This is a genomic window from Streptomyces shenzhenensis, from assembly GCF_003688995.1.
Classification (GTDB): Bacteria; Actinomycetota; Actinomycetes; order Streptomycetales; family Streptomycetaceae; genus Streptomyces; species Streptomyces shenzhenensis_A.
Genome location: NZ_PENI01000027.1, coordinates 57,672 through 115,342, shown reverse-complemented (window position 1 = coordinate 115,342; position 57,671 = coordinate 57,672). Strand labels below are relative to the sequence as shown.

Sequence of the window (57,671 nt, the reverse complement as noted above, 5' to 3'; positions counted from 1 at the left end):
AGCAGCGCAGGTGTTCCCGGCGCTCGTCGTCGAGCGCGCCGTCGACCAGGGTCTCGCACAGCTCGGGCAGGACCGGCGCACGGGGCGCGGCGCGCAGCAGACCGCGCAGCACGGTCGTGACGACATGGGTCGCGTCCCGGCCCGCCGGGTCGGACGCGCGGGTGAAACGCGCGGTGCACCCGGCCACTTCAGCCGCCACCCGGTCACCGGACGAACCGGCCCGCGCCAGCGCGCCCAGCACCAGCGCCGTGACCTCGGGCCGGGCCTCGGAGCCCTGGGTGCGGGCCGACCAGCCGCCGTCCGGCAGCCGCAGCCGCCACAGCGTCTCCACCAGGTCGCCCGTGCTCAACCGCCCGTCCGGCACCCCCAGATCGAGCATCATGTGCAGGCCGTACGCCGTGCTGAGCGCCGTGGGCGGCGACGCGCTGCCCTCGCCCAGCGAGTGCGACCAGCCGGTGAGCCGGCCGCGCACCGGATCGTCGACGACGGTCACCTCGCTCACCAGCGTCTCGTACGCGGCGGCGAACATCCCGGGCAGCGGGCCTGAGTTGGCGGACGCCGCCCGGACGGCCGCCGGAGCGGTCCGGCCCGCCGCGCCGGCCCGGACCCGCAGCAGTGCCGCCGCGAGCCACGCCGCCACGGCCGTACCGATGCCGCTCACCCCGGAGACCAGCCACTTGGCCGCCTCCCCGCCGAGCGAGTCCGGCAGCACCCCGAACAGGGCCTGGAAGACGCCGTATCCCGCGGCCGCGCAGCCCAGGCTCCCCAGCCAGCCGACGAACCGGGCCGGCGGCGAACCCGCGCCGGGCGCGGGCGCCGGATCGGTCGCGCCGGACATCGAGGGCCCACGTCCCAGCTGCTGTTGCGACAAGGCGCGCTCCCTCCCCCGGGACGGCACGACACATCCGCTCACTCTCGCGAAGAATCCAGTCTATGGGGTCGGCGGGACCCCTGGGGCGTCGGCCGGATCGGGTTCGGCGAGGCCGCGGCCGCGGCGCATGCCGCAGGCGATCCCGGCGCCTTCCCGGCATAGAGTGGCCGCGGGAACGGGGGCGGGGCGGATGAGCGACGGGGCACGACCCCTGTGGCGGCAACGGGACTTCGGGATCTTCTGGACCGCGCAGACCCTCTCGGTCCTCGGTGACTCCTTCGCGCTGATCGCCCTGCCGCTGCTGGTGCTCCAGGCCACCGGCTCGCTCGCCCGGATGGGGCTGCTGACGGCGGTCGGCGCCGCGGCCTCCGTACTGGCCGCGGTGTTCGCCGGGGCGCTGGTGGACCGGGTCGACCGCCGCAGGCTGCTGATCGCCTGCGATCTGCTGCGCATGGCGCTGTACGGGCTGGTCCCCCTGGTGTGGGCGTTCGGCCCGCGCATCTGGCTGCTCTACGCGGTCCTCCCGGTGTGCGAGGCCGTCGGCATGCTGTTCGCCGTCGGGTACGTCACCGTCGTGCGCGGGCTGGTCGGCCGGAGCCGGCTGACCGAGGCCAACGGCCGGCTGAACGCGACCGCCGCGGCGGCCGGGGTCCTGGGGCCGCTGGGCGCGGGCCTGGTGGCGGCCTGGACGGGACCGGCCGCCGCCGTGGGCGTGGACGCGGCGAGCTTCGGGGTGTCGGCGGCGTGTCTGCTCTTCGTACGGCTCGGGAAGCGCGCCCCGGACGGCGCCGAACGGCCCGGGCACGCCGGTCTGTGGAGCGACCTGCGCACGGGTGTGTCCTTCCTCCGCCACCACCCGGTGCTGCGCGCCCTGACCGCGCTCCTGTTCGTCTTCAGCTTTCTCACCCTGGGCCTGACCGACCTGGTCATCTACCACCTCAAGTACGACCTCGGCCGCCCCGACGGCACGGTCGGCACCGTCATGGCGGCGGGCGCGCTGGGTACGATCGCGGGCTCCCTCCTCGTCGCCCCGGTCCGCCGACGGCTCGGCTTCGGGCCGGCCTGGATCGGCTCGGTCGCGGTGTGCGGCCTGGCCTTCGCCGGCCTCGGCCGGGTGCAGGAGGTCGCCGCTGTCGCCGGGCTGAGCGCGGTCTTCCTGGCCTGCGTCGGCATGGCGGGCACCTGCTCGATGTCACTGCGTCAGGAGGTCACCCCGGAACCCCTGCTAGGCCGGGTCACGTCCGCCTTCTGGACCCTCCAGTACGCGGCGGCGCCCATCGGCGCGGCCGTCCTCACCTGGTCCGCGGAACGGTACGGGACGGCCCCGGTCGCCGCGCTCGCCGGGGTGTGCTGCGTGCTGATCGCGACGGCGGCGCTGACCACACCGGTCCGCGGCGCGTGACCGGTGCCCACGTCGGTCAGCCCAGGGGCGAGAAGACGAACGAGAACTCGGCCGGCTCGGCCCGTAGGCGGTACCGCGGGAGCGGGCCGGGACCGCAGGACTGCGAGCCGATGCCGTGCTGGCCGTGGTCGAGGTTGACCCACACCGTGTCGCCGGGCGTGAGGTCGCTGAGGTGCGCCGCGGCGTCCAGGTGCTCGGTGGTCCAGCGGCGGGCGGTGAACCAGAACTCCGGGTCGCCCTCGACGCGCAGGCCGCCGATCTCCGCCCAGCGGACGTCGGCCCGGGCACCGTTCTCCTGCGGGCGCACGTACGGCGTCTGCAGATCGTCGACCGTGGACTCCCAACGGCCCGGCAGCGCGGCCGACCTGGTGTCCGGGTACGCCTCGCCGGGACCGCCGCCGAACCAGCGCACCCGGTCGGCCGCGGACAGCCCGAAGCGGATGCCGAGCCGGGGCAGCGGCACCGTCCAGTCGCCCTCCGGGGACACCGACACCGTCAGCCTCAGCCGGCCCCCGTCCGACGTCCAGCGGTACACCGTCGCCAGGCCCACCTCCCGGGCGGCGGGCGCCACCCGGGTGCGTACCGTCAGCGCGTCGCCCTCGGCTTCCACCGCGTCGAGGCGGTGCCGCATGCGGTGCAGGCCCAGCCGGCGCCACAGCAGCCCGTAGCGGGTGTCGGTCTGCCAGGCCGCGCCGTCGTCGTTGTCGGTCGTCGCCCGCCACACGTCCAGCCGCAGACCGGTGACCGGCACCGCGCCGATCGCCGTGAGCGCGCCGGTACGGGCGTCGAACGCGGCCGGGCCGAGCGTGATCCGCCGCTCGCCGGTCACCGGTCGGGCGGTCGCCGCGACGGACGGCATTTGGCGCGCGGTGACCGGGAACCGGCCCCAGGCGACCACATGGCCGCGCGGCCCCCACGCGGTGTCGGCGGCCAGCACCGCCCGTACCGTCCCCTGTGTCTCGCCGGGGCCGGCCGGTGGCGGTGGCGGGAGCTTCACCTCGGCCGACTCGCCGGGGGCCAGGGCCGGCACCGGCAGGTCGCCCGACTCGACCGTCTCGCCGTCCACCTGGTAGGCCCATGTGAACGCGAACGCGGACAGATCGGCGAAGTCCTGCTTGTTGACGATGCGTACGGTGCCGCCCGCGCCGTCCCCGTCGATCCCGACGGGCTCGATCACCTTCTTGTACTCGATCAGGCCGGGGGAGGGCCGGCGGTCCGGGAACAGCAGCCCGTCGCAGACGAAGTTCCCGTCGTGCAGCTCCTCGCCGAAGTCGCCGCCGTACGCGAAGCCGTACCGCTCGTCCTCGATGCCGTGGTCGATCCACTCCCAGACGAAACCGCCCTGGAGCCGCTCGTACGACTCGAAGATCCGCTGGTAGTCGGCGAGGCCGCCGGGGCCGTTGCCCATGGCGTGCCCGTACTCGCACTGGATGAAGGGGAGCCGGCGGCGCCGCCCGGTGCCGCCGTCCAGGCCGCGGCCGATCCGCTCGACCTCGGCGTGCGCGGCGTACATGCGTGAGTACACGTCCGTGTCACGGCAGGTGAGGTCGCCCTCGTAGTGGACGAGCCGCGAGGAGTCCCGGCCGCGGATCCACTCGGCCATCGCGGTCAGGCCGCGGCCGGTGCCGGCCTCGTTGCCGAGGGACCAGATCAGCACCGACGGGTGGTTCTTGTCGCGCTCCACCGTCCGGGCGGCGCGGTCCAGCAGGGCCGGGGTCCAGCGGTCGTCGTCGACGGGGTTGTCCCGCCAGCCCTGCTCGGTGAAGCCGTGCGTCTCCAGGTCGCACTCGTCGATCACCCACAGGCCCAGCTCGTCGCAGAGCGACAGGAAGGCGGGGTGCGGCGGGTAGTGGGAGGTGCGCACGGCGTTGATGTTGTGCCGCTTCATCAGCAGCACGTCCGCGCGCATCGTCTCCCGGTCGAGGGCGCGGCCCCGGCGCGGATGCCACTCGTGCCGGTTGACGCCCTTGAACAGGACCGGCCTGCCGTTCACCTTGATCAGCCCGTCGGCGAGCGCCACCGTGCGGAAGCCGATGCGCAGCGGCACCCGCTCGCCCTCGGTGGCCAGCACGCCGTCGTACAGCGTCGGGGTCTCCGCGGTCCACGGCTCGACCGGTACCGTCACCGGCTCGCCGGTCGCGACGTCGACGCCGAGGTCCGGCACGGTGACCCGGCCGGGCACGTCCGAGTCGACGCGCAGCGTGCCCGCGCCGGAGACATGGTCGTAGGAGGCGTGCACGAAGAAGTCGCGGACGGCGCCCGCCGGGCGGTGCAGCAGGGTGACATCGCGGAAGATGCCCGGCAGCCACCACTGGTCCTGGTCCTCCAGGTACGAGCCGGCCGACCACTGGTGGACGCGGACGGCCAGCACGTTGCCGCGGGGCCGCAGCAGCTGCCCGACGGCGAACTCGTGCGGCAGCCGGGAGCCCTTGAACCCGCCGATGTCCGTGCCGTTCAGCCAGACGCGGGCGCAGGACTCCACGCCGTCGAACCGCAGCACGCAGCCGCCGTCGGCGGGCCAGTCCGCGGGCAGGTCGAAGACGCGCAGATGGTCGCCGGTGGGGTTCTCGGTGGGCACGCGCGGCGGGTCCACCGGGAACGGGTAGCGGTGGTTGGTGTAGATCGGGGAGCCGTGGCCCTGGAGGACCCAGTGGCCGGGCACCGACACCTCCGCCCAGCCGCCGGAGTCGTACCCCGGCTCGGCGAACGCGGCGTCCTCGGCGTCGGCCGTCGGCGACAGACGGAAGTGCCAACTGCCGTTCAGGGACAGGGAAGCGGCATCGGACGAGGCGTACCAGGCCCGGGGCGGCAGGGTCCCCGAGCCGGGCGAGACGTCCTCGACGTAGTCAGCGGTACGGAAAGACATCGGTCTCCTTGCCGGAAGGACGGTGGCCATGGGGATGACCCCAGGAAGTACTGCCGGAAGAGACACCGGACGAAACGACGAAACACAGAACGGCACCGGGCGGGGGAGCGCGGACTGCGGAGGCCGAGCGGGGAGTGGCGTTCGACAAGGGCTGGGGAAAGGGGCTGCGCGAAGTCAGACGCCCAGCGACTCGCGGACGAAGGCGTTGGTGAACTTGCCGGTCGGGTCGAGGGACTTGGCGAGCGCGAGGAAGTCGTCGAGGCGCGGGTACCGGCCGCGCAGCACGGCGGCCGGCGCGGTGAACACCTTGCCCCAGTGCGGGCGCGGCGCGAAGGGGTCGAGCGCCTGCTCCAGCCGGCGCACCACCGGCAGCACCGCCGCCATGTCGTCGACCCAGGTGAAGTGCAGCGCGACCGAGTCCCGTCCGTGGGCGGGGCTGAGCCACTGGGGGTCGGCGGCGACGGTCCGCACCTCGCAGGTCTGCAGGACGGAGGCGACCGTCTCCCGGATCGCGTCCACCGCGTGCAGCGCGTCCAGCGCGGCGGTACGCGGCAGCAGGTACTCCGACTGGAGCTCGTCGCCGCTGCTCGGGGTGAACTCCGCCTTGAAGTGCGGCAGTCGCTCGTGCCACGGCCCGGGCACGCCGAACTGCTGGGTGCAGTTGACCGCGGGCATGCCCGGCACCGGGTGCATGGCCTCGGTCGCGGGTGCCGCCCAGGGGAAGCGGGGCGGCGCCTGGTCGGTGCGCCGCTTGAGCCACACCTGCCGGAAGCCCGGCTGCCGCCAGTCGGTGAACAGGCTCACGCTGTACGCCGAGGCCGCGACCGTCTCGAAGTCCAGCCCGGCCAGCGGCAGTTCGGTGAACACATGCTGCTCGACCCGGTAGGCGGGTTCCAGGTCGAGGGTGAGCGCGGTGACCACGCCGAGCGCGCCGAGGGAGGTCACCGCGCCGTCGAAGCGGGCGTCGCCGCGGGCCACCGGCACCGTCGAGCCGTCCGCCGTGACCAGCTCCACCTCCCGCACCGGCGCGGCCAGCGAGCCGTTGCCGATCCCGGAGCCATGGGTGCCGGTGGCCACCGAACCGGCCACCGAGATATGCGGCAGAGAGGCCATGTTGGGCAGGGCCAGACCGTGCGCGTGCACCGCGCGGGCCAGTTCGGCGTAGCGGACGCCGCCCGAGACCCGTACCGTACGGGCCGCGGTGTCCACGTCGAGCAGCCGCGGCAGATCGGCGATCGACAGCAGGACGCCGTCGGGGCCCGGGTCGGCGATCCCGTTGAACGAGTGGCCGCTGCCCAGCACCCGGATCCGCGCGTTCGCGGCCACCAGGGACCGCAGCGCGTCCAGCGACCGCGGGCGGTGGTACTCCTCGGCCGTGTAGGTGATGTTGCGTGCCCAGTTGGTGACCTGCTGCGTCATCCCTGTCACCCCTCTCGGTGAGTGTTCATGCCCCGACCCTCTCATCCGCCCCACGCCCCGCCCCCGCCCCCCTGCCACCGGCCGGGCACCCAGCCGCACGGCACCTCGGGGGAGCCCTCCGACCGGGCTGGCGCCCAGGGCCCCGCCCCGGCCGGCAGCGTGCCCTGTCGGCCCCGGCCACCGCGTCCAGCCGCACCGCGAGCACCCCGTACACCCGGTCCGCCCGGGGGCCCGGCCCGCGGCGCGGCCCGGGGCACCTGCTCGGTGACCCGGTCGGCCACCGCGCCGAAGACGTCGCGCTTGTCGCGGAAACACTGGCCGAGGACGGGCCGAAAGACCCCGGTGGCCCGCGCGACCAGGTCCGTCGATGGCCCGTGCTGCGCGGCGCACGGGGGACCCGGCATGTGCGGCGCGCGGGTGGGGGCATACCGTGAGGAGTCGAACGCCTGAGCCGGGAGGAGAGACGGGATGGATAGCCGCACCGCGCTGGTCGAGGATCTGATGGAGCGGTTCCCGCATGTACCGCGGGAAGCCGTCTTCAAGGAAGACCTGCTCCGGGGCGGTGTCGCCTTCGACGCGTCCGCCCTGTCGGACAACGAGGACGGCGAGGTCAAACCGAAGTCGTACTTCATCTTCTCCTTCGACCACGGCACCCTGCCGGAGCTGGGCGAGGCCGCGCTGCGCCGCCCGCCGGAGGAGATCATCCTCACCGGCGGCCCCTACGACCTGCGCCGGACCGTGGTCTCCGTGCGGGTGAACCCGTCCTCGCCGTACCGGGTCGCCGCCGACGACGAGGGGCTGCTCGGCCTCTACCTCGACGGGAAGCGGATCGCCGACGTCGGCGTGCCGCCCATGCCCGAGTACTACCGGCACACCCTCTCCAACGGGAAGTCCGTGATGGAGGTGGCCCCCACCATCCAGTGGGGCTACCTGATCTACCTCACCGTCTTCCGGGTCTGCCAGTACTTCGGCGCGAAGGAGGAGTGCCAGTACTGCGACATCAACCACAACTGGCGCCAGCACAAGGCGGCCGGGCGGCCCTACACCGGCGTGAAGGACGTCGAGGAGGTCCTGGAGGCGCTGGAGATCATCGACCGGTACGACACCCAGCAGGCGTCCACCGCCTACACGCTCACCGGCGGCGCCATCACCAAGACGGTCGCCGGGCGCGACGAGGCCGACTTCTACGGCCACTACGCCAAGGCCATCGAGGAGCGCTTCCCGGGCCGCTGGATCGGCAAGGTCGTGGCGCAGGCGCTGCCGAAGCCGGACGTGCAGCGGTTCAAGGACTACGGCGTACAGATCTACCACCCCAACTTCGAGGTGTGGGACCGCCGGCTGTTCGAGCTGTACTGCCCGGGCAAGGAGCGCTACGTCGGCCGCGACGAGTGGCACCGGCGCATCCTCGACTCGGCGGAGGTCTTCGGCGCGCGCAACGTCATCCCGAACTTCGTGGCGGGCGTGGAGATGGCCGAGCCGTTCGGCTTCACCACCGTCGACGAGGCCATCGCATCCACCACCGAGGGCCTGCGCTTCTTCATGTCGCACGGGATCACGCCCCGCTTCACCACCTGGTGCCCGGAACCCACCACCCCGCTCGGCAAGGCCAACCCCCAGGGGGCGCCGCTGGAGTACCACATCCGGCTGCTGGAGGCCTACCGCGCCACCATGGACGACTTCGGCCTGTCCTCCCCGCCCGGCTACGGCCCGCCCGGACCCGGCCACGCCGTCTTCTCCGTCAGCTCCTTCATGGACAGCCTCCCCGCCCAGGAGCCGGCCGGGGCCTGACCCCCCGCCCGCCGGACCGGGGCCCGTCCCGAGGGTTCCCGGTCCCGGCGTGAACGGATACGGCGTGAACGGATACGGCGCCACGGTGAGTCGAAACCCGGTCGCGGTCCGTACAGGAGGGCGGAGTCGAGGCTCGCGGCGGACCCGGGCGCACACCGCGCCGGACCGCCCCGCACGGCACCCGCGCGACGGACCGACGCGCCGCGCGCTGCCCGCAGCCGGAATTGAATACGCAGCTTGTCAGTTGTGTCGAAGGCGTGAAAAGCTCGGGCCCTGCCGCGAGGTTCCCCCCAACTCCTTTGCCGATATGGTGAGTTGACCTCGCTCGTGATGCAGGAGACCCATGCCCGACCTGCCGACCCCTCAGGATGCCACCGAGGCCGCGCTGTTCACCGAGTACTGGGACGCCGTGCTCTCCTTCGCCGACCTGTGCACATCCGGCGCCCAGACGGCCAACCAGCTGGCCACGGAGGCGTTCGCGGCCGGCCTGCGCGAGGCGCGCGCCGAGGGGTCCTCGCCGGTGCGTGCCGGCCGGCGCGCACCGCGGCTGCCCATGATTCCGCTGCTGCTGACCGCCGTCCGCACCGCGGCCGCCGGCTGGGAGGCCGACGGGCTCGGCCACCGGCTCGACCCCGATCTGCGGCTGTGGCTCAACTCCGACAAGGCCGCCCGCTACACCGGGCCGCCCCTGCAGCGCCCGGTCGCCCTGCGCGGCCTCAGGGACCTCCAGGAGGCGGACGCCTCGCTGCTGTGGCTGGTCGAGGTGGAGGCGCTGCCGCTGCCCGTCGTCGCCCGCCGGCTCGGCCTCGACCCGGAGGTCGCGAGCCAGGAACTCGAGCAGGTGCGGGCCCTGTTCCGGGACCGCAGCCACCGCGCCCATCTCGACACCCCGATGGACGCGCAGTGCCGCAGCTACGTCCGGCTGCTCGACGCCGTCACCCGCTCGTCCGGCGCCGACACCCCCGACGACCTCTCCCGGCACCTCGCCACCTGCGTCCAGTGCGCGGAGGCCGCCGCCTGCCTGCGGCTGCACGGCGGCGGGCTGCCCGCGGCGCTCGCCGGCGGGGTCATCGGCTGGGGCGGCCTCGCCTATCTGGAGCGCCGCCGCCGGGCCGCCGAGGTACGGCTCGGCGTCGGCCGCCCAGGGGCGGCGGCGGAGCGGGAGACCGGCGACCCGAAGGAGGACACCGGCCGCGGCCGGCTGCTGCGCGGCGGCCTGCTCGCCGCTGCCGTCCTGCTGTCGATGCTGGCGCTCGGCGTGTCGATGATGCCCTTCGGCGGCTCCGACGAGGACCGGACCGCACGGCCCGACGACCGGCAGCCGGTCGCCGATCCCAGTGTGCCGCTGCCGTCCGCCGACCCCTCGGGGCCCGCACCCACCGCCCGCTCCACCGCCCCCGCCGCGTCCAGTACCGCGGTCGGCACCGCGGCCGGGTCCGCCGGCCACGACCCCGACCCGGAACCGCAGGGCACCTCCTCGGCCACCGCCCGCGGCTCGGCCACCGAGCCCCGGCAGGAGGCCGCCTGCCGGTTCGAGTACGAGCAGGTCAACGAGTGGCCCGACGGCTTCCAGGCCACCGTCACCATCACCACCGCGGAGGCCCTCACCGACTGGCGCGTCTCCTGGTCCTTCCAGGACGGCCAGCAGGTGAGCCAGATGTGGGACGCCCGCGTCAGCCAGCGCGGCACCCGGGTCACGGCCACGGCCGCCGACTACAACAGGTCCGTCGCCGCGGACGGCAGCCTCAGCTTCGGCTTCCTCGCCTCCTGGGACGGCACGAACTCCGCGCCTCAGGCGTTCACCCTGAACGGAAGCCCCTGCGCGGCCCGTTGACCCCATGCCCACCATGGCCTGCCCGTCCGCGCAGGCGTCCCCGCGCTTCCGGGCGACGAGGGCTACCGACCGACGGCCTGCCAGACGGTCTTCGTCTCCAGGAACGGTGTGATGCGGGCGAGACCCGGCAGCGCGTGCCAGTCGGGGGACGGCTCCCGGCGCAGGACCCGGGTGAGGGTGGCCGCCGCCGCGGACTCCAGCTCCGTGGCGAGGTCCCCCGCTCCCGACAGGTCGAGTGCGTTGACGTCGGCGTGCGCGGCCAGGGTCGGGGCGATCTCGGCGGTGCGGCCGGTGAGGATGTTGACGACACCGCCGGGAAGGTCCGAGGTGGCCAGCGCCTCGGCGAGGGCGATGGCGGGCAGCGGGGCTCGCTCGCTCGCCACCACGATCGCCGTGTTGCCGGCCGCGATCACAGGGGCGACGACCGAGACCAGCCCCAGCAGCGGTGAGTCCTGGGGGGCGAGGACCGCGACGACGCCGGTCGGTTGGGGGGCGGAGCTGTTCTCGAACGGTCCCGACACGGGGTTGCTCGTGCCCAGTACCTGCGCGATCTTGTCGGTCCATCCCGCGTAGTAGACCCAGCGGTCGATCGCGGCGGAGACGATGTCCTGCGCCGTCGCCTCGCTGACGCCCTGCGCGTCGACGGTCTCCTGGACGAAGTGGGCATGCCGGCCCTCCATCATCTCGGCGATCCGGTAGAGGATCTGGCCGCGGAGCTGGGCGGTCCTGGCGGCCCACGGGCCGAACGCGGCACGGGCCGCGACGACGGCGTCCCGTGCGTCCTTGCGCGAGGCGCGCGCGGCGTGGGCCAGGTGGGCACCCTCGGCTGAGTTCACGGGGATGCTCCTGCCCGACTCGGAGCGGGGGAAGGCGCCGCCCACATAGAGCTTGTAGGTCTTGCGCACCGCCAGCCGCCGGGGTTCCGGTCCGGGGGACGCGGGTGCGGGGTCGGGTGCCGTGGCCGTGTCAGCCATTGAGGTATGCCTCCAGTCCGTGCCGTCCGCCCTCGCGTCCGTAACCGGACTCGCGGTAGCCGCCGAAGGGGCTGGCGGGATCGAATTTGTTGAAGGTGTTGGCCCAGATCACGCCGGCGCGCAGCCGGTCGGCCGTCCACAGGACGCGGCTGCCCTTCTCCGACCAGATGCCGGCGGACAGGCCGTAAGGTGTGTTGTTCGCCTTCTCGACGGCCTCCTGCGGGGTGCGGAAGGTCAGCACGGAGAGCACCGGGCCGAAGATCTCCTCGCGGGCGATCCGGTGCGCCTGGGTGATTCCGGTGAAGACGGTGGGGGCGAACCAGTAGCCGCGGGAGGGCAGTTCGCAGGACGGGGACCACTCCTCGCCGCCCTCCTCCCGGCCGGTCCTCGCGAGATCCTGGATGCGCGCGAGCTGTGCGGAGGAGTTGACGGCGCCGATGTCGGTGTTCTTGTCCAGCGGGTCGCCGAGCCGCAGCCGGGCCATCCGCTCCTTGAGCCGGTGCAGGACCTCCTCGGCGACCGACTCCTGCACCAGCAGCCGGGATCCGGCGCAGCACACGTGCCCCTGGTTGAAGAAGATGCCGGTGACGATCCCCTCGACGGCCTGGTCGAGCGCGGCGTCGGCGTAGACGATATTGGCCCCCTTGCCGCCGAGTTCCAGGGTGACCCGCTTGCGGGTGCCGGCGACGGTCCTGGCGATCTCCCGGCCGACCCCGGTGGAGCCGGTGAACGCCACCTTGTCCACACCGGGGTGGGCGACAAGGGCACGGCCGGTGGCGCCCGCCCCGGTGACGATGTTGACGACGCCGGGCGGCAGTCCGGCCTCCTGGCAGATCTCGGCGAAGACCAGGGCGGTCAGCGGGGTGGTCTCCGCGGGCTTGAGGACCACGGTGTTCCCGGCGGCGAGCGCGGGGGCGATCTTCCAGGCGAGCATCAGCAGCGGGAAGTTCCACGGGATGACCTGGGCGGCGACGCCGAGCGGCCGCGGTGCGGGAACACCCGGCAGCGCGAAGGGGAGTTTGTCGGCCCAGCCCGCGTAGTAGAAGAAGTGGGCGGCGGCGAGCGGGATGTCGACGTCGCGGGTCTCCTTGATGGGCTTGCCGTTGTCGAGGGACTCCAGTACGGCCAGTTCGCGGGCGCGGTCCTGGATGATCCGGCTGATCCGGTAGAGGTATTTGCCGCGTTCGGAGGGGCTGGTCCGGGACCAGACGCCGTCGAAGGCACGGCGGGCCGCGGCCACGGCGCGGTCCAGGTCCGCCTCGGTGGCCGTGGCCACCTCGGCGAGCGCTTCCTCGTCGGCCGGGTTGACGGTGGTCATGGTCTGCTCGCCGGGTTCGGTGAACTCGCCGTCGATGAAGAGTCCGTAAGCGGGGCGCAGCGAGACCACGGCCCTCGATTCGGGCGCGGGCGCGTAGACGAGGGCCCCGGACGCGGAGGCCGGCCGGGCGGTGGCCGTGGCGGTGGCGGCGGGTGTCGAAGGGGAGTCGGGGCCCGGGTGAGGGGCGGGGCGGGGCGTCGGGCGGGGGCGGTCGGACATGCGTGCCTGGTCCCTTTCAGTCTGCGGAGTAGTAGTCGGGACCGGGGTAGGTGCCGGTCGTCAGCTTTGCCCGTTGCATCAGCAGGTCGTTGAGCAGGCTGGAGGCTCCGAAGCGGAACCAGCGGGGGTCGAGCCAGTCGGGGCCCACCGTCTCGTTCACCATGACGAGGTTGCGCAGCGCGTCCTTGGTGGTGCGGATGCCGCCGGCGGGTTTGACGCCGACCTGCCGGCCGGTCGCGGCGCGGAAATCGCGTACCGCCTGGAGCATGATCAGGGTGACGGCGGGGGTGGCGGCGGGTGCGACCTTGCCGGTGGACGTCTTGATGAAGTCGGCCCCGGCGTACATGGCGAGCCAGGAGGCGCGGCGTACATCGTCGTAGCTCGCCAGTTCGCCGGTTTCGAGGATGACCTTCAGATGGGCGGGCGGGCCGTCGGGCCGGGCACATGCCTCTTTGACGGCGACGATCTCGTCGTACACCTTGCGGTGGTCCCCGGCGAGGAACGCGCCCCGGTCGATCACCATGTCGATCTCGGTGGCCCCGCCGGCGACGGCGTACCGGGTGTCGAGGAGCTTGGCCTCCAGCGGTGCACGTCCTGCGGGGAAGGAGGTGGCGACGGAGGCGATGCCGACCGGGGTGGATCCCAGAGCGCGTGCCGCGACCGGTACGAGGTCGGGGTAGACGCAGACGGCGGCCACCGGCGGGACCGTGCGGTCGGCAGGGTCGGGCAGCAGGGCCTTCGCGCACAGGGCGCGTACCTTGCCGGGGGTATCGGCGCCCTCCAGGGTCGTCAGGTCGACCATGCGGATGGCTAGGTCGATGGCGTGTGCCTTGGCGGTGGTCTTCACCGAGCGGGTGGCGAGGTCGGCGACACGGGCGTGGACGCCCGCCTCGTCGACACCGGGCAGTCCGTCCAGGAGGGCGCGCAGCGCGGCGTTGCCGCCGGCGGGGGAGAGCGGCGCCGGGGCGGGGGTGGCGGTGTCAGGCACGGGAGCCTCGCTTCTCTATGAGCATGTTGAGGACGAGTGCGACCACGAGGATCAGTCCGGTGACGACCATCTGGAAGAACGAGCCGAGGCCCATCAGATTGCACAGGTTGCGCAGCACGGACAGGAGCAGTACGGCGACGAAGGTGCCCATGACGCCGCCGCGCCCGCCGAAGAGGTTGGTACCGCCGAGGACGACGGCGGCGATGGCGTCGAGTTCGAGGCCGCTGAACGCGGTGGGCTGGCCGATGGTGAGCCGGGAGGTCAGCAGCACCCCGGCGAGGGCGGAGAGGCAGCCGGAGATGGCGAAGACCGCGGTGATCACGCCGCGTACCGGCAGTCCGGAGAGCCGGGCGGCCTCCTTGTTGCTGCCCACGGCATAGATGTACTCGCCGAAGGTGGTGCCGCGCAGGAGCAGCCCGGCGGCCACGGCAACGGCGACGAAGATCAGCCCGACGATGGGTACGTAGCCGATGAATCCGCCGCCGAGGAGCTGGAAGGCGTGCGGGATGTCACCGCCGGCCGGCTCGCCGTCGGTGAGCAGGTAGGTCAGGCCGCGGATGCCGGTCAGCCCGGCGAGGGTGGTCATGAACGCGGGCAGCGAGAGATAGGCGGAGAGCCCGCCCATGACGGCGCCGAAGAGGGCGCCGGCGGCCAGGCTGACGGCGATGGCCAGCAGGAAGTTGATGTCCTTGTCGATGAGCAGGGCGACGGTCATGCCGCCGAAGGCGGCCACGCTCCCGACCGACAGGTCGATGCCGGCGGTGAGGATGACGAGGGTCATCCCGACGGCGACGATGCCGGTGAGCGCCGACTGCTGGAGGAGGTTGGACAGGTTGCGGGTGGTCAGGAACTCGGGGGCGAGCAGGCTTGCGACCACGCACAGCGCCAGGAAGACCAGCACCAGGTTGAACCTGACGACGAGGTCGGCGCCCCGCCGCCGGGACGAGGAGGTCCGCGGGCTCCGGCCGCCGGGGGCCGGTTTCGGCTCGGCCACCGTGGTGGATGTGCTCATGAGGGTGCTCCAGGGGGTGTCGCTCCGGTGGGTGTCGCGCCGGTGATCACGGTGTGCGCGATGGTGGTCTCGTCGGTGGTGCGGGGGTCGAAGCAGGCCACGTTGCGGCCTTCGTGCAGCACCCAGATGCGGTCGGCGTTGGCGGTCAGCTCGCTCAGTTCGCTGCTGGCGAGGAGCACGGCCACGCCCTGGTCGGCGAGGTGGCGTACCTGCCGGTAGAGGTCGGCCTTGGCCCCGACGTCGAGGCCCCGGGTGGGTTCGTCGAGCAGCAGGACCCGCACACCGCCCTTGGTGATCCACTTGGCCAGGACCACCTTCTGCTGGTTGCCGCCGGAGAGTTTGCCGACGAGCTGGTCCGGTGAGGAACTGCGCACCCCGAGACCGGTGAGGACGGGCGCGGAGAGCCGACGTCCCAGGCGGCGGGGGAACAGCCAGGGCGGACGGCCGAGCGCGGTGACGGCGGCGTTGCGGGCGACGGAGAGCCCCGGCATCAGGCCCTGTTCCTTGCGGCTCTCCGGAACGAGGGCGAGTCCGGCCCGTACCGCCGCCGCGGGGCTGTTCAGCCGGAGATCCGTGCCGTCCAGAGCCACGGAGACGGTGGCCGGGGTGTCCCCGAACAGGGCCTTGAGCAGGGTGGTGCGGCCCGCGCCGCCGAGCCCGGCGAGTCCGACGACCTCGCCGGCCCGTACCCCGATGCCCGCGATGTCGATCAGCCCGGGACTGCGGACGGAACGTATCTCCAGCAGGGGGCGGCCTTCGGGCCTCGGCCGGTCGGTGGTCCTGACGAGTTCCCGGCTCTCGCCGATCATGTCGGCGACCAGTTCGTCGGCCGTGGTGGTGGCCAGGTCCCGGACGGCGACCGAGCGGCCGTCGCGCATCACGGTGGCGCGGTCGCCGATCTCCATGACCTCGTCCATGCGGTGCGAGATGTAGATGACGGAGCGGCCCTGCGCGGTGAGGGAGCGGATCACCTGGAACACGGTGCGCAGATCGCTCTCACCGAGGGTGGCCGAGGGCTCGTCCATGACGATGACGCGAGCGTCGGCGGTGAGCGCCCTGGCGATCGCGGTGAGCTGCTGGGCGGCGATGGGCAGATCGCGTACCGGGGTGTGGACGGAGAAGTCCCCGCCGACCCGGGCCACGGCGGCACGTGCCAGTTCCGCGCGCTGCCTGCGGCGTACGACGGGGCCCCAGGACGGCGCGTGGCCGAGCAGCAGGTTCTGGGCGACCGTCAGATCCGGTACGAGATCCAGCTCCTGGTAGATCACGGCGATACCGGCGGCCAGTCCCGCCTGGGGGCTGGTGAGCGTGACGGGTTCGCCGTCGAGCAGGATCTCGCCGGCGTCCGGCCGGTAGGAGCCGGCCAGGATCTTCATCAGGGTGCTCTTGCCCGCGCCGTTCTCGCCGAGCAGGCAGTGCGTCTCGCCGGGACGCACCACCAGCTCGGCGCCGTCGTTGGCGAGGGTGCCGGGGAAGCGTTTGACGATGCCGCGCATGGCCAGCCGGGGTGTGTCGTCCCGGCCGGTGGCGGGTCCGGCGGTGTCGTGAGGGCTCATGGCTCCTCCTCTCGGGCTCCTGGTGCTCACAGCTCCTCGCACTGGTGCGGGTTGAGCAGGTGGGACGCCGTGAGATGGTCGGTGACGAGGGTGTTGCAGAGGCCGCTTGCGACCACGGCCGCGCACACCGCGTGTTTCGCGGTGCCCGAGACGACGGCCACGGACACGGCGCTGTTGCGCAGGTGGTCCAGCGGGAGCCCGAGGGTCCGGTCGTCCAGCGGCCGGTCGACGATCGCTCCCCGGGCGTCGATGAAGCGGCCCGCGACATCGCCGACGGCTCCCGCCGCGGCCAGCGACGCCAGGTCGTCCGCGGTCAGGTAACCCGAGCTGACCAGCACCGAATCGGCTCCGATGCCGCCGGGACTGAACAGCACGGTGTCCGCGGCCGCGGCCTGGGTGAGGACATCGGCGACCGCGCTGTCCTGTTCCAGGAGCCGCCGGGTGGTCTCCTGCTCCACGATGGACGGGACGGGCAGGACGCTGAGGGTGCCCTGCGCGAGGTGGGCGATCCGGCCCGCCATGTCCTGGGCGGAGGTGGGAGTACGGGAGCGACTGAGCCCGCCGTTGATCTGAACGACATGGACACCGGTCGCCCAACCGGGCTGGAGGCGCGCGGCGAGCAGGTCGAGCGTGCGGCCCCAGGAGACGCCCAGCTGGCGCGGTGCCGGATGGAGCCGGGCGAGATAGTCGGCCCCGGCCTCGGCGACCCTGGCTCGCAGCCGCTCGTCGTCGTCCGCGCGGTCGGCGGCGACCACGACGGCATCGCGCAGCCCGAAGACCTCGCGCAACCCTTCCTCCAGGCCCCGCATGCGGGCCTTGGGGTGGCGGACCTCGATCCGCACGATCCCCGCCTGCCGGGCCTCGGCCAGCAGCCGGCCCACCTTCCAGCGGGTGAAGTGGAGTTCCTCCCCGATCTGTTCCTGTGTCCGGTTCTGCTCGTAGTACAGGGAGGCGACCTGGTAGAGCAGGGTCTCGTCCTCGGTGCTGGTCATCCGGACCTCCTTGTCCGATGCCCGGGTCAGCCCGGTTGGCGGTCCGGCGCGCTGAGCCGGTGGGCGATCGTGCGGGTGGCCTCGGTGGCGGCGCGGTAGTCCGCGTAGCCCCGTTCGAGAGCCTCGCGGTGCGCGGGGTCCGGTTCGACGATCCGCACCCGGGGGGCGAAGCCCGCGGCGGCCTCGGTGAGCGAGGCGGCCTGGCCGGACCCGGCGGCGGCGGTGACCGCGCAGGCCCGCAGGGTCAGGTTGTCCTCGGCGACCAGCCGCAGCGGGCGGCCGAGGACGTCGGCAGTGGTACGCAGCCACAGCGGGTTGTGCCGGATACCGCCGGAGACGAACACCTCGTCGACGGGGACCCCGCCCTCGACGAACGATTCGAGGACCTGCCGGGTGCCGTAGGCGACGCCTTCCACAGCGGCCCGGTACACCTCCTCGGGACGGCTGCCGAGGGTCAGCCCGAGCACGGCGCCGCGCAGCCGCGGGTCGCGCAGCGGGGTGCGGTTGCCCATGAAGTAGTCGAGGACCATCAGCCCGTGCGCGCCGGGCGGCAGCGCCGCGGCCTCCTTGATCAGCGCCGGAAGTTCCGTTCGGGGCCGGCCGAGGAGCTGTTCACCTGCCCAGGTGAGCACGGATCCGGAGGTGACCTGGCCTCCCTCGACCAGCCACCGTCCGGCGTTGAGGGCGTCCGGGTAGGGGCCCCACACCGTGGGCGGGAAGACGGGTTCGTCGATCTCGGTGACAAAGGCGGTGGAGGTGCCGGAGACGACCGAGACCCGGCCGGGGCGCGCACCGCCGACGGCGAGCAGGGAAAGGTGCGCGTCGATCCCTCCGGCGCAGACCACGGCCCCGCCGGTGATGCCGAGTTCGCCGCGGGCGCTCGCCCGCACCGGGGCGACGGGGTCACCGACCGGGACGATGCGGCCGGGGAGCTTGTCGCGGAGGTCGGGCACGCCCAGCTCCGCGTAGAGGTCGTCGGGGAGCCCGGCGCCGCGCGGGTCGTAGTTCCACTTGCAGACGGCGTTCATCCGTGAGCCGGTCCACTCGCCGGTGAGGCGCCAGACGAGGTAGTCGACGGCTTCGGTGATGTGGTGGGCCGCCCGGTAGGTGTCCGGTTCGTGCCGGGCCAGCCACATGGCCTTGGGCACGAGCCACTCGACCGCGTCGGAGCCGCCCGCGTAGCGCAGGACCGGATGGGCCGACGCCGCGGTGAGCGCGGATTCCGCGCTGGCCCGGCTGTCCATCCAGAGCAGCGCGGGGCGCAACGGCCGTCCCGCTCCGTCGAGTACGGCGACGGTGGACGCGGTGGTGGCGACGGCGACCCCGGCGACCGGGGGCGAGCCGGCTTCGGCGAGGGCGGCGCGGGTGGCGATGACCACGGCCCGCCACCAGTCCTCGGGGTCCTGCTCGGCCCGCCCGGGGTGCGGGAAGGCGGTGGGGTAGCCGCTCTGGCTCGTCCCGAGAGTCGCGCCGTCGGCGCTGTACACGGCGACACGAGCGCTCTCCGTGCCCAGGTCGATGGCGAGGAGCGCGGTCATGGACGGTCTCCGTTCGGCAGGAAGAGCACCTTGGAGCTGAACATGGAGCGCTCGCCGAGCCGGTGCAGGGTGGCGGAGACGTCGTCAAGGCCCAGTTCGTGAGTGATCATGAACTTCCAGCGGAGGCTGCCGTCGCCCATGGCGCGGGCCGCGGTGCGCCACTCGTCCCCGGGGAAGGGCGCGGAGAAGGAGTTCCAGGCGCCGTGGAGGGTGACCTCGCGGCGCAGGAAGTTGCTGAAGGTGGCCTTGGGCAGGACGACGGGGTCGTGCGGGATGCCGATGAAGACGGCCTGCCCGTGCCGGGCGGCGAGGGAGACGGCCTGGTCGGCGGTGGCCGGCACGCCGGCGGACTCGATGATGACGTCGTAGCCCCGGCCCGCGAGTTCGGTGGCCCGCTCGGGGGTGGCGGCCGTGTGGGTGGCACCGGCCTCCAGGGCCATGGCCGCCTTCTCCTCGCTGATGTCGATGGAGAGCACCTCGCTCGCCCCGGCGAGCCGGGCCCACTGGATGGCGAACAGGCCGATGGGGCCGGCACCGACGACGGCGACCCGGTGGCCGGTGCGCAGTTTGGTGCGCCAGACGGCGTGCAGGGCGATGGCGGCCGGGTCGAGCATGGCGGCGGCGCGCGGGTCGAGGTCGGCGGGCAGGACCAGCAGATTGCCCTCGGGGACGGTGACGTACTCGGCGTAGGCACCGGCCCGCCGGCTGCCGAAGTAGTCGTAGTCCTCGCAGAGGCTGAAGTGCCCCTGGGCGCAGGGGGCGCAGCGGCGGCAGGGGATCAGGGGCGGTACGGCGACGAGGTCGCCCTCCTTGACCGTGCCGGCCGCGGCGAGTTCGGCGCCGAGGGCGACGACGTGACCGGAGAATTCGTGGCCGCAGATCAGCGGGAGGTGGTAGGAGCCTCCGGGGCGCAGCATCCTGGCTATGTCGGAGCCGCAGACGCCGCACGCGGCGACGCGGACGAGCGCCTCCCGGGGCGCGGGCTGCGGTACGGGCACCTCCTCGACGCGGATGTCGCCCGGGGCGTGGAGCAGGGCGGCTCGCATGGTCTGCGGCATGTTCGTATCGCTTTCTCGGGTAGGGGCAGGGCCGTGGCCGGTTCCGGCCTGCTGCGTGCTGCTCGACGTCATTCCTTGCCCGCGAGGGCGAAGGTGGTGGAACCGGTGTAGTCGGCGGCGTTGTCGCGGTCGATCAGCCCGGTTCCGGCATCGACGTCGGCCGCGACCTTCTTGCCCTTCTGGACGTCGAGCGCGGTCTGTACGGCGGTGGCGCCGAGCGAGATCGGGTCGTTGAGGGCGGTGGCGAGGTAGGGGCCGCCGCCGGCGATGGACTTCACGGCCTCCATCAGTCCGTCGACGCCGGCGACCTTGACGTCGGTGCGGTTGTTCTCCTTGAGCACCTGGAGCGCGCCGAGGGCCATGTCGTCGTTGTGCGCGTAGACGGCCTTCACGTCGGGGTTGGTCTGGATGAGGTCCTGCACGGCGGTGACGGCCTTGGAACGGATGTAGTCGCAGTACGGGCCCGCCACGATCTTGATCTTGTTGTTGGCGGCCACGGCCTCGTGGAACCCGGCGCTGCGGTCACGGGCGACCGCACCGCCCGCGTCTCCCTTGATCTCGATGATCTTGCCGCCCTTGGCGCCGAGGGCCTTGGCGACCTGGGCGCCGACGAGCCGGCCCATCTCTTTGTTGTCCCGCCCGACATGGGCGGCGGCGCCGGAGGGCACCGGACGGTCGACGGTGACGACCGGGATCCCGGCCGCCTCGGCCGCGGCCAGTCCCGCCTTGACGCCCTTCGGGTCGACGGGGTTGACCAGCAGCACGTCGACACCGCGGGTGATGAGGTCCTGGATGTCGTTGTTCTGCTTCGTCACGTCGTCGCCCGCGTCGGCGAAGTTGAGCTTGACACCGGCCTTCTTGGCGGCCTGCTCGGCACCGATGCGCAACTGCACGTAGAACGGCGACTGCTGGGTCGCCTGGCTGAAGCCGATGGACAGCGTGCCGGTGGTCTTCTTGTCGCCGCTGTCTCCACCACTCGGAGTGGTGGAGACGGAGCAGGCGGCAAGAGAGAGGACAGCAGACGCCGATGCAAAGATCCCGAAGATGCGCTTGATACGCATATGGGCCTCCTGATGTGGTTCCTGGCGACGGACAGTAGGTCCGGAGTTAACGTCGCGGCAACACATGCGGATTTTTTTGCTCTTGTGAGCAGAGCGACGGAGGCATGCCGCGACCGACCGATCACGGAAGGTGGCGAAGACGGTGGATGTTGCCGGGGCACACCCCGTGCAGGTTCTTGCTGCGTGAACTCGATGATCCGGAGTGGCTGGAGTGGCCGCGAGATCACAGCCGCAGCCAGACCGCAGGCCTGTTCGGCGGCCTGGAGGCCCGACTGGCGAGCGAACGCGGATCGTGGTCTGCGTCATCAAGTTCGGGTCCCTCGCCCTGATCGGCGCAGACAACCCCGGCGCCGTCCTCGGTACCGAGGAGGCCCGGGCCGATGGCGCGCTGGAACCGGTACAGGATCTGCTTGAGCCGCCGCTTGACCGCACCGAGGTCGGCTGCGGCCAGGTGGCCCCTGCCTCAAGGGTGTCGGCCGTGCGGTCGGGCAGCACATCGGGCGTCCGCCCGGTGGCCAACGGGATGCGCGGCAGGGCACACAGGGCCGTGCGACGAGACAGGCCCCCGCTCGGCCCGCCAACTCCTTGACCAAGGACTGGACTTGCCTGGCCGGACGGGCGGTGCGTCGCTGATGCCGGCTGACGCACTGCACCTGACTGCCGCGATCACTCACGAGGGCGAGTGGTACGTGGCTCGCTGCCTCCAGGTCGAGGTCACTTCCCAGGGTGAGACCATTGAGGAATCCCTGGAGAATCTGCGCGAGGCGTTGGAGCTCTACTTCGAGGACGCTCCCGTGCCCGAGGTCACCGACGTGATCACTGCCCCGGTCGAAGTGCGGCGCGTCGCATGCCAAGTACCGTAACGGCGAATGGCCCGTCATCGTCGATGGCCTCGAAGAGCGCCTGAAGTAGCTGAATATGCCCGACGGGCGTATGCGCTCCGCCCTCGGTGAGGGGCGGCGTGGCGGTCAGACGGTTGATTGCGGGGGCGTCTCGTCAGGTGGTGTGCGAGGTGGGGGTGGCGATGAGGCTGATGGCGCCGAGGTGGGCCCGGTGGCGGCGGAAGACGCGGCGCATCTCCAGGACGCGGTGCCGGGCCACCGGGTCGCGCAGGGCCCGGCCGGCGATCCGCATGGCCTGCCCGAATCCCTCGTCCGCGATGAGCCGGCGCGGTTCGAGCAGGGCCATCGGCGTCCTCCGGCGGGTGGTGACGGTGAAGTCCTCGGCGGCGAGCAGGGCGACCCAGCCGTGCGGGGTCAGCGGGCGGGCGCCGACGTGGATGGCCTCGCCCAGATCCTTCGTGATCGCCTCGGCGTGTTCCCGGTCGAGTTCGTCGGGCAGCAGGCACAGCTCGTGGATGGCGTACCGGCCGCCGGTGCCGGCGAGCAGCCGCCGGGCTTCGCGCACGATGCGGCGTTTGGCGGGGTCGGGCTGCATGGTCAGCATGGCTTCCCCGTACACCGCGGTGGCGCTGCCGGTCGGCAGACCGGTGTCCGCGGCGTCGGCCCGTACGGCCGCCACTTCGGTTGCGCCGGGTGCGGTGAGGGCGCCCAGCCGTGCCACGGCGGTGGGGTCGCGGTCGACGGCGGTGTAGGAGCCCGGATGGCGTGCGAGGGTCAGTCGGGCGGTGGCTCCCAGACCGGCGGCCAGCTCCACGACTCGGTCGTCCGGGCCGAGGGCCAGATTGTCGAGCATCCAGCGGGTCAGTTTCACGCCGCCCGGGCGCAGGACACGCATGCCCAGGCGGGCCAGCAGCCAGTGGCCGGGCATGCGGGCGGCGTCGAGTCCGTCGCCGGGAAGGGAGTTGTTCTTCTGCAGGGCCGAAGGGTCCGTCGATGCCATGTTCGCGCCTCGCTCTCTGCCCGCGCTGTAGTACTTAGGCGAACCTAATCGTGGGGAGGGGCGGGGTGCGGGGGCCGAACGTCCCGAGTGAGGGGCCCGGTGGGTCCGGTCCTGGCAGGCGGCTGCGGCAGGCCGTGCGGATCGCCGGCCGGACCCTGGGCGACCCGGTACGGCCTCCAGGACACCCCGGCTCGGCGAAATCTGGTTACGGTACCGTAGGTTACGGTACCGTAAGTAAGGGTTCCGGACCCAGCGACCATCCCTGCGAGGACCCATGAGCACATCCCGGACGACGACCGATCTGCCCTGGCTGATCCAAGGTGGAATGGGGGTGGGGGTGTCCGGCTGGCGCCTGGCTCGTGCCGTCGCGCGTACCGGGCAGTTGGGGGTCGTCTCCGGTACCGCCCTGGACACCCTGCTGATCCGGCTGCTGCAGAGCGGTGACCCCGGCGGCCACCTGAGGCGGGCACTGGCCGCCTTCCCCGTACCGGAGCTCGCGGATTCCCTGCGGGAGCGCTACTTCGTCGAGGGCGGGATCGGCGCCGGCGAGCGGTTCGCGGCCGCACCCCGGCTGACCGCCGACGAGGCGTGTCCCGCCCGGGAGCTGACGGTCGTGGCCAACTTCTGCGAGGTGTGGCTCGCCAAGGAAGGGCACCGCGGACCGGTCGGCGTCAACTACCTGGAGAAGGTCCAACTCGCCACGGTCCCCGCCCTGTTCGGCGCGATCCTGGCCGGCGTTGACTACGTCCTGGTCGGCGCGGGCATTCCCGCACAGATCCCGGGCATCGTGACCCGGCTCGCCCAACTGCAACCCGTCACCGCGCGGTTGGACGTCGACGGTGACGACACACCCGTGGAGCTGAGCTTCGACCCGGCCTCGCTGCTGTGCGGGGCGCGGCCGGAACCCCTGCGCCGTCCCGACGTCCTGGCCATCATCTCTCTGCCGGCTCTGGCGTCGTATCTGAGCCGTTCCGCGCAGACCACGCCGGACGGCTTCGTCATCGAGGGCCATCGCGCCGGCGGGCACAGTGCGCCGCCGCGCGGGCCGATGCGCCTGGACGAGCAGGGCGATCCTGTCTACGGCCCCCGGGACACCCCCGATTTCGCGAAGATGGCCGCCCTCGGCCTGCCCTTCTGGATCGCCGGCGGACAGTGCGGACCGGAACATCTCCGTCGAGCAAGGGAGTTGGGGGCGGCCGGCGTCCAACTCGGCAGTGTCTTCGCGCTCTGCGAGGAGTCCGGCCTCGATCCGCGGCTGCGGCGGGAGCTGGTCGCGCGTGAGCTTCGTGACGAGCTGATCGTGCGCAACGATCCCGCCGCCTCTCCGACTTCGTTTCCGTTCAAGGTCGCCGACCTGCCCGGCACGGTGGCCGACCCCGCCGTGAACTCGGCGCGCCGCCGGGTCTGCGACCTCGGATATCTGCGCACCCCGTACCGCACCGAGCGCGGACTCATCGCCTATCGTTGCCCGGCGGAGCCCCGCGCGGCCTACGTCCGCAAGGGCGGTTCCGCCGAGCAGGCGGAAGGACGGCAGTGCCTGTGCAACGGCCTGCTGGCCGCCGTCGGACTCGGCCAGCGCCGCCCACGCGGCGTGGTGGAACCTCCCGTCGTCACCATCGGCCAGGACCTGGGCTTCCTCCGACAGATCGCCCCCCAGGGCCGGCCGTACGGCGCGGAGTCGGTGGTGCGATGGCTCTCCGAGGGCCTGACGGAAGCACCCGTGTGAGCGGCGTTCCGGGTGGCCTGGCCATGAGCCGGTCAGCGACGGCGACTTGGCCGTGAGCTTGGGAGCGCAGGTGCACAGCGCGTTCAGGTGAACAGACCCGTGCTCGGATACCGTTCGCCGGTGTCGGGCAGGACGACGACGATCAGCGCGCCCAGATGCTCGGGTCGACGCGCGATCGCGGTGGCCGCGTGCAGGGCTGCTCCGCTGGAGGTACCGGCGGCGATGCCATAGGTGCGGCGCGGGTCTCTCCCTGGGCCCGGGTCAGCGGGACGCGGCAGACGGAGTCGTGGACCGTGGTGTCGAGAACGTGGGGATGAACCCGGCGCCGCGGCCCTGGACACGGTGCAGGCCGGGGGGAGTCACCGGAGGGCACGGCCGCCTCGTCCGGCTCCACGACCACCACAGTGACCTCCGGCTTCTTCTCCTTCAGCGCCTGGCCGACGCCGGTGACGGTGCCGCCGGTGCCCACGCCGGCTACCAGGATGTCGACCTGGCCCGCGGTGTCCCGCCGGATCTCCTGGGTGGTGGTGCGGCGGTGGGCGTCGGCGGCACGGTGTTGCTGGTCAGCGACCGGCCGGGAGCGTCTGGAACGAGGCCGGCGTCCGAGATAGGGCTGCATGAGGTCCCGCCGGCCGAACTCAACGCGGCCACGCACCTCGACTCCTCTTGCCACATGGTCGACGCCTGCCAGGTCCGAGCCTCAAAAGGGGGAGCCACAGAACACCCTTCCCTTCTGGATCGCCCCGCGTACGAGCGTCCGCGAGATCCCGGACGGCATCACGATCGCGGACACCGCGACGACGCCGCTGCCGGAGCAGATGGGGAACCGGCGGTGGTTCCGGGGTCTCGGATCAACTCCTGCATCTCGAAGCACCGGTTGGGCCACACGAGGAAGTTCGGGGAGCGGACATTCGGAATTCATCCTTCCTCCCCCGAATTCTCTTAGGTTGACGCGGCCATGGTAGATCTTGGTTGAAGTGTGCTGGATGTGGGGGGAACTGTGAGAGTTCGTCGTGCACGTGGCCGCTGGAGAGCGGGTCGAACCGTCGTGCTTGGCGTGGGTATCGCTGTGACGGTCGGGCTGCTGCCGATGGGGACTTCGCCGACGGCCGTAGCTGCCCCGGCCACCACCACTGCGCCGAGCGCAGCCGTACAGGCATCCTCCGAGGGTGGGCTTACCGCGGCCACCGAGGCGGAGGCTTTCGCCCAGGCCGAGCGACTGGGCAAGAAGGTCGAGATCCTGTCCTAACGTGGAGAAGCGACCGAGGTGTACGCCACTCCCGAAGGCGACCTGGAATCCCGTGAGTATCTGCGTCCGGTGTGGAGCCGGATCGACGGGGAGTGGAGGTCGATCGACACCGCGCTCGCCGTTGTCGGGAAGGGGGCCGACGCGGGCATGGTCGCGCCGAAGGCGGCCTCGGTGGGGCTCGCCTTCTCCGGCGGCGGTGAGGGCCCGCTGGTTCGGCTCGAACGCGCCGGCCGGACCTTCGAACTCTCCTGGCCGGGCACAGTGCCGGAGCCTCGACTGGAGGGCGACACGGCCACCTACCCGGAGATCCTGCCGGACGTCGACCTGAAGCTCTCCGCCCGTCCCGAGGGATTTACCCAGCTCCTCGTGGTCAAGGCGGCACAGGCGGCCGAGAGCCAGGAACTCGCCGAGTTACGCCTGGGGTTGCGAACCGAGGGCCTGGTCACCCAGGAGACCGCGACCGGCGGAGTCGAGGCCGTGGACCCTGCGGCCGGTGGCGTGGTGTTCGAGGCACCCCGGCCGGTGATGTGGGACTCCAGCCTCGCAGCACCTCAGCAGCCGGCGGGTGCCGAACGGTTCGCCTCCACCCGCGCCGTCGAAGCCGAGCCCACCGCCGCCGAGTCGGGACGGGTCAAACCCGTCGACGTCAAGGTTCCTTCTGGCGGCGATCAACTCGTCCTCACTCCGGACCGCGAGCTACTCACCGGAGCCGACACCGTCTACCCAGTCTTCATCGACCCGCAGTGGTACTCGCCGAAGGCCACCGCGTGGACGATGGCCTCGCGGTACTGGGCCGGTTCACCCCAGTGGAAGTTCAACGGCGATTCCGACGCCGGGCTCGGCTTCTGCGACTGGAACTACTGCAACCCGCAGGACGTGAAGCGGCTCTTCTACCAGATTCCGACCACGAAGTTCGCGGGGCGCAGCATCCTGTCCGCCGAGTTCGTGGTCCGCGAGACCCACGCCGCCTCCTGCGAGGCGCGCGAGGTCCAGCTCTGGCGAACCAAGGCGATCAACGGCTCCACCACCTGGAACACCCAGAACGCCGACGGCTTCTGGATCGACCACCTTCAGACCCGCAGCTTTGCCCACGGCTTCGACGGCTGTGCTGCGGCCGACGCCGAGTTCGACGTGAAGAACGCCGTGGCGATGGCGGCAGCCAAGGAGTGGCCCCAGATCACCTTCGGCATGCGGGCGACCAGTGAGAACGATCGCTACACCTGGAAGCGGTTCTCGGACGACGCCTTCCTGAGGGTCGAGTACAACCGTCCGCCGCCGCGGATCTCCACCTCGCAGCTGTCCATGGCCCCGGGTGGCTCGTGTGCGAAGTCGGGCAGCGAGGTCCACGTCCGGTCCCGCGCCACGATCAAGGCCATCAACGTGACCGACCCGGACAAGGACCGTCTCCAGGTGCAGTTCCGGGCCCTGTGGAACGCGGGCGACGGCTGGAAGCAGCACTGGATCTCCGCCAAGAGCACCGACAAAGCCTCCGGTTCGTCCTTCTCGATCCAACTGCCCACCAGCATCCCGCAGGAAGAGGTGGTCGGCTGGCAGGCCCGCGCCTGGGACGGCGGCCAGTGGTCGCCATGGAGCGTCGAGAACGCCCACAGCTGCTACTTCGTCTACGACACGAAGGTGCCCGTCGGTCCCGGGATCAGCTCCGCGCAGTACCCGAGCAACAACGACGACGACCCGAACGCCCCCTGGTGGGACGGCGTGGGCCGGTACGGCACCTTCAAGATCGACTCACCGTCCCCGGACGTCACCACGTACTGGTTCGGCGTCAACGAGAACCCCAGCAGCAAGCACACGTTGACCACTTCGGGCGGCGGCGCCAAGACGATCAATCTCATGCCGACCAAGGCCGGGATCAACTTCATCACCGCCAAGGCGTTCGACGCAGCCGGCAACGGCTCCGAGCCGAGCACCTACTACTTCCGCGTTCGCGCCGGTCAGCCCGACCGGTTGTCCTGGCAGATGGACGAGGCCGGCGGAGCAAGCCAGGTAGTGGGTGAGGGCGGCGAGTGGTCGGCCGTCGTGAGCGGAGCGAAGATGGGCGTCGTCGGAGTCTCGGGCAACGGCCTGGAGTTCGACGGCGTGGACGACTACGCGGCCACCGAGTCCCCGGTCCTCAACACCGCCAAGAGCTTCTCGGTGTCGGTGTGGGCCAGGATGGCGGCCGATCACCCCAGCACTCCGCAGGCTGTCGTGTCCCAGTCAGGCGCCCACCTCAGCGGGTTCGAGATCTACTACTCCACCGCGCTCGGCGGCTGGTCCTTTCTGCGGCACTCCAGCGACACCGCCACGGGTGCCACGGTGACCCGGGCCCTCCAGCCCGCTTGCCCGGCTGGGGACACAGCGTGCCTGGAGTCACGGGTCGACATCTGGACCCATCTTGTTGGTGTCTTCGACAACGCCAACCAGCTGATGAAGCTGTACGTGGACGGTGAGCTGGTCGACTCGGTTCCCTTCAGCAACCCCTGGGACGCGCGCGGACGTACCATCCTCGGCGGCGCCATCCATCACGAGAGTTCCGATGATTTCTTCAAGGGCTCGGCCGACGAACTCCAGCTCTTCGACTACCAGCTCACCGACGCCCAGGTGGCCCTCTTGCACAACCGCCGGCCGGTGGACACCAACCGTCCGGCCAAGTTGGTCTTCCCGCTCGATGAGACCGCCCAGGACGTGGCGCCCATCGGCCGCTCCCAACAGGCCGCCGCGCAGTTGAAGAACGGCACCACGTCCGGGGCCGACGGCGTCAACGGCCGTGCGATCCAGTTCGACGGGGTCGACGACTACGCCACGACCGGCCGTCCGATCATGGACACATATCAGAGCTTCGCGGTCTCCGCCTGGGCCAAGTTGCCCAAGGACAAGGAGGCACGGCCGATGACGGTCATCGCTCAGTCCAGCACGGTCAACCTGGGTTTCGAGTTGACCCACTCCTCGGCCCTCGGCGGCTGGGTCTTCATGCGGGAGCAGAGCAACCAGCCCGAATCCACACTGGTCCGCGCCACCCAGACCGCGTGCCCGGCGAACACGAATTGTCCGGCCGCACGACACGGTGAGTGGAACCATGTCGTAGGCGTCTACGACAACGACGCCGGCCAGCTGAAGCTCTATGTCAACGGCGTCCTGGAGGCCACCGCCCCCTTCACCACGCCCTGGCTCGCCGTCGGCCAGGTCACCCTGGGCGGCACCGGCAAGGCGGATGGCAGCCTCGGCAACCGGCTCAAGGGCTCCCTGGACAACGTACGGCTCTACGACCGTGCCATCTCCGACGACGAGGTGCGCCAGCTCTTCACACAGAACCCGGTGGTCAAGAGCCGCTGGAAGTTCGAGACCGCGTCCACGGCCAACCCGCCGGTCACCCCGGACGCCGGCCCCGCCGGCGCGGGCCTCGGCCTGTACAACGGCGCCGAGCTCGATGGCGGCTGGGTCGACGGCGGCCTGGCGCTGAACGGCGTGAATCAGTACGCCGCCACCTCGAACGGCGTCGTGCCGGTCGACACCAGCGCCAGTTTCACGGTGACCGCCTTCGTGCAGGCGTCGGCGCAACCCACCCGGGAGGTCGCGTTGCTCAGTGCGCCGGGCACCAGCAAGGACGCGTTCTCGGTGCGATACATCCCGAGCAGCACGCCGGCCACTGACGGTGGTCGCTGGCGGATCACCACCGCCGCCGCGGACAAGACCGACGCCGAGGCCGCCGAGGTGGAGAACGGACAGTTCTACGGCCCCGAGGAGTGGACCCACCTGGCGTTGGTCTACGACGGCTTCGCGCACGAGATGCGGTTGTACGTCAATGGCCAGCTACAGGAGGTCGCCTGTCAGGACACCGATGACGACGGTGCCCCCGACACCGCGGGCTGCACCGACCAGGTCTCCTACTCCGACAACGTGCTGACCTTCAAAGCCGTCCAGTCGCTGCAACTGGGGCGTGACCGGGCCGGGGCCTATTTCCCCGGCTCCGTCTCGGACCTCTGGACCTTCCAGGGCACGCTGAACGAAGTGCAGATCCAGAACCTGGCAGTCGGACAGCCGGGCCGGGACACAGATGTCCCCCGTAACTACTGACAGCCCCGCCTTACCCGTACGACACCGGCTTCGCATCCCCATCGGGATGCTTCCTGCGAGGGATGAAGGACGAGGATGAACGGAAGATCCCGTACGCTCCCGCGTGCCCTGCGCCGCCGCGTGGCCCTGGCCTCGGCCGCGGTCATGGTCGGCACGCTGTTGCAGGCCGTGGCCCAGCCCGCCGTCGTCGCCGCCGACCGCGGCACGGGCCGTCCCGACCTGCCGGAGGCGGAGAAGCCGGTGGCGGTCGGCCCGGTCACGGTCACTCCCCGCACCATCATGAAGGGCCCCCGCACCCCCGAGGAGGCTCCGCGCGCCGCCTGGCCCAAGCCGGGCTCGGTGACCGTGGGCCTGCCCGAGGGCTCCACGACGGTCGTCAGGGCGAAGGGGCTGCCGCTCGCCCTGGGGGCCGCGAAGAAGCCGGTGTCCCAAGGGGCCGTGCAGGCCCAGGTGTTCGACCGGGCGACCGCGCGTCGGGCGGGCGCCGACGGTCTGCTGTTCGCCCTCCGCCCGGCGGCTGGGGCGAAGGCCTCCGCTGTGCGGACCCGGGTCGACTATTCCTCCTTCGCGGGGGCCTTCGGCGGCGGATACGCCGACCGCCTGCACCTTGTCCGGCTACCCGGGTGCGCGTTGACCACGCCCGAGAAAGCGAAGTGCCGCACCGCCGAGCCGGTCGAGGTTGTCAACGACGCCGAGCAGCAGACCCTGACCGCGCCCAGGGTGGCCCTGAGCGCCTCCGGCTCCACCGTGCTCGCGGCCGTGGCTGACGAGGCGGGTATGGGCGGCGACTACAAGGCGACCCCGCTCTCGCCGTCCTCGACGTGGAGCACGAGTCTCAACACCGGTGACTTCTCCTGGTCGTACCCGATGGACGTACCGGACGTGCCCGGCGGACTGGCGCCGAGCGTCGGCCTGTCCTACTCCTCGGGCTCGATCGACGGCCGGACCGGCAACACCAACAACCAGGGTTCCTGGCTGGGCGACGGCTTCGACCTGTGGCCCGGATTCATCGAGCGGCGCTACAAGCCCTGCTCGGACGACGGGGTGGAGCATGCCGACGGCGGTAAGCCGGGCGACCTGTGCTGGGCCTACGACAACGCGTTCATCTCCTTCAACGGCAAGGGCGGCGAGCTGGTGCCGTCCGGCACCGACTCCTTCCGGCTGAAGAACGACGACGGCACGAAGATCCAGCGGATCTACGGCTCCGGGTCGGACGTACGCTCCAACGGCGCCCGCAACGACGAGTACTGGAAGGTCACGACCCCGGACGGAGTGCAGTACTACTTCGGTTACAACCGGCTGCCCGGCTGGGCGGACGGTAAGGAGACCACCGACTCCGCCTGGACCGTCCCGGTCTTCGGCGACGACGCGAACGAGCCCTGCCACGCTGCGGCGTTCGCCGACTCCTGGTGCGACCAGGGCTGGCGCTGGAACCTCGACTATGTCGTCGACCCGCACGGCAGCGCGATCGCCTACTACTACGACAAGGAACTCAACTCCTACGGCCGCAACCTCGACGACAAGCTCAACACCCGTTACGTGCGGGGCGGTTCGCTGGACCGGATCGAGTACGGCCTGAAGTCGAACGCGTTGTATTCGGCGCAGCCGCTGGCGAAGGTCGACTTCACCAGCAGCGAGCGGTGCATCCCGGACGCGAGGACCACCTGTTCCGACATCTCCAAGGACGCCTTCTACTGGTACGACACCCCGTGGGACCTGAACTGCGACGCGGGCGCCACCTGTGACCAGGGGCGGCTCTCCCCGGTGTTCTTCACCCGTAAGAGGCTCACCTCCGTCAGCGCCCAGGTGCTCAAGTCGGGTTCCTATGCCGACGTCGACTCCTGGAAGCTCACCCACCGCTGGGGCACCTCCGACACCGACTACCAGCTGATTCTGGACTCCGTGCAGCGCACCGGGCACACCGCGACCCCGGCGATCACCCTGCCGAAGACCACCTTCAGCTACGTCCAGCTCGCCAACCGGCTCGACCGGACCGGTGACGGCTTCGCACCCTTCATCAAGGAGCGGCTGGCCACCGTCGCCGACGAGGCGGGCGGCCAGATCGACGTCGGCTACTCGGAGCCGGTGTGCGACTTCGCCGCGCTGCCGACCCCGCAGACCAACACCACCCGCTGCTTCCCGCAGTACATCGGTGGCAGCGCCACCGACGACCCGGAGCTGCACTGGTTCAACAAGTACGTCGCCTCGACGGTCACGCTGACCGACCGCACCGGTGGTGCCCCGGACCAGATCACCTCCTACGACTACCTGGACGGCGCGGCCTGGCACTACGACGACGATGACGGGCTGACCAAGGAGAAGGAGAAGACCTGGTCGCAGTGGCGAGGCTACGGTCACGTCCGGGTGAGGAACGGCGGCCAGGGCGGCGCGTCAGCGATGCGCTCGCAGACCGACAGCTACTTCCTGCGCGGCATGGACGGCGACCGCAAGGACCCGAGCGGCGGCACGAAGGACGTCAGCGTCTCCCTCGGTGCGGGCGAGGGTGCCCCGCTCACCGACCACGAGTCGGCGGCCGGGTTCGACTACAAGAACGTCACCTACTCGGGTCCCGGCGGCTCGGTGCTGTCCAAGACGGTCAGCCGCCCCTGGCACCACGAGACGGCGAAGAAGGTCCGTGACTGGGGCACGGTGACCGCCGACTTCACCGGCACCGCGCAGATCAGGACCTGGACCTCGCTGGACGACGGGGCCGGCACCAGGTGGCGAACAACCACGACGGACAACACCTTCGACACGGTCGCCGGCCGAATCACCGTCACCGACGACCGCGGCGACGACTCCACCACGGCCGACGACAAGTGCGTCCGCACCGGCTACCCGGCGTCCGGGGCGATCCTCTCGCTGCCGTCCCGCGTCGAGACGGTCGCCAAGGCCTGCGACGCCACCACCGACCGCGCCAAGGACGTCGTCTCCGACATCCGCACCGCATACGACGGCCTCGCCTACGATGCCGCTCCCACCATGGGCGACGCCACAGCGACCGCGATGCTCAAGTCCCACGACGGCACCACCGCGACCTACACGGAGACCGCAGCCGGCTACGACAGCTACGGCCGCAAGACCAGCAGCAACGACCTGAGCGGCACGGTCACCGCCAAGTCCGGCACCCTGACCCGCACCGACCGCAGCGACGGCCGTACCACCACCACGCTCTACACCCCGACGACCGGCTTCCCGGCCTCCGCCAAGGTCACCACCCCGCCCGTCACCCCGGGCGACAGCACCACGGCCCAGTCGACCACCACCACCAACGACCCTGCGCGCGGGTTGCCGTTGACGGTGAGCGACACCAACGGCAAGGTCACCAACTTTGCGTATGACGCGCTGGGCCGCCAGAGCAAGGTGTGGCTGCCGGACCGGCTGACCGGCGCCGTCCCGACATACGAGTACACGTACACGATCGCAGAGAGCCAGCCGATCGCCGTCGGCACGAAGACCATCGGCAACAACGGCGCTCAGGTCACCTCGTACGTCCTCTACGACGGCTTCCTGCGCCCCCGTCAGACCCAGGACCCCGGCCCGGGCGGCGGGCGGCTGCTGGTGGACACCTTCTACGACGAGCGCGGTCTGACGTCGAAGCAGTTCCTGACGTACTACGACACGGCCAAGCCCGCCACCACCCTGGTCGAGCCGCAGGACGCGCTGGCCGTGGAGACGCAGAACCGGTACAAGTACGACGGGCTCGGCCGGCAGACCGAGTTCCGGCAGATCTATGGCAACGGCGACGGCGGACAAGTCCTCAACACCACCAGGACGATCTACGGCGGCGACCGCACGACCGTCATCCCGCCGGTGGGCGGCACCGCCACCACCACGCTGACGGATGCCCGCGGCCGGACCACCGAACTGCGCCAGCACCACGCGCGCGCCGCCGAAGCCGCCTACGACACCACGAAGTACGGCTTCAAGCCGAGCGATGCCCTGGAGAAGGTGACCGACCCGGCGGGCAACGAGTGGTCGTACGAGTACGACCTGCTCGGTCAGCTGACCCTGTCCAAGGACCCCGACAAGGGCCAGGTCAAGTACTTCTACGACGACCGCGCTCTGCTGAGCTCCACGGTCGACGCCCGCGACAAGACACTCTGGTACGGCCACGACGGCATCGGCCGCAAGACCGAACTGCGCGACGGCTCCGCGACGGGCACGCTGCGCGCCAAGTGGACGTACGACACGGTCAGCGGTGCCAAGGGCTACCTCGCCGAGTCCACCCGCTACGTCGACGGACTGGCGTACTCCTCGAAGGTCGTCGCCTACGACCGGCTCTACCGGCCGCTGCGCACGTCCGTCACCGTCCCGGCTTCGACCGCGAACACGGGCCTGTCCGGTACCTACATCTCCACCACGACCTACAAGGAGTCCGGTCTCGTCGCGGGTATCGGCCTGCCCAAGGCCGGTTCGCTGGCCGCGTCCTCCGCGGTCTACACCTACGAGGACGACACGCTGCGGCCCATCGGCGTGGACGGCAATGAGGGAATCAAGTCCTCGGTGAAGTACAGCCTGGTCGGCAAGCCGCTGCAGTACGAGCTGTCCAACGCGGGCGGCAAGAAGGCATGGATCACCAACGAGTACGAGCCCGGTACCCAGCGGCTGCACTACACCCGTGTCGACCGCCAGGACGTTGCCGGCGTCGACCAGGCGTCCACGTTCGCCTACGACGAGATCGGTAACGTCCTGTCCGTCTCGGACACCTCACGCTCCGGCACGGACACCCAGTGCTTCACCTACGACCACCTGCGCCGACTGACGGAGGCGTGGACCCAGCCGACCACCTCCTGCGCGAGCGCACCCGCCGCGAACCTGCTCGGCGGACCGGCCCCGTACTGGTTGTCGTACGGGTACGACAAGATCGGCAACCGGCGCACCGAGGTCGAACACGACGTCAGTGGCGACACGGCGAAGGATGTCACGAGCACCTACGACTACCCCGTCCCCGGCGCCGGAGTGGTGCGGCCGCACGCCCTGAAAGCGGTCACCCGTACCGGGCCCGGCGTCACCGAGGGTGACAGCTACACCTACGACGCGACGGGCAACACCGATGTCCGCACCCTGGGCAACGGCACCACGCAGGACCTCGACTACGACGCCGAGGGACGCCTGGCGAAGGTGACCGAGCCGGTGGAGGGCGGTTCTCCCAAGGTCAGCGAGTACGTCTACGACGCCGACGGCAACCGGATGATTGCCCGCACGCCGACCGAGACGACCCTCTACCTCGGCGCGTCCGAGATCTCGGTCGCCGAGGGCACGAGCACGCCCAGGGTCACCCGCTACATCGACGTCGGCGGCGGCCACACCGCCATCCAGGCCGACGACGGCAAGGTCTCCTTCACCACTGCCGACCACCACGGCACGGCCCTCCTCGCTGTCGACGACGGCACGCAGGCGCTCAGCCAGCGTCGAGTACAGCCCTTCGGCGGCATCCGGGGCCCGGCACCCACCTCATGGCCCGGCACCAAGGGCTTCGTCGGCGGCACCAACGACACCTCCACGGGCCTGACCCATTTGGGCGCGCGCGAGTACGACCCGGCGACGGGGCGCTTCCTCTCGGTCGACCCGGTGATGGACCTGACCGACCCGCAGCAGAACAACGGCTACACCTACGGCAACAACAATCCGGTGACGTTCTCCGACCCGACCGGCCTCTGGTGCGACAGCTGCAGCGGCGGCAACGGCTGGCCCACCGCCGACGGTTACGGGGACGACGCGCCCAAGAAGGGTGGCACCGGCCGAGGTGACAGCAAGGGGAATACGCAGTCCCCCACTCGGACCGTCAACGTCAAGCAGAGCAAGGACAAGGTCTCGATCGAGGGCATCGAGGTCCCCACCGCGCTCGAGCTCGAGTACCTGTACCCGCTCGTCGACGAGAAGGAGCGTGTCGAGACATGGGCCAAGCACAAATGCTCCGACTTGCACCCCAACACGGCTGACTTCTGCGGCGCCGCCAAGGCCCTGGGCTGGCTCCACTACGAGCAGACCCTGTTCGACCGGATCGTGATCGCTTTGGTCGCCCCGGACATCGACGCCTGGAAGCGCTGCTTGGGCGGCGACAGCGTCAAGGCATGCGGCTCGGCGTCGCTGGACCTTCCGTGGGCGCGCGCGCTCAAGGGCGTGAAGGCCCTCAAAGCGGCCGACGAGGCCGCAGCGGTGGCCAAGGCATGCAAGAAGAACAGCTTCGTACCCGGCACCGAAGTCCTCATGGCGGACGGTACGACCAAGCCCATCGAGGACGTCCGGATCGGTGACGAGATCCTGGCAACGGACCCGAGGACCGGCGAAACCACTGTCAAGAAGGTCACAGCCGAGATCGTGGGCCAGGGGTTGAAGTCCCTTGTCGACATCACTCTGTCCGTCGCCGGTGAGGACGTCCACATCACCGCGACGGCCGGCCACCCCTTCTGGGTACTGGGCCTCGGCGAATGGCTCGACGCGTCCGAACTGACACCGGGCCTGCGACTCGACACAGCCACGGGGAAGTCCGTCCGGATCACAGAAATAACCCACCGAACACAGCAGGCAACGGTCCACAACCTCACGGTCAGCGACCTGCACACGTACTATGTACTTGCTGGGTCGACACCGGTCCTCGTTCACAACAGCAACTGTCCCACTCTGACGTCGGCAATTCACGATGATTCGCTTCTGGTTAGGGCTGCGCAGAAAGCCGGAAAGAATCAGACAGTTCAGCGGGATCTTGATGCAATGCAGGCGAGGCTGGCGGAGGGTAACTTGAATCCGGGTATCGGAAACGGTTTCCTGACCGGAACTGATGTTGCCTATGCTCGTTCTAGGAACGGAGCGAGGCTCTTTTTCCGAAACACAGACGGTGGCATCCAGATCGTCGGCAAAGCCGACAAGGGAAATGAACCCGCGGTGATCGCTAGATTGCAGGGCATTTATGGACGGTGACTCGTTGATCCAGAGAGAGATTGGTAACGCCACTGCTCTCTTCATGGTCGCGCTCGGGCAAAGGCCGGAAGAGGCGTCGAATCTTGACCTGGTTCTGACGCTGGAGGATGGATCGCGATGGAGTGCGACCGTTCTCACCTTGGCGGAAGTAGATGCCATCTGGAAGCGATGGGAAAGGACGGGAGAGTGCTTCAGCGGCAGATATTTCAACTGTCCCGACCTCCTACTTGTAAGGGAAGCTGGAATTGACAGTATCTGCGAGGTACTGGAAGACGTTCTGGCGACTGGGGGGCCGGAGGGGGTCCTCGTGCGCCTAGAAGGCGATGGCGCGATTGATTGACCGCCCAAGCGGTTCGCTTTCGTGAAATTCGAGGCCCCATCGGTCGTCGCCGATGGGGCCTCTGCGGTGTCTGACGGCAGTAGTTGACGGCAACGTCAGCGGACGGGGACCGTGCAGAGGGGCGGCTCGTCGCTGTCGTCGGGCTTGCCGGGGGTCTCGGCGGGGGTGCGGAGGGCGTGGCCGAGGAGGTCGATGGCGTCGCGTTGGAGGCGGAGCCGGACGTGGGCGTAGACGGTGGCGGTGACGCCGATGTGGGCGTGCCCCAACAGCTCCTTGATGACGACGAGTTCCACTCCTTGCTCCAGGAGCAGGGTCGCGGTCGAGTGGCGGAGGTCGTGGAAGCGGATGTGGCGGAGCCCGGCTCGGCGGAGCAGGGTGTTGAAGTGTCGGGTGAGGGTGGACCCTTCGATTGGTGCACCGTCGGGGCGGGTGAAGACGTAGCCGCTGTCCCTCCAGCCCGTCCCCGCTGCTTCGCGTTCCTGAAGTTGTCGGTCGCGGTGCTGTTCGAGAGAGCGCAGGCACGGCGTCGGCAGGGCGATGCGTCGCTCCGAGCTCTTGGTCTTGGTCGGGAGGGCGGTCAGGCCGCCGGAGTTGGTGCGCTGGAGAGTACGGCGGATGCTCGCGAGCCCGCCGACCAGGTCCAGATCTTCCCAGCGCAGGCCGAGGAGTTCGCCCTTGCGGAGCCCGGTGCGCAGCGCGAGTCCGAACAGCGCGTGCAACCGGTGACCGTCGGCGGCGGTCAGGAATTCGCGGGCTTCGTCGGTGGTGAGGGGTTCGAAGCGGCGGGGTCTGGGTGTGCCGGTGCGGACGTTGCGGGCGACGTTCCGCGGGATCTCCTCCTCGCGTACCGCGTGTTCCAGGGCGGACTTGAGGACGGAGTGCACGTAGGCCAGGGTCAGCGCCGAGAGCCGCCTCGCGCAGCACGTGCCAGCAGCGCAGCAGCGGGGCTCATCACGTCCGGCGTCCATGCTGCGTACGCAGCACTGGCAGGTGGTGCGGAGCTGGTTGAGCCAGGTGCGGACGTCCTTGGCGGTGAGCTTGGCGAGCTTCTTCTTGCCCAGGCCGGGGATGAGGTAGAGGCGGGTGACGGCGGTGTAGCGGGTGTGGGTGTTCTCGCGGAGCTGGTGAACGGCGACCGCGTCGAGCCAGTACGTCAGGTACGCGGCCACGCTGCCCTGCGCAGACGGGATAGGGAGGCCGCGGTTGCTGGCGGAGATCTTCTCCGTGAGCTTGGCCAGGGCCTCCTTCCTGGTGGTGCCGTAGACGCGGATGCGGCGGCGGGTGTTGCCGGGGGCGAGGACGTATCCGGCGGCTTCCCAGCGGCCGTCCTTGCGCTGGTAGACGGTTCCGTCGCCGTTGGCACGCATGCGGAGGGAGGCGTTGGTGTCTCGGGGCGTGGTCATCAGGCAGCGGCTTCCTGGTCGAGGCGGGTGCGGATGAAGTCGGTGGGGGCGTGGGCGGGGATGCGGCGGGAGCGGCCGAGGGTGATCGAGGCGAGCTGGCGGGTGCGGAGCAGGTCGTAGATGGCGGAGCGGCCGAGCTGGAGGCGGGCCATGACCTGGGGCACGGTCAGCAGCTCTTCCGGCGTACTCAGTCCCCGCCGGGTCGGGGCGGGTTCGTGCGCGTTCATCCGCAGCCCCCTTCGGCGACGAACCGGCGTTCCAGTTCCCGGCGGTGCCAGACGTGGGCTGCGAGGGGCGTGCCGCCGGGGCTGTAGCCCGAGCCCTGGTAGGCCCAGTGGCCGACGACGAGGGTGGTCGTCGGGTCAGGGTCGGGCAGGCCGGTGTGGGCGCGGGTCTGTTCGGTGCGCCAGGTGCGGCGGGCGTCGCGCAGCGCGCCGAGGGTGGTCGAGTAGGAGCGGGACTTGGTGGAGAAGTGGCCCCGGAAGCCGAGCATGTGCGCCCACTTCCACAGCTTCAGATCGGCGAACTCCGGCAGCCTGCCCAGCTCCCAGCAGGTGCGGATCATCTGCCGCACATGGGGTGCGACGGCGAGCCGGGGCAGCGGCCGGGCCTGTCCAGTGCCGTCGCAGGCGGTGCAGGGGAGCGGGGTTCCGTGGGGCAGGAGGGTGGCGCCGCGCCCGTGGCAGGGGCGGCAGAACAGGGAGCGGTCGAGGGTGCCGGAGGCGTCGGCGGACTTGGCCACGTAGGCGGCGACGGCTTGATCGGTGAGTTTGGTGTCGGTGCCGAAGGCGGCGATCTCGCGTACGTCGAGCTGCTGGCCCCAGGTGAGCTCGCGTTCCCCGATCGCGTCCGAGGTGACGGAGACGCGGGCGCGCGGTGCGGCGGCGCGGATGGCGTCGGTGAGCACGGCGACGGTGGCGTACGAGGGCAGGGGCTGGGTGCTGCCGTCGGTGCCGTCGAGGCGGATCACGGCGTGGAAGTGGACCAGGCCGCGTTTTTGGTACTCGGCGACCTTGGCGAAGGACACCCGCAGCACGGCGCGGGCGGCCTTCTGGGTCAGGTCGAGCCGGACGGCGAGCTCCCGGCGCAGATAGGTGGTGAAGCGTGCCCACAGGGCTCCGGCGTGGGCGTTGAAGAGGACCGCGCCCGCGTAGTCGTACGTCGCCGGGTTCAGCGGCGTGCCGAGCAGAGGGTCTGTGGGTTCGTGGCGGGTGCCGCAGCGGCAGGGCCTGGTGTCGGGGCGGTTGTGGACGGGGCCGAAGGAGGGGGCGGTGAGGGTGGCGAAGACGCGGGGGTGGGTGCGGACGGTGTCGGGGACGGTCTTGCCGCCGGAGAGGCCGGCGCGGATGAGGTGGTAGGTGTCGGCGGCGTAGAGGCGGGCGCAGGCCGGGCAGCGTGAGGCGCGGCGGTTGCCGCATGTGGTCAGCAGGCTGCCGGTGGGCTCGTCGGAGGCGGAGTAGGTGCGCAGGACCTCGCCGGTCGTGGTGTCGATGGTGGTGGTGCGGCCGGTCAGGCGGACGGGTTCGGTGCAGCCGCCGAGGTGTTCGATCTGCTGCTGTGCGCGGTCGAAGTCGGGGTGGTTGACGAGGTGGAGCAGGTCCCGCACGGCGGGGCTTGCCACGTGGCGCAGGTCCAGGGTGACCATTCGGGGCGTGTCCCTTCTGTCGGGGTGGGGGCCGTCATCGTGACCACCCCGGCGAGGCGGTGCGCGACCGGGCCTCCAGTCGCAGGGCGGGAACACATGGGGTGGTGCTCTTTCGCACGGTGACGCTCCTCGGCGGCGTGGATGCGTGCCCCTGGGTCCGTCGGTGCCGCAGGGTCGGCACCGATCCTCATGCCGGTCACCAGGACGAAGGAACCTCTACCAAACCCCACTCCAGGACGTCCTGCACCATGTGGAACGTCCCTAGTACCGTCCTGAGGCGAAGGGGGAGACTCGTGCCGAACGAGAGACTACGAGCCGTCATGGCGGCGGGAGGCTGGACGTACGCCGCACTCGCTCAGCAGGTCGAGGTCGACCCCAAGTCGGTCGAGCGCTGGGTGAACCTCGGGCGTATCCCGCGTCGTGCCACCGCCCTCCATGCGGCCAAGGCCCTGGGAGAAGACGTGCACGCACTCTGGCCGGCGCTCCGCCAGGCCCGCCCCGCCCGCGCCATCAGCCCCGAACTGGTGGCGCTCTACGAACAGCGGGCCGACATCCCCGTCTCGACGTTCACCGACCTGATGGCCCAGGCCCGGGAACGGATCGACATCCTCGTCTACGCGGCCGTCTTCCTCCACGAGGCCTACCCGCGGCTGAACGAACTCCTCACCGAACGCGCCGCCCAAGGCTGCACCGTCCGCATCGCGATCGGAGATGCCGACAGCGACAACGTCCAAGCCCGCGGCCAAGAGGAGCGGTTCGGCCACGGCATCGAATCCCGCTGCCGCCTCGCGCTCACGCACTACAGGCCGCTCGCCGGCACCCCCAGCATCGAAGTCCGCACCCACAGCACCACGCTCTACAACTCCCTCTACCGCGCCGACGACCAGCAACTCGTCAACGCACACGTCTGGGGCGTCAACGCCTACGCCGCCCCCGTATGGCATCTTCGCCGACACGAGACGAGCGGCATGTTCGACACCTACGCCGACAGCTTCGACGCCGTGTGGGCGACGGCAACCCCCGTACGAGAGGAAGCCTGACCCGTGGCCCGCACCGAGCACTACGACGACCCCACCGCACCCAAGCCGAACAGCATGGTCGTCGCCGCATCCGCCGTCGTCACCGACGACCACGGGCACATCCTCCTCCAGCGCCGCCGCGACAACGACCTATGGGCACTGCCCGGCGGAGGCATGGACCTCACCGACTCCCTGCCCGGCACCGCCGTCCGCGAAGTCAAAGAAGAGACCGGCTTCGACGTAGAGATCACCGGCCTGGTCGGCACCTACACCGACCCGAAACACATCATCGCCTACACCGACGGCGAGGTCCGACGCCAGTTCAACGTCTGCTTCACCGCCCGCATCACCAGCGGCCAGCTGGCAATCTCCGACGAGTCCACCGAACTCCCGTTCGTACCGCCCGAAGAGATCGACCAGTTGCCGATGCACCACACCCAACGACTCAGGCTCCAGCACTTCCTGGAACACCGCGAGAAGCCGTACCTGGGCTGAACCGCCTGACAGCAGTAGCTGACGGCAACAACCCCGCACAACCACGGACACCCACGCACCTCACCGGACCAGCAAACCGCACTTGACCTGCGAAAAAGCAGGTCGAGGGGGTCCGCTTAGCACACGTACTATGTGCTGGCGGGGGAGACTCCGGTCCTCGTTCACAATAGCAACGGATGCAGTGTCGCCCGTAACGAGAAGGGGCAGTTCACATCTGGAGAGAATGCGGACGCGGCCCGTGGGCGCCAGACGCACTTGAACTACAGGAATGCTCTGGGGGCTGGGTACGACTTCGAAGTCACGCTTCCGAGCGGGCTCCGGCCTGATGCGGTCGACTGGAAGAACCGAGTCGTGCGTGAGTTGAAGTCGGACGCGAAGAGCAGCCAGGCGACGGGGCGGCGACAGTTGCAGAATTACGTCGCCGAGTTGGAGGATATGACCGGTCAGAGCTGGACTGGTCATCTCGATACGTATAAGAGGTTCAGCTGATGGTTAACTCGATTCTCCTGGAGGCTCTCAATGAGGTCTTCAAGCCGCTGGGATTTCGAAAGAAGTCGGCAAACTGGTACAGAGTGTCTGGCGATCTCTACTGTGTAGTTGGCGTCCAGGAGTCCCGCTGGAACGAGTCGTGCTACGTGAATGTTGGATTCGCTCCAGCGGTCAATGTCAAGGCGGGATGGCTCCCGGAGTCGAAATGTCTCGTCAGGTTCAGGGCGGACGCAATCACCTCTATTTCTCGCGAAGATCTCGACCTCCTATCCGGAGAAGCGGTGGAGACGAGTGGAGAGGATGATCTTCGAGTGGGCCTCGTCGAGAAGATTGCAGCTCCAGTAGCGCGGGCAGTCAATTCGATTGAGAGTATTCAGGGTTTGAAGTCGCTGCTGCGCACGAGCGTTAGCGATCAGGTGTTCATTCATCGTGAAATCAGGGGCGAATTGCTTCAAGAGGGGTGACGCAACGTCCTTGATTCCGGCTGAAAGGTTCGCTTCGGTGAATTCCGGCTTCTCGGAGTACCGGTTTTCTCGGGATTGAACAGTGCTGGCGGCAGTAGTTGACGGCAACGGCGGCGAACACCAGGGTGTTCGCCGCCGTTGCCGTGCGCCCGTGCGCGGGGTCAGGGGTGATTGAGGGCGTTGCCGAGTGCGGTCATGGCTTCGCGGTGGAGGCGGAGTCGGGCGTGGGCGTAGACGGTGGCGGTGACGCCGATGTGGGTGTGGTCGAGGAGTTCCTTGATCACGATAAGTTCGACTCCGTGTTCGAGCAGCGGGGTCGCGGTCGAGCGATGGAAGCTGGCCTTGTGGGGAGCATGATGAAGGTGTGGGTGAGGTTGGTCGGGTCGGTCGCTCTGCCCTGCTGAGTGGCGAACACGTGTCCCTTGTGCTGTCACGTGTTGCCTGCGGAGTTGGCGGGCTTTGTCGGCCGTGAGGAGTTCGAAGCGCCGGAGTCGTGGGTGTCGGTGCGGACTTTGCGGGGCCGGTGGCATCCCATCAGGCCCAGGCTGGGCAGGTGTTGCATGGCGTCCGGTGGCGAGACCGGAGAACCGCGCGTTGCGCGTGGAGCGGTACGCCGGGGCAGCAGCGTCCGGTCGACCTCGTCCAAGCGTTCCGACGGGCAGGTGCTGGCCGCCAACATCGATCACGTCGTCGTCTGTGCGTCGCACGGGAGCGTCGCCTGACCTCGGGCTTTCGCGAAGGGGCGTCCGAGGTCACAAGCGGATGCCTCACACCGTGGCTCACCCGCCCGCCGCGCCGCGGTCCACTCCGGTCCAGGCCAGTGCGATCGCTCCGTCGAGGAGCGCTCGCTGTGCCGTGTCGCCCACGCAGTGCGCGGCGAACTCGTGTTGGTGGTTGGTGGCGGGCAGGGAGCCGATGCCGATGTAGGGGTGGATGGCCGGTACCGCCTGGGAGACGTTGCCCATGTCGGTGGAGGCGCGGTTCATGCGGGCCGCCTGGCCCGGTGGCGCGAACTCCCGGCCCAGGGCGAGGGCGTTGGCGCGGTAGTGCCCGAGGGCGGTCTCGTCCGTGCGGAACTCCGCGTACGGCTTGCTCTCCGGCTCGATCTCCAGCTCGCAGCCGGTGGCCAGGGCGCCCGCCTCGAAGGCCCGCATCACGCGTGGCTCCAGCTCGGCCAGTTCGGCGAGCGTCTCGGCCCGTACGTACCAGCGTCCGGTCGACCGCTCCGGGATGGCGTTCGGGGCGTCCCCGGCGTGGGTCACCACGCCGTGCACGCGGGCCGAGGCCGGCAGTTGCTGGCGCAGGAGTCCGATGGCGACCTGGGCCACCGTGAAGGCGTCGGCCGCGTTGATCCCGGTCTCCGGGTAGGCCGCGGCATGTGCGGACTTGCCGGTGTAGGAGATGCGTGAGTGAGTGACGGCGAACGGGCGGGCCTCGGCGACGTCGACCGGCGCGGGGTGCACCATCATCGCGAGGTCGACGCCGGTGAAGGCGCCCCGGTCGAGCATCTCGATCTTGCCGCCGCCGCCCTCTTCGGCGGGGGTGCCGTAGACCTCGACGGTGAGGCCGGCGTCGTCGGCGACGGCGGCCAGGCCAAGCGCGGCACCGACCGCGCCGGCCGCGATGAGGTTGTGCCCGCAGGCGTGCCCGAGGCCGGGCAGCGCGTCGTACTCGGCGCACAGCGCGATCCGCACGGGCCCGCTGCCGAACCGGGCCAGGAACGCCGTGTCCAGGCCCAGGTAGGACGAGGTCACCTCGAACCCGGCGCGGTCGAGCAGTTCCGGTACGGCCGCGGCCGCCCGGTGTTCCTCCCAGGCCGTCTCCGGGTCGGCGTGCAGCCGCTCGGACAGCCGGATCAGGTTCTCGGCGTGCCGGTCGATCTCGCGCCGGGCGGCCTCCTTCAGCGCGCCCGTCGGCGCTCCTTCCTCCGGCGGCGCCATCACAGGTCGCCCGGGACGCCGTAGGAGGGCGCGGAGGTCGGGTCGAGGCCGCGGCGCACGTAGTCGTCGCGCTGCGGCAGCCAGATGTCGAGGAGTTCGGCGAGCCGGTCGACGGGATCGTCGGCCCAGTCCACGCGCAGGTCGGTCACCCGCCAGTCGACGTCCGCGACGACGGCCAGGCCCGCCGAGTACACCGGCCCTTCCTCGCCGCCGGCGGCGACGGCGGCCTTCAGGGCGGTGATCAGCCGCTCCTCCAACTCGCCTGTGGCCTGCGCGTAGGCGTCGAGGAGAACGTCGGGGATGTGCTCGCCGGACAGCATGTTGCCCGCCGCCACCGCGCCGTCGGCCGTGGCCGAGGCGTGCCTGCCCAGGACGCGTGAGCCGGTGTACGCGAACCCCGGACCGGACCGGCCCAGCACGGTCAGCTGCCGGTACTCGATGTGGTCGGCCGCCTCGGTGACCTCGGCCAACGCGCGCTGCGCAGCGCCGTGCTCGGCCAGCCGCTCCAGCAGCCTGGTGCCGAGGGTGGGGTCGGTGACGTTCTGCGAGGACGCGGCGCCGACGCCGGGCCGCAGGTGGCCGACCCTGGCGAAGACGGCGGGGCTGGAGGAGCTGGCCACCATGCCGAACCGGTCGCCGTCGCGTACGGCGAGGGAGAACGTCATGCCCGCTCCTCCCCGGGGATCACGGCGACGGCGTCGATCTCGCACAGCCACTCCGGACGCGCCAGGGCCGACACCACCAGGCCGGTCGAGATGGGGTGCACACCCTTCGTCCAGCGGCCCACGGTGCGATAGACCGCCTCGCGGTAGCGCGGGTCGACCAGATAGACGGTCAGCTTGACCAGGTGCTCCATCCGGCTGCCCGCCTCTTCGAGGAGCGTCTTGATGTTCGCCATGGCCTGCTCGGCCTGCGCCCCGGCGTCCCCGACACCGACCGACTCACTGGTGTCGAGATCCTGGCCGATCTGCCCCCGCACGTACACGGTGTTGCCGGCGACGACGGCCTGGCACAGGTCGTTGTCGAGGCTCTGCTCGGGATAGGTGTCACGGGTGTTGAACGGCCGGATCCGGGTGTGCCCGCCGGCCACGATCGGGCCCTTCGCCCGACGGCCCTCACTCGTGGAGGTCATCAGCTGCTCCTCAGACGTTCTGGGCCGCCGGCACGACGCCGGACCGGTCGGTGCTGCCGTACGCGAGATAGCCCCGCTGGGTCGCGATGTGGTCGGCGACGTACCGGGCGTCGTGCCACACACCCCAGATGAAGCTCGACCCGCGACGGGACAGCCAGGGCAGCCCCAGGAAGTACACACCTGGCTCGCGGGACACCCCACGCCGCTGCACCGGCCGGCCCCTCTCGTCGAAGGTGTCCACCTCCAGCCACCCGTAGTCGGCGGCGAAGCCCGTCGCCCAGACAATGGAGGTCACGCCGGCCCCGGCGAGGTCCAGCTCCAGCCGAGGGTCCGTCATGCACTCCGGGTCCGGCCCCAGCACATGCGCCTCCGGCTCCTCGGGCAGGTCGAGCCCGTTGCGCCCGACATACGCGTCGGCCGCCCGCAGCAACTCCAGATACTTGGCGTCGCCGAGCGCGATGTTCGCGGCGAGATCCGGCGCGAAACGCAGGACGCCGTCCTCGTACGCGGCCGTCATGCCGACCAGCTCGATGCCGTCGGCGACCAGGGCACGGAAGTCCACCGTGTGCCCGCCGCGGGCGCCACTGACCGCGATGGTGACATGCTCGGCACCCTGCGGCGGCGTCTCCGCGTCCCAACGCCCGAGCACCCCCAGCCACCAGCAGAAATCCCGCCCGCGATACTGCCGGGGCGGACGGTCATGAGGCCCGACGGACAGGAACACACGGCGCCCGGACCGGCGCAGCTCATCGGCGATCTGCACCCCCGAGGAACCGGCGCCGACCACAAGGACCGCGCCCTCGGGCAGTTGCTCCGGGTTGCGGTACTTGCTGGAGTGCAACTGCACGGGGACGGCACCGTCCGGGACGATGGGAGGGAAGACGGGCCGCTGGAACGGACCGGTCGCGGCCACGACGAAACGCGCGTCGATCGAGCCCTCCGACGTCTCGACCCGGAACCCGGGCCGACCGGAGTGCCTGCGCACCGAGGTCACCTCGACCCCGGTACGGACCGGGGCGCCGATCTTCTCGGCGTACGCGACGAAGTAGTCCGCGACCTGCTCCTTCGAGGCAAAGCCGTCGTCAGCGACGTTGAAGAACTCCAGCCCCGGAAACCGGTCGTGCCACGCGGGTCCGTTCGCCACCAGGGAATCCCACCGCTCCGAACGCCACCGCTCGGCGATCCGATGCCGCTCCAGGACGATGTGCGACACACCATGGGCCCCCAGATGCTCGCTCATCGCCACACCTGCCTGACCCGCCCCGACGACCACTACTTCCGTCTCTTCATTCAGCATTTCACCCTCCACTCAGGCGGCAGTCCATGCCGATTTCGCGTGGACCGGGCTACCGCACGAAATATCCTTGGGCGCACACAAGAATCTGTCCAATAGATGCTTTTGCTGTAATGCATCTGATTCACAGATACAGAAACTCGGCCACAGGCACAGCGAGCGGTCCGGGCACGCCGGCGGTCGCGCTCCTCCCCAGGTGATGCGGGAGCGCTTCGTCCTGTCGCCTCAGCGCGACGTGTCCGCCCTGATCAGATCGGCGGTGCGCTCGGCGACGATCATGACGGTGACGACGGGGTTGGTCGCCGTGAGCGTGGGAAGGACCGACGCGTCGGCGACGCGTAGCGCGTCGACGCCCCGAACTCGCAAGTCCGGATCGACGACCGCGAACGGATCGTCGTCGGCGCCCATCCTGCAGGTGCCGCTGACGTGGAACACCGTCTGGTGCGTCGCTCGGGCGATTCGCGACAGCTCCTCGTCCGACTGCACATCCGGACCGGGGAACACCTCGCGCACCAGCCAGGAGCGCAGGGGCTCGTACTCAGCGATCTTCCGGGCGGCCCGTACTCCGGCCAGCAGCATCCGCTCGTCGTGACCGTCCGGGTCGGTGAAGTAGCGGTAGTCGATCTTCGGCGGCCGGTCGATGTCGTTCGAATCGATCCACACCCGGCCGCGGCTCGCGGGCTTGGCCACATTCGGGGCGATGGAGACGATGTGCTCGGGGAACTCGACGCCGTGCGCGCGCGGGTGGTCGACCACGGGCTCGACGGGGAAGTGCATGAGGATGTCGGGGGCGTCCGTCCGGTCCGTGAGGGTGAGCATCGCTCCCGCGTCCCAGCCGCTCGCGCTTGTGGCCGGTGGTGGTGCGACGGACTCCCACACGACCAGCCCCTCTGCGTGGTCCTGCAGGTTCCCGCCGACGCCCGGCGCGTCCACGAGCACCTCGACGCCGGCGGCGGTGAGTACGTCGGAGGGGCCGATGCCGGACAACTGCAGCAGCTTGACGGTGTCGATCGCGCCGGCGCTGAGGACCGTCTCCCGCCGGGCTGTGTGGACCGTGCCGTCGGCGAGCTCGACGCCGGTCGCCCGCAGGGTGCCGCCGGTGCTCCGTTCCAGGATCACGCGCCGGGCCCGGGCACCGGTCACGACATGAAGATTGGGCCGGGAGTCCGCCAGTTCGTGGACGTAGTAAATGGACGTGGAGGAGCGGAGATTGGATTCCGGGGTGTAGCCCACCTCGAAGAAACCGGTGCCGCGGGCGTCGGCGTCGAGCCGTCCGTCGTTCCACTCGTCCTGGACGGGCAGGCCGAGCGCACGGGCCGCGGAAGCGACGACATCGGCGACGAACGGATTGCGGTCGTCGGGCGCCACGGGGTGAATGGGTGTCAGCAGCCGGTCGTAGTAGGGCTGTACGGTCTCGGGATCCCAGCCTGCGGCGCCGAGTTCCACCCACTCGCGCAGATCGGAGGCGAGCGGACGCCACGCGATCATCGTGTTGGTGGTGGAGCAGCCGCCGAGTATGCGCATCCGCGTCTGCCGGATGGCGGAGTTGCCGCGCTCCTGCGGGACGCTGCGGTAGTCGAGGTCGTAATCACTTTCGACCATCTCCGCCCAACGGCGGATGGAGCGGGCGCGTGCCTCGTGACGGTCGGTCGGTCCCCACTCCAGGAGCGCGACGTTCACGTCGGGGTCCTCGGACAGCCGGGAGGCAATGACGCAGCCGGCGGTGCCCCCGCCCACGACGAGGTAGTCGAACTCGGAGGAGCTGGAAGAAGTCGTCGTCATGACCGGGTGGCCTCCTGCGCGGCGTAGGCGTGCAGCCCACCCGGAGCGATCCGGATCCAGACGCGCTGCTCCGGCTCGATGGAGTGGGCGTGCTGGGACAGCATCATGGCGGGGACGGTCAGCGAGCCGAGCCGCGCCTCGGCCCGGGCGAACGGTCCGTAGAAGTCCAGCGAGGTGACGGTCCCCTCGTGTTCGTCCTCGTTCCGCGGCCGCTCGGAGGCGGGGGTGAGGGCGACCCGCTCGGCCATCACGACCGCCTCCGCGGGCGTCCCGTCGGTCAGGGTGGAGGCGGCGAGACGAAGGCGCGTTCCGTCGATCTCGATCTCCGTACGGCCCGTGGCCGTGTCCGTGGCCCTGCCCGCGTCCGTCCCCCCGTCCTTCTTGCGAATGATCCCGTTGCCGAGCGGTACGGCGCCCAGGAATCCCGCGACGAAGCCGTTGGCCGGCTCGCGGTAGAGAGTCTCGGGGGTGTCGAACTGCTGGACCCGGCCGTGGCTGAGCATGAGCACGCTGTCGCCCAGGTTCATCGCCTCCTCCTGGTCGTGCGTGACCATGATCGTGGTCAGCCCGGTCTCTTGGTGGATGCGCTTCAGCTCGGCCTGCATCTCCCCGCGGATCTTGCGGTCGAGCGCACTGAGCGGTTCGTCCAGGAGCAGCACGTCCGGCTCGGTGACCAGCGCGCGGGCCAGTGCGACGCGCTGCTGCTGGCCGCCGGAGAGCTGCTTGGGGGTGCGCTTGCCGAAGCCGGCAAGGCCGACGAGCTCCAGCATGCGGTCCGCGCGGGTGTGGGCCTCCTTCTTGCCGATGCCGCGTGCGCGGAGCCCGAAGGCGACATTGGTGCCGACGCTCAGATGCGGGAAGAGCGCGTAGTTCTGGAAGACGAAGCCGATTCTGCGTTTCTCGCTGGGCGCGCGGGTGACATCGCGCTCGCCGATGCGGACCGTACCGGTGTCGGGGTCCGAGAGCCCGGCGATGATGCGCAGCAGCGTGGACTTGCCGGAGCCGGACGAGCCGAGCATGCAGCAGAAGCTGCCGTCCTCGACCGTCAGGTCGAGCGGGTGGAGGGCGGCGGTGCCGTTGAACGACTTGCTGACGCCCGAGATCGTGACGGTGGCCATGATTTCAGCGCTCTCTGGTAGTGGTGAAGAGGCGGGCCGCGTTCCCGGTCAGCCAGTTCAGGACGACGATGATCAGGACGGTGCCGGCGACGACGAGAGTGCCGAGGGCGTTGACGTCGGGGGTGACTCCCAGACGCACCATCGAGTAGATCTGCACCGGCAGCGTGGAGATCCCGACGGGCGCCAGGAACAGCTGGATCGCGAAGTTGTTGAAGCAGATCACGAAGGCGAGCATCCCGCCCGCGATGATCGACGGTGCCATCAGCGGCACGGTGACCAGCAAGAAGGTCCGCACCGGACCCGCCCCGAGCGAGCGTGCCGCCTCGGCGTAGTCGGGGCTGAGGTTCTCCAGCCTGCCTCTCTCGATCAGGACCACGAAGGGCAGCGAAGTGATGATCGAGGACAGCAGCAGCGCGGTGGTGCTCTGTCCGAGCCCCAGCCAGTCGAAGACCGAGAGGAGTCCGGCCGACAGGAGCAGCAGAGGCACGGACAGCAGGGCGAGGAGCAGTCCGTTGACGGGCAGCGTGATCGCGATCGGTGCCTTGCGCAGCCCGAAGGTGAGCAGGGTACCGACGACCACGCACACGATCGTCACCTCGGTGGCGAGCGTGATGCTGGTGGACAGGGCGTCGAGCAGCGCGGTGTCGGTGCGCAGCACCTGGTACCAGTGCAGGGAGAAGCGGAACGGCAATGTCCCGTACCGCGACTCGTTCAACGACAACACGACCATGCTCAGGACCGGCAGGGCGAAGACGACGAGGACGGCGTAGAGCCAGACCTTCGTCACCAGGGCGGATGTGCTTCGTCGCATCGGTTCAGCTCTCTCGGGCGACGGTCAGTTCGGGGGTACGGGCGCGGGTGCGAGGCCGCGGCGGAGCAGTGAGCCGGTTCGTCGGACCGCCGCTCTGCGCCCGTTTCGTCCAGGACACCAGCGCGGTGACCACACCGACGACGAGGAGGCTGGTCACCAGGAGCACCAGCGACAGCGCGACGGCGAAGCCGTCGTTCGCTCCGGAGGAGATCTGCGTGGAGATCGTGTTGCCGAGCATCTGCCCGTCGGGACCGCCGAGGACGGCGGGCTCGGCGAAGGCACCGACGGTCTGCACGAAGGTCAGCGTGAAGTTGACCACGACCATCGGGGCACTGAGCGGCCAGATGACGTGGGTGAACACATAGCGCGGGCGCGCCCCGAGGGTGCGGGCCGCCTCCAGGACCGACGGGGAGACCGACTCCGCGGCGGAGTACAGCACCAGGACGGCGGTGGGCATGCTCTCGTACACGAGCATCAGGAAGTTCGCCCACGGCGTGTACAGGATGGAGTCCTGCGGCCCGGTCAGATGCAGTTGGGTGAGTACGTAGGAGATCGGGCCGCCGGCCTGGATCAGGGTGAGGAAGCCGTAGATCAGCAGCAGTTGCGAGGTGATGTACGGGATGATCACCAGGCCCAGGATCATCGTCCGCCGTGCGGGTTTCACATGGCGGGCGAGGGCCCAGGCGGCCGGCCATCCCAGCGCGATGGCGACGACGGTCACCGCGAAGGACAGCAGCAGGGTGCGCCCGAGCAGCCGCAGATAGGTGCCCGAGCTGAACACATGGGCGAAGTTCTCGGTCGTCAGCTGCGACCGGTCGTTGACGAAGCCCGTGATCACGAGCGCCACCAGGGGCAGGAAGGCGAACAGCACGAGCAGGACGATCCCCGGGGCGAGGAGTCCGGTGCGGGCCAGCGCCGGGCCGGCGGATCGCCTGGGCGACCCGCCGACACGGCGGAGGGGGGAAGGCGCAGTCATCTATCCGGCCTTCACCTTCTGCCAGAGGTCCTCCCAGGACTGCATGCGTGCCGTGGGCATGGGCAGTTGCAGGGCGAGGGAGGAGATCTTCGCGGGGTCGGCCTGCAGCCGGCTGGTGACCGAGGAGTCCAGCGACTCGACGACCTTCTGGTTGGCCGGCGCCGGGGAGGCGTCCTCGGGGGTGTCGGCCCACTTGGTGAGGAACTTGCTGCCGGTCATGTAGTTCAGCCAGTCATAGGCGAGGCCGAGGTTCTTGGTCTTCGCGGAGATGGCCCAGTTGTCGATCCAGCCGACCGCGCCCTCCTCGGGGACCGTGTACTTCAGGTGGGTCTGGCCGGAACCGATCAGGCCGCCGATGGCGTCGTTGTTGCCGATGCCCGCGACGACGGTGCCGCTGGAGAGCGCCTTGGCCAGGTCGTCGGTGGAGGAGTAGAGCAGCTTGGCGTTGGCCTTGAGGTCCTTCAGAGCCGGCTCGATCGTGCCGAGGCCGGGGTGCTGCGGGTCCTCCCCCTTGTAGAGGGCGGCGGTCGGGATCTCGACGGTGGCATTGTCGTTCACCGCGATCTTGCCCTTGTACTTGCTGTCCCACAGGACGCTGAGCGAGGTCGGCGCCGTCTTGAACACCCGGTCGTCGTAGAACAGGCCGGTGGAGCCGTAGGTCCACGGGATGCCGTAGAGCTTGCCGTCCTTGCGCAGCTCCTTCCGGTCGGCGAACTGCGGGTAGATGTGGCCGAAGTTGGTGAGCTCGGAGGTGTCGAGCTCGTGGAAGAGCTCTCCGTCGATGCCGTCGCCGATGTACTGGATGTTCGGCAGGCCCACGTCGATGCCGCCGTCGGCCTTCTTCATCAGGTCGAGCAGGTTCCGCTCGGAGTCGATGTAGACGAACTTGAGGGAGGCGCCGGTCTCCTGCTTGAACTGGGTGGCGACCCAGCTCAGGTCGGCCCCGTAGCCCTTCCATATGCCGACGGTGAGGGTCTTGCCGCCGGAGCTGCCGGCACTGCCGGCGCCGAGGGAACAGGCGGACAGGGTGAGGGCCCCGGCGGCGATCGCCGCCACGGCGGCGACGGACCGCGCGCGACGGTCCCGTTGTCTGCGTGTGCGGAAGGAAGGCGTTGACTTCAAGACTGAACTCCTGGCGGTGTGGGCTCGAGAGCCGGAACGGTGAGAACCAGTGGGAGGTTGTGGCCCGTACGGGGTCACCGGGGCGGCGAGGCCGGCATCCGGTCCGGGGCCTGCGGCGCGAAGGCGGGCAGCGCGGCGCCGACCGTGCTCTCCAGATACCGGCGTGCGGCTGTCAGCGCCGCTTCCGGATCGGGTGCCGCGTCGAGTTCCAGCAGGACGCACTCCTGGAATCCACGGCGGTTCAGCAGGGCGCTGAGCGCCGGCCAGTCGACGGCACCGTCGCCGATCGGCCGGAAGTGGTCACGGTGCCGGTCGAAGATGCCGTCGTCGATGCGCGGCGTCCCGCGGAACGGGCCGGAGGCGTCCTTCCAGTGCACGAGGCCGATGCGGTCCAGCTGCCGGGCCGCCACGGCGACCGGGTCGGAGCCGGAGAGGACGACATGCCCGGTGTCCAGGCACAGGCCGACGGTGAAAGCGTCGGTCAGCAGCATCATCAGGTCCACGTCCCGGCCGTTCCACATCATCGAGTGGCTCTCGGTGTGCAGCAGCATGCGGACGCCGTGCCGCGCGGTGACGGCCGCGACCCGGTTGACCAGGTCGGCCACTGGCTCGGCGGCGCGCAGGCCGACGGGCTCGTAACCCGAGCCGCCGGGCGCGTTCCGGCGCATCGGCAGGCCGGTGACGAGGTGGCGGCCGCCGGCCTCGGCGAGGAACGCGGCGTACCGTTCGGCCTCGGCCAGGATGCCCTTCTGCACGTCGACGTCCGTGATGTCGGTGGCGTGCTCGATGTCCCCGAAGTAGCCGGACGCCAGGGCCAGCCCGCGTGCGGTGAGCTCGTCAGCGAAGCCTCGCGCCGAGCCGAAGGCCGCTCGTGCCGTGCGGTGGTCGGCCGGGGCGAAGGTGAGCTCCAACTGCTGGATGCCGGTCCGGCACAGGGCGTCGAGGACGCGGTGCCAGAAGGCGGCGGGCTGCTCGGCGGCGTAGGCGGCGAGTGCGGCCCGGTCCGCCAGGCCCCAGTAGGCGGGGTCGAAGAAGGTGATCAGGTCGACGCCGAACGAGGGTGCGGGGGCGGTGGGTTGACGAGTCATTCTGCAACCTTCGTGGCGGGAGCGAAGAGCTCGCCGGTCACGGCCGGCGCGTGCGCGCCGACGCCGGCCGTGCGGCGCATGAGGACGTAGTACAGAGGGCAGATCACCGCGAGGCCGATGATCCAGGAGACGCCGCCGAGGATGTAGTAGACGATCGCGTTGACGCTGAACCGGCCGTAGCGGACCCGGGTCTGCAGCATCTGGGGCACGCCCATCTGCGCGCCCTGTGCGGCGTGCCCGTGCCGCTCGGTGAGCGGTATGTGGTCGATCGTGCGGACCTCGACGGCGGAAGCCCGCGGCGCGACGGCGTCGGTCAAGAGGCACCTTCTCGGGGCGAAGGACAAGAGGGCGGACGTGATCGAGCCGACCGGCCGACAACCGCTTGGGGGGTATGCTCCGCCGTCAACGTCGCATCAGACAAGCAAGATGATGCGAAGCATTGCATCAGTTTTATTGATGTAGCTGTATCCGCAATCTGGCCGATATGCGGGCGTAACGAGGCGAAGGCACAGTGCACCGCCTCCGGGGTGCCCCGCAGCGGCCACAGGAGGAGGAGCACAGGATGAGCAAGCGCCCAGAGATCACACTGGCGCAGCTGCGCTACTTCGTCGCGGCGGCCGAGCGGCTCAGCATGACCGAGGCCGCCCAGGCCTTCTTCGTCGCCCAGTCCGCCATCTCGGCGGCGATCGCGCAGCTCGAGCAGCAGGTGGGGGTCCAGCTGTTCATTCGCCAGCGTTCCAAGGGCCTGGTCCTGACCCCGGCCGGCCTGCAGTTCCTCGGAGACGTCCGGGCCCTGCTGCTCAGCCTTGACGGCGCGCTGGACTCGGCGCGCGGAGTCGACAATCAGGTCCGCGGCACCGTCCGCATCGCCTGCTTCGTCACTCTCGCGCCGTTCCTGCTGCCGGAGCTGATCACCAGGTGCCGTACGGCGCACCCCTACCTGGACGTCACGGTCGAGGAGGTCGATGCCGAGGACGGCCGGGAGGCGCTGCGCGCGGGCCGCGTCGAGCTGCTGCTGAGCTACGACTTCGCGCTGGGTGAAACCGTCGAACGCGAGGTCGTGGTCCAGGCGCCGCCGCACGTGATCCTGCCCGCGGGCCATCCCCTTGCCGGGCGCGCACAGGTCTTCCTGCGGGAGCTGGCGCGTGAAAAACTCATCCTCCTCGACCTGCCCCACAGCCGCGACTATTTCCTGCGCGTCCTGTCGTCGGCCGGGCTGGAGCCGGACATCCGCCACCGCTCCGGAAGCTACGAGACGGTCCGCTCCCTGGTCGCCCACGGGCACGGATTCTCCGTACTCAATCAGCGGCCGGCGCACGACCTGACCTACGACGGTCACTCGGTGGCCGCGCTGTCGATCGCCGACGACGTGCCGTCCCTGCCTGTCGTGGTCGCCTCGTTGCGCGGAGTGCGGCAGAGCGCGCGGGCCCGCGCGGTCTCCGCCATCATCCGCGATGTGGCCGTACGGACCGCGTCGGTCCCCCGGCCCGGGACGCGTCGTCGACACGGCACCGAGCGTCAGGTTTCGGCCACGTTGCAAACACATCCTTCATCTGAATCACAGATGAATCGAGACTGACGAATCTATTTGACCCTGTTACCGCTCCTCCCGAAACTGATCCCGACCCAGAACCGGAAGAAAGAGGAACCGGTGACGAAGGACAGCGCCTACTGGCACGGGATGGCCGCAGGGCTCGCTCCCGCGAGCGGGATCGTCGTGGACGGCCGTGAAGAGGGAGCGGAAAGCGGCGCGACCTTCACCACCCGCAATCCCGCCACGGGACGGCCGATCGCCGAAGTCGCGCGCGGTGACACGCCCGACGTGGACCGCGCGGTCCGCTCGGCGCGCCGGGCGTTCGACTCGGGGGTCTGGGCCGCCGCCCCGCCCGCCGAACGCAAGGCCGTCCTGCTGCGCCTGGCCGCACTCGTCCTGGAGCACGCCGACGAACTCGCCGTGCTGGACACGGTCGACGGCGGCAAACTCATCACGGACACCTCGCAGTTCGACGTGCCGGGCGCCGCGGCCATCCTGCAGTGGTATGCCGAGATGATCGACAAGACCTACGGAGAGGTCGCCCCGACCGCGCCCGGCGACCTTGCGATCGTCACCCGAGAGCCGCTCGGCGTCGTCGGCGCGGTCGTGCCGTGGAACTACCCGCTGGAGATGGCGATCTGGAAGGTCGCCCCGGCGCTCGCCGCGGGCAACAGCGTGGTGCTGAAGCCTGCGGAACAGTCACCGCTGTCGGCGATCCGCCTCGGCCTGCTGGCAGTCCGGGCGGGCCTGCCGGCCGGCGTCCTCAACGTCGTGCCCGGCTATGGCCACGAGGCCGGCCGGGCGCTCGGCGAGCACCCGGACGTCGACTGCATCGCCTTCACCGGCTCCACCGCCGTCGGCAAGCTGTACCTCCAGTACGCCGGCGCCTCCAACCTCAAGCAGGTGTGGCCCGAGTGCGGCGGCAAGAGCGCCAACATCGTCTTCGCCGACGCCGCCGATCTGGCCGCCGCGGCCCGGCTGACCGCGGACCGCATGTTCGGCTGCGCCGGGCAGGTCTGCTCCGCCAACAGCCGGCTGCTGGTGGAGAAGTCCGTCGCGAAGGACTTCGTCGCGGCGGTCTCGGCCCGTGCCATGGAACTGGTCGTGGGAGACCCGCTCGACCCGGCCAGCACGCTCGGCCCGCTGGTCAGCCCCGAACAGGCGGAGCGGGTGATGGGCCACATCGAGCGTGGCCAGGAGTCGGCCGCGCTGGTCCTCGGCGGGCACCGGGTCGAGGGCCTCCCCGGTGGGTGCTTCGTCGAACCGACCGTCTTCACCGACGTCGACCCGGCCTCCGCGCTCGCACAGGAGGAGATCTTCGGCCCCGTCCTCGCGGTCACCACCTTCGAACGCGAGGAGGAGGCGGTCAGGATCGCCAACGACTCCAGCTACGGACTCGCGGCCTCCGTGTGGTCCGACGGCCTGGCCCGCACCCTGCGGGTCTCCCGCGCCCTCCGGGTCGGCACCGTGTCGGTCAACACCATCGACGCGCTCGACGTCGTCACCCCGTTCGGCGGTGTCAAGCAGTCCGGCTTCGGCCGCGACCTGTCCGCCCACTCGCTCGAGAAGTACACCAGCCTCAAGACCACGTGGTTCGCGTCATGACCGCCGGACCGGTGTGGCCCCACCTCTCGGAAGGACTCCGATGACACAGCCCGATGCCGACCTCCTCATCATCGGCGGCGGAATCATGGGCGCCGGAGTCGCCCGCGCGGTGCGCGACGCGCACCCGCACGCACGCATCACCATGGTCGACACGGGCCCGGTCATCGGCAGCGTGGCAGGCCGGCACCTGCACGACACCGAGGACGAGGAGCTGTGGCTGCGCTACAACCGGCGCGTCGAAGCCGGGACGCAGGCACTCTACGTCGGCGCCCAGACCACGCCCGACATCGGCGAGACCGTCGTCGGCGCGCCCGGCGGCATGTACCACCTCGGCGCGTTCGGCGAGGACGCCGCCGAACTGCCGGCCGCCGCCATCGGGTGGAACTCCGGCGGCATGGGCGTGCACTGGACCGCCGCGACCCCCCTTCCCTACGGACAGGAGGTGTTCGACTTCGTCGAGCCGCGGGAGTGGGACGCCGACCTGGCCCGGGCACAGGAACTCCTGCACGTCCATCCTTGCCCCTACGGTGCGACGGAGGCGGGCGATCTGGTGGTCTCCCGCCTGCGGGAGGTCTTCGACGACGTCAGCGACCCCGGCCGCCACGTCCAGCCGATGCCGATGGCCATCCAGCCGGTGCCCGCGGGGGAGGACGCCCGGCACGGTGTGCTGCGCCGCACCGGCCCCAGCGTCATCTTCCCGCCG

Annotated in this window: 44 protein-coding genes and 3 pseudogenes (2 of these 47 cut by a window edge); 17 read left to right on the top strand and 30 right to left on the bottom strand. The window is 70.5% G+C overall.

The genetic code is table 11. From position 1 onward, the window contains the following. A protein-coding gene (locus CTZ28_RS33060) for a prenyltransferase/squalene oxidase repeat-containing protein (protein WP_121893407.1) crosses the window boundary here: on the bottom strand, positions 1 to 871 show its 5' portion. 515 nt of this gene lie to the left of the window's left edge; 871 of the gene's 1,386 nt are visible here — the first part of the coding sequence; the start codon lies at positions 869 to 871; the stop codon falls past the left edge of the window. Positions 872 to 1,061: 190 nt separating this feature from the next. Here CTZ28_RS33060 and CTZ28_RS33055 point away from each other — a divergent pair, with 190 nt between their 5' ends. Next, entirely contained in the window at positions 1,062 to 2,273 is a 1,212-nt protein-coding gene (locus CTZ28_RS33055; RefSeq protein ID WP_121893406.1) for an MFS transporter, read from the top strand. 16 nt (positions 2,274 to 2,289) lie between these two features. On the opposite strand, the gene CTZ28_RS33050 is transcribed toward CTZ28_RS33055, so the two are convergent. Beyond that, positions 2,290 to 5,139: a glycoside hydrolase family 2 TIM barrel-domain containing protein gene (locus CTZ28_RS33050; protein WP_121893405.1), complete on the bottom strand. Its 2,850-nt coding sequence runs from the start codon at positions 5,137 to 5,139 to the stop codon at positions 2,290 to 2,292. A gap of 174 nt (positions 5,140 to 5,313) precedes the next feature. Further along, entirely contained in the window at positions 5,314 to 6,558 is a 1,245-nt protein-coding gene (locus CTZ28_RS33045) for an FAD-binding protein (RefSeq protein ID WP_310887638.1), read from the bottom strand. Positions 6,559 to 7,026: 468 nt separating this feature from the next. On the opposite strand from CTZ28_RS33045, the gene CTZ28_RS33040 reads away from it, so the two are divergent. Both CTZ28_RS33040 and CTZ28_RS33035 read left to right on the top strand, forming a co-directional pair. After that, a complete protein-coding gene (locus CTZ28_RS33040; RefSeq protein WP_121893403.1) occupies positions 7,027 to 8,346 on the top strand; it encodes a radical SAM protein in 1,320 nt (439 codons plus the stop codon). 343 nt (positions 8,347 to 8,689) lie between these two features. Further along, a complete protein-coding gene (locus CTZ28_RS33035; RefSeq protein WP_121893402.1) occupies positions 8,690 to 10,180 on the top strand; it encodes a cellulose-binding domain-containing protein in 1,491 nt (496 codons plus the stop codon). A gap of 62 nt (positions 10,181 to 10,242) precedes the next feature. Here the strand turns inward: CTZ28_RS33035 and CTZ28_RS33030 are convergent, their stop codons facing one another. The 10 genes and pseudogenes from CTZ28_RS33030 to CTZ28_RS49735 all read right to left on the bottom strand — a co-directional run. Then, a complete protein-coding gene (locus CTZ28_RS33030; protein ID WP_121893401.1) occupies positions 10,243 to 11,154 on the bottom strand; it encodes an aldehyde dehydrogenase family protein in 912 nt (303 codons plus the stop codon). Beyond that, on the bottom strand, positions 11,147 to 12,691 hold the full coding sequence (locus tag CTZ28_RS33025) for an aldehyde dehydrogenase family protein (protein WP_121893400.1): 1,545 nt from the start codon (positions 12,689 to 12,691) through the stop codon (positions 11,147 to 11,149). The genes CTZ28_RS33030 and CTZ28_RS33025 overlap by 8 nt, the downstream gene beginning before the upstream one ends. A 16-nt stretch (positions 12,692 to 12,707) precedes the next feature. Next, positions 12,708 to 13,679, bottom strand: coding sequence for a deoxyribose-phosphate aldolase (gene deoC, locus CTZ28_RS33020; RefSeq protein WP_121893399.1), 972 nt, complete (start codon positions 13,677 to 13,679; stop codon positions 12,708 to 12,710). Beyond that, positions 13,672 to 14,691 carry an ABC transporter permease gene (locus tag CTZ28_RS33015; RefSeq protein WP_121893398.1) on the bottom strand — a complete coding sequence of 340 codons (1,020 nt, stop codon included), beginning with the start codon at positions 14,689 to 14,691 and terminating at the stop codon, positions 13,672 to 13,674. The genes deoC and CTZ28_RS33015 overlap by 8 nt, the downstream gene beginning before the upstream one ends. Then, the gene (locus tag CTZ28_RS33010; RefSeq protein WP_121893397.1) at positions 14,688 to 16,247 is read right to left on the bottom strand and encodes a sugar ABC transporter ATP-binding protein; all 1,560 of its coding nucleotides are present in this window, start codon (positions 16,245 to 16,247) and stop codon (positions 14,688 to 14,690) included. Before CTZ28_RS33010 ends, CTZ28_RS33015 begins: the two co-directional genes overlap by 4 nt. Before the next feature lie 26 nt (positions 16,248 to 16,273). Next, positions 16,274 to 17,239, bottom strand: coding sequence for a sugar-binding transcriptional regulator (locus CTZ28_RS33005; protein ID WP_121893396.1), 966 nt, complete (start codon positions 17,237 to 17,239; stop codon positions 16,274 to 16,276). A gap of 26 nt (positions 17,240 to 17,265) precedes the next feature. After that, a complete protein-coding gene (locus CTZ28_RS33000; protein WP_121893395.1) occupies positions 17,266 to 18,777 on the bottom strand; it encodes an FGGY-family carbohydrate kinase in 1,512 nt (503 codons plus the stop codon). After that, complete coding sequence (locus CTZ28_RS32995) at positions 18,774 to 19,835, bottom strand: galactitol-1-phosphate 5-dehydrogenase (RefSeq protein ID WP_220795470.1); 1,062 nt, start codon at positions 19,833 to 19,835, stop codon at positions 18,774 to 18,776. The genes CTZ28_RS33000 and CTZ28_RS32995 overlap by 4 nt, the downstream gene beginning before the upstream one ends. A gap of 68 nt (positions 19,836 to 19,903) precedes the next feature. Beyond that, a complete protein-coding gene (locus tag CTZ28_RS32990) occupies positions 19,904 to 20,896 on the bottom strand; it encodes a substrate-binding domain-containing protein (RefSeq protein WP_121893394.1) in 993 nt (330 codons plus the stop codon). Between the two features lie 369 nt (positions 20,897 to 21,265). Then, a pseudogene (locus tag CTZ28_RS49735) lies at positions 21,266 to 21,540 on the bottom strand (ISL3 family transposase); the annotation flags it as partial. Here CTZ28_RS49735 and CTZ28_RS32985 point away from each other — a divergent pair. Beyond that, complete coding sequence (locus tag CTZ28_RS32985) at positions 21,529 to 21,759, top strand: type II toxin-antitoxin system HicB family antitoxin (protein ID WP_121893431.1); 231 nt, start codon at positions 21,529 to 21,531, stop codon at positions 21,757 to 21,759. The pseudogene CTZ28_RS49735 and the gene CTZ28_RS32985 overlap by 12 nt on opposite strands. A 133-nt stretch (positions 21,760 to 21,892) precedes the next feature. Here the strand turns inward: CTZ28_RS32985 and CTZ28_RS32980 are convergent, their stop codons facing one another. Continuing rightward, positions 21,893 to 22,738, bottom strand: coding sequence for a class I SAM-dependent methyltransferase (locus tag CTZ28_RS32980; RefSeq protein ID WP_121893393.1), 846 nt, complete (start codon positions 22,736 to 22,738; stop codon positions 21,893 to 21,895). 274 nt (positions 22,739 to 23,012) lie between these two features. Between CTZ28_RS32980 and CTZ28_RS32975 the strand changes: the two genes are divergently transcribed. Then, positions 23,013 to 24,464, top strand: a complete 1,452-nt coding sequence (locus CTZ28_RS32975; RefSeq protein WP_121893392.1) for a nitronate monooxygenase — start codon at positions 23,013 to 23,015, stop codon at positions 24,462 to 24,464. A 142-nt stretch (positions 24,465 to 24,606) separates the two neighbouring features. On the opposite strand, the gene CTZ28_RS32970 is transcribed toward CTZ28_RS32975, so the two are convergent. After that, positions 24,607 to 25,119, bottom strand: coding sequence for a pyridoxal-phosphate dependent enzyme (locus tag CTZ28_RS32970; protein ID WP_121893391.1), 513 nt, complete (start codon positions 25,117 to 25,119; stop codon positions 24,607 to 24,609). Positions 25,120 to 25,521: 402 nt separating this feature from the next. Here CTZ28_RS32970 and CTZ28_RS48850 point away from each other — a divergent pair, with 402 nt between their 5' ends. From CTZ28_RS48850 to CTZ28_RS32955, 4 genes are all read left to right on the top strand, one after another. Further along, on the top strand, positions 25,522 to 25,713 hold the full coding sequence (locus CTZ28_RS48850; protein ID WP_259471924.1) for a hypothetical protein: 192 nt from the start codon (positions 25,522 to 25,524) through the stop codon (positions 25,711 to 25,713). A gap of 18 nt (positions 25,714 to 25,731) precedes the next feature. After that, positions 25,732 to 29,787 (top strand): LamG domain-containing protein, encoded by a 4,056-nt coding sequence (locus tag CTZ28_RS32965; RefSeq protein ID WP_259471923.1) that lies wholly within the window; start codon positions 25,732 to 25,734, stop codon positions 29,785 to 29,787. A gap of 75 nt (positions 29,788 to 29,862) precedes the next feature. Then, on the top strand, positions 29,863 to 36,711 hold the full coding sequence (locus CTZ28_RS32960) for a polymorphic toxin-type HINT domain-containing protein (protein ID WP_121893390.1): 6,849 nt from the start codon (positions 29,863 to 29,865) through the stop codon (positions 36,709 to 36,711). Positions 36,712 to 36,715: 4 nt separating this feature from the next. Further along, the gene (locus CTZ28_RS32955; protein ID WP_147481228.1) at positions 36,716 to 37,051 is read left to right on the top strand and encodes a hypothetical protein; all 336 of its coding nucleotides are present in this window, start codon (positions 36,716 to 36,718) and stop codon (positions 37,049 to 37,051) included. 95 nt (positions 37,052 to 37,146) lie between these two features. Here the strand turns inward: CTZ28_RS32955 and CTZ28_RS32950 are convergent, their stop codons facing one another. The 3 genes from CTZ28_RS32950 to CTZ28_RS32940 are packed head-to-tail and all read right to left on the bottom strand — an operon-like array spanning position 37,147 to position 40,099. Next, positions 37,147 to 38,454, bottom strand: coding sequence for a tyrosine-type recombinase/integrase (locus CTZ28_RS32950; protein WP_121893388.1), 1,308 nt, complete (start codon positions 38,452 to 38,454; stop codon positions 37,147 to 37,149). Then, positions 38,454 to 38,681 carry a helix-turn-helix domain-containing protein gene (locus CTZ28_RS32945; protein WP_183154703.1) on the bottom strand — a complete coding sequence of 76 codons (228 nt, stop codon included), beginning with the start codon at positions 38,679 to 38,681 and terminating at the stop codon, positions 38,454 to 38,456. Before CTZ28_RS32945 ends, CTZ28_RS32950 begins: the two co-directional genes overlap by 1 nt. Beyond that, positions 38,678 to 40,099: a replication initiator gene (locus CTZ28_RS32940; protein ID WP_121893387.1), complete on the bottom strand. Its 1,422-nt coding sequence runs from the start codon at positions 40,097 to 40,099 to the stop codon at positions 38,678 to 38,680. The genes CTZ28_RS32945 and CTZ28_RS32940 overlap by 4 nt, the downstream gene beginning before the upstream one ends. A gap of 320 nt (positions 40,100 to 40,419) precedes the next feature. On the opposite strand from CTZ28_RS32940, the gene CTZ28_RS32935 reads away from it, so the two are divergent. From CTZ28_RS32935 to CTZ28_RS32920, 4 genes are all read left to right on the top strand, one after another. Further along, complete coding sequence (locus CTZ28_RS32935; protein ID WP_121893386.1) at positions 40,420 to 41,139, top strand: XRE family transcriptional regulator; 720 nt, start codon at positions 40,420 to 40,422, stop codon at positions 41,137 to 41,139. 3 nt (positions 41,140 to 41,142) lie between these two features. Next, positions 41,143 to 41,613, top strand: a complete 471-nt coding sequence (locus CTZ28_RS32930; RefSeq protein ID WP_121893385.1) for an NUDIX domain-containing protein — start codon at positions 41,143 to 41,145, stop codon at positions 41,611 to 41,613. A 132-nt stretch (positions 41,614 to 41,745) separates the two neighbouring features. Then, a complete protein-coding gene (locus tag CTZ28_RS49730; protein ID WP_121893384.1) occupies positions 41,746 to 42,102 on the top strand; it encodes a hypothetical protein in 357 nt (118 codons plus the stop codon). Continuing rightward, positions 42,102 to 42,566, top strand: a complete 465-nt coding sequence (locus CTZ28_RS32920) for a DUF4304 domain-containing protein (protein ID WP_121893383.1) — start codon at positions 42,102 to 42,104, stop codon at positions 42,564 to 42,566. Before CTZ28_RS49730 ends, CTZ28_RS32920 begins: the two co-directional genes overlap by 1 nt. 161 nt (positions 42,567 to 42,727) lie before the next feature. Here CTZ28_RS32920 and CTZ28_RS50015 read toward each other — a convergent pair. Further along, positions 42,728 to 42,996 (bottom strand): annotated as a pseudogene (locus CTZ28_RS50015) (site-specific integrase); the annotation flags it as partial. Between the two features lie 151 nt (positions 42,997 to 43,147). Here CTZ28_RS50015 and CTZ28_RS48845 point away from each other — a divergent pair. Then, positions 43,148 to 43,270 (top strand): annotated as a pseudogene (locus CTZ28_RS48845) (ribosome small subunit-dependent GTPase A); the annotation flags it as partial. Positions 43,271 to 43,345: 75 nt separating this feature from the next. Here CTZ28_RS48845 and CTZ28_RS32910 read toward each other — a convergent pair. From CTZ28_RS32910 to CTZ28_RS32860, 11 genes are all read right to left on the bottom strand, one after another. Then, positions 43,346 to 44,506, bottom strand: a complete 1,161-nt coding sequence (locus CTZ28_RS32910; RefSeq protein WP_121893381.1) for a M20 family metallopeptidase — start codon at positions 44,504 to 44,506, stop codon at positions 43,346 to 43,348. After that, on the bottom strand, positions 44,506 to 45,171 hold the full coding sequence (locus tag CTZ28_RS32905) for a DUF1028 domain-containing protein (RefSeq protein WP_121893380.1): 666 nt from the start codon (positions 45,169 to 45,171) through the stop codon (positions 44,506 to 44,508). The genes CTZ28_RS32910 and CTZ28_RS32905 overlap by 1 nt, the downstream gene beginning before the upstream one ends. Continuing rightward, entirely contained in the window at positions 45,168 to 45,638 is a 471-nt protein-coding gene (locus CTZ28_RS32900) for a RidA family protein (RefSeq protein WP_121893379.1), read from the bottom strand. The genes CTZ28_RS32905 and CTZ28_RS32900 overlap by 4 nt, the downstream gene beginning before the upstream one ends. A 10-nt stretch (positions 45,639 to 45,648) precedes the next feature. Next, on the bottom strand, positions 45,649 to 46,935 hold the full coding sequence (locus tag CTZ28_RS32895; RefSeq protein WP_121893378.1) for a flavin-containing monooxygenase: 1,287 nt from the start codon (positions 46,933 to 46,935) through the stop codon (positions 45,649 to 45,651). Between the two features lie 222 nt (positions 46,936 to 47,157). After that, positions 47,158 to 48,714, bottom strand: coding sequence for a GMC family oxidoreductase (locus CTZ28_RS32890; protein ID WP_121893377.1), 1,557 nt, complete (start codon positions 48,712 to 48,714; stop codon positions 47,158 to 47,160). Further along, entirely contained in the window at positions 48,711 to 49,832 is a 1,122-nt protein-coding gene (locus CTZ28_RS47325; protein WP_183154702.1) for an ABC transporter ATP-binding protein, read from the bottom strand. The genes CTZ28_RS32890 and CTZ28_RS47325 overlap by 4 nt, the downstream gene beginning before the upstream one ends. Positions 49,833 to 49,836: 4 nt before the next feature. Next, the gene (locus CTZ28_RS32880; protein ID WP_121893376.1) at positions 49,837 to 50,643 is read right to left on the bottom strand and encodes an ABC transporter permease; all 807 of its coding nucleotides are present in this window, start codon (positions 50,641 to 50,643) and stop codon (positions 49,837 to 49,839) included. 4 nt (positions 50,644 to 50,647) lie between these two features. Continuing rightward, a complete protein-coding gene (locus tag CTZ28_RS32875; protein ID WP_121893375.1) occupies positions 50,648 to 51,619 on the bottom strand; it encodes an ABC transporter permease in 972 nt (323 codons plus the stop codon). Further along, positions 51,620 to 52,741: an ABC transporter substrate-binding protein gene (locus tag CTZ28_RS32870; protein ID WP_147481226.1), complete on the bottom strand. Its 1,122-nt coding sequence runs from the start codon at positions 52,739 to 52,741 to the stop codon at positions 51,620 to 51,622. 74 nt (positions 52,742 to 52,815) lie between these two features. Continuing rightward, positions 52,816 to 53,829: a sugar phosphate isomerase/epimerase family protein gene (locus CTZ28_RS32865; protein WP_121893373.1), complete on the bottom strand. Its 1,014-nt coding sequence runs from the start codon at positions 53,827 to 53,829 to the stop codon at positions 52,816 to 52,818. After that, positions 53,826 to 54,146, bottom strand: a complete 321-nt coding sequence (locus CTZ28_RS32860) for a hypothetical protein (RefSeq protein WP_121893372.1) — start codon at positions 54,144 to 54,146, stop codon at positions 53,826 to 53,828. The genes CTZ28_RS32865 and CTZ28_RS32860 overlap by 4 nt, the downstream gene beginning before the upstream one ends. Before the next feature lie 245 nt (positions 54,147 to 54,391). On the opposite strand from CTZ28_RS32860, the gene CTZ28_RS32855 reads away from it, so the two are divergent. From CTZ28_RS32855 to CTZ28_RS32845, 3 genes are all read left to right on the top strand, one after another. Further along, positions 54,392 to 55,408: a LysR substrate-binding domain-containing protein gene (locus CTZ28_RS32855; RefSeq protein ID WP_121893371.1), complete on the top strand. Its 1,017-nt coding sequence runs from the start codon at positions 54,392 to 54,394 to the stop codon at positions 55,406 to 55,408. A gap of 72 nt (positions 55,409 to 55,480) precedes the next feature. Beyond that, positions 55,481 to 56,968: an aldehyde dehydrogenase gene (locus CTZ28_RS32850; protein WP_259471922.1), complete on the top strand. Its 1,488-nt coding sequence runs from the start codon at positions 55,481 to 55,483 to the stop codon at positions 56,966 to 56,968. A 40-nt stretch (positions 56,969 to 57,008) separates the two neighbouring features. Continuing rightward, positions 57,009 to 57,671, top strand: the 5' end (the start) of a protein-coding gene (locus CTZ28_RS32845; RefSeq protein ID WP_121893370.1) for a GMC oxidoreductase. 876 nt of this gene lie beyond the right edge of the window; the window shows 663 of its 1,539 coding nt (coding positions 1–663); its start codon is at positions 57,009 to 57,011; the stop codon falls past the right edge of the window.

What these genes read in the sequence shown, in the direction of transcription:
- CTZ28_RS32875 (WP_121893375.1), bottom strand. Translation starts at nt 51,619, where the DNA reads ATGACTGCGCCTTCCCCCCTCCGCCGTGTCGGCGGGTCGCCCAGGCGA.
- CTZ28_RS32950 (WP_121893388.1), bottom strand. Translation starts at nt 38,454, where the DNA reads ATGACCACGCCCCGAGACACCAACGCCTCCCTCCGCATGCGTGCCAAC.
- CTZ28_RS32905 (WP_121893380.1), bottom strand. Translation starts at nt 45,171, where the DNA reads ATGACGTTCTCCCTCGCCGTACGCGACGGCGACCGGTTCGGCATGGTG.
- CTZ28_RS33010 (WP_121893397.1), bottom strand. Translation starts at nt 16,247, where the DNA reads ATGAGCCCTCACGACACCGCCGGACCCGCCACCGGCCGGGACGACACA.
- CTZ28_RS32910 (WP_121893381.1), bottom strand. Translation starts at nt 44,506, where the DNA reads ATGGCGCCGCCGGAGGAAGGAGCGCCGACGGGCGCGCTGAAGGAGGCC.
- CTZ28_RS32960 (WP_121893390.1), top strand. Translation starts at nt 29,863, where the DNA reads ATGAACGGAAGATCCCGTACGCTCCCGCGTGCCCTGCGCCGCCGCGTG.
- CTZ28_RS32945 (WP_183154703.1), bottom strand. Translation starts at nt 38,681, where the DNA reads ATGAACGCGCACGAACCCGCCCCGACCCGGCGGGGACTGAGTACGCCG.
- CTZ28_RS33035 (WP_121893402.1), top strand. Translation starts at nt 8,690, where the DNA reads ATGCCCGACCTGCCGACCCCTCAGGATGCCACCGAGGCCGCGCTGTTC.
- CTZ28_RS33050 (WP_121893405.1), bottom strand. Translation starts at nt 5,139, where the DNA reads ATGTCTTTCCGTACCGCTGACTACGTCGAGGACGTCTCGCCCGGCTCG.
- CTZ28_RS33015 (WP_121893398.1), bottom strand. Translation starts at nt 14,691, where the DNA reads ATGAGCACATCCACCACGGTGGCCGAGCCGAAACCGGCCCCCGGCGGC.
- CTZ28_RS33045 (WP_310887638.1), bottom strand. Translation starts at nt 6,558, where the DNA reads ATGACGCAGCAGGTCACCAACTGGGCACGCAACATCACCTACACGGCC.
- CTZ28_RS33030 (WP_121893401.1), bottom strand. Translation starts at nt 11,154, where the DNA reads ATGGCTGACACGGCCACGGCACCCGACCCCGCACCCGCGTCCCCCGGA.
- CTZ28_RS32980 (WP_121893393.1), bottom strand. Translation starts at nt 22,738, where the DNA reads ATGGCATCGACGGACCCTTCGGCCCTGCAGAAGAACAACTCCCTTCCC.
- CTZ28_RS32920 (WP_121893383.1), top strand. Translation starts at nt 42,102, where the DNA reads ATGGTTAACTCGATTCTCCTGGAGGCTCTCAATGAGGTCTTCAAGCCG.
- CTZ28_RS32995 (WP_220795470.1), bottom strand. Translation starts at nt 19,835, where the DNA reads ATGCCGCAGACCATGCGAGCCGCCCTGCTCCACGCCCCGGGCGACATC.
- CTZ28_RS32900 (WP_121893379.1), bottom strand. Translation starts at nt 45,638, where the DNA reads ATGACCTCCACGAGTGAGGGCCGTCGGGCGAAGGGCCCGATCGTGGCC.
- CTZ28_RS32890 (WP_121893377.1), bottom strand. Translation starts at nt 48,714, where the DNA reads ATGACGACGACTTCTTCCAGCTCCTCCGAGTTCGACTACCTCGTCGTG.
- CTZ28_RS32895 (WP_121893378.1), bottom strand. Translation starts at nt 46,935, where the DNA reads ATGCTGAATGAAGAGACGGAAGTAGTGGTCGTCGGGGCGGGTCAGGCA.
- CTZ28_RS32935 (WP_121893386.1), top strand. Translation starts at nt 40,420, where the DNA reads ATGGCGGCGGGAGGCTGGACGTACGCCGCACTCGCTCAGCAGGTCGAG.
- CTZ28_RS33025 (WP_121893400.1), bottom strand. Translation starts at nt 12,691, where the DNA reads ATGTCCGACCGCCCCCGCCCGACGCCCCGCCCCGCCCCTCACCCGGGC.
- CTZ28_RS33000 (WP_121893395.1), bottom strand. Translation starts at nt 18,777, where the DNA reads ATGACCGCGCTCCTCGCCATCGACCTGGGCACGGAGAGCGCTCGTGTC.
- CTZ28_RS32880 (WP_121893376.1), bottom strand. Translation starts at nt 50,643, where the DNA reads ATGCGACGAAGCACATCCGCCCTGGTGACGAAGGTCTGGCTCTACGCC.
- CTZ28_RS33055 (WP_121893406.1), top strand. Translation starts at nt 1,062, where the DNA reads ATGAGCGACGGGGCACGACCCCTGTGGCGGCAACGGGACTTCGGGATC.
- CTZ28_RS32855 (WP_121893371.1), top strand. Translation starts at nt 54,392, where the DNA reads ATGAGCAAGCGCCCAGAGATCACACTGGCGCAGCTGCGCTACTTCGTC.
- CTZ28_RS32940 (WP_121893387.1), bottom strand. Translation starts at nt 40,099, where the DNA reads ATGGTCACCCTGGACCTGCGCCACGTGGCAAGCCCCGCCGTGCGGGAC.
- CTZ28_RS32865 (WP_121893373.1), bottom strand. Translation starts at nt 53,829, where the DNA reads ATGACTCGTCAACCCACCGCCCCCGCACCCTCGTTCGGCGTCGACCTG.
- CTZ28_RS32990 (WP_121893394.1), bottom strand. Translation starts at nt 20,896, where the DNA reads ATGCGTATCAAGCGCATCTTCGGGATCTTTGCATCGGCGTCTGCTGTC.
- CTZ28_RS32985 (WP_121893431.1), top strand. Translation starts at nt 21,529, where the DNA reads ATGCCGGCTGACGCACTGCACCTGACTGCCGCGATCACTCACGAGGGC.
- CTZ28_RS32975 (WP_121893392.1), top strand. Translation starts at nt 23,013, where the DNA reads ATGAGCACATCCCGGACGACGACCGATCTGCCCTGGCTGATCCAAGGT.
- CTZ28_RS47325 (WP_183154702.1), bottom strand. Translation starts at nt 49,832, where the DNA reads ATGGCCACCGTCACGATCTCGGGCGTCAGCAAGTCGTTCAACGGCACC.
- CTZ28_RS33005 (WP_121893396.1), bottom strand. Translation starts at nt 17,239, where the DNA reads ATGACCAGCACCGAGGACGAGACCCTGCTCTACCAGGTCGCCTCCCTG.
- CTZ28_RS33040 (WP_121893403.1), top strand. Translation starts at nt 7,027, where the DNA reads ATGGATAGCCGCACCGCGCTGGTCGAGGATCTGATGGAGCGGTTCCCG.